A 56,348-nucleotide genomic window follows, 5' to 3' on the forward strand; every position below is an offset into this window, starting at 1 on the left:
CCACCCTTCGGGTTCCAGAATGCAGCATTGCTCCGGCACCGGCACGAGCACCGCGCTGCTTCCAGCCGTCATCGGCTCCGATAAGGGGCCATTGGCGACGACGGCGCCGGCGGCCGTGTTGCATTGATATTGATAGGCGCGGCCGAGATAAGTGCGTGTTCCCAGAACCGCCGCCAGGCCGTTGCCTTCGCGCCGAACCGAAAGCCCGTCCGCGCGGCAGCCGAGAATAAAACTGTCCGGAATCGGCCCGAAATCATCCTGCGACAGAATGATCCTTGCGCCGCCTGTAACCTCGGCTGAGACGGAGGCACCCTGGCGCTCGACGACCCCCAACGGCAGCAGGTTTTCGAAGCCGACGAAGCGGGCCACAAAACTGTTGGCGGGCTTGCGGTAAAGGGTCTCGGGCGTGTCGAGTTGCATGATGCGGCCGGCATTCATGATGGCGACGCGATCGGAGATCGAGAAGGCTTCTTCCTGATCGTGCGTCACGTAGAGCGAAGTCGTGCCGTTGGCGCGCTGCAGCTGGCGGATCTCCACGCGCATGTCGATCCTGAGCTTCGCATCGAGATTGGAGAGCGGCTCGTCGAACATCAGGAGCGGCGGCTCGATGACGAGGGCGCGGGCGAGCGCGACACGCTGCTTTTGGCCACCTGAGAGGGCGCCGGGCAGGCGGTTGCCGAGGCCGGAAAGACCGACACGTTCCAGCATGGAGGCGGCCTTTTGCCTGCGCTCTTGTGTCGGCATGCGGCGCTGCTTGAGGCCGAAGGCGACGTTATCGAGCACCGTCAGATGCGGAAAGAGCGCATAGTTCTGGAATACCAGGCCGATATCCCTGGCATGCGCCGGCAGCGTCGTCAGATCGCGGCCGCCGAGCTTGATCGTGCCGCTAGTCGGCTGCAGGAAACCGGCGACCAGCCGCAAGGTCGTCGTCTTGCCGCAGCCGCTCGAGCCGAGCAGCGAGACCAGTTCGCCGGGGGCAACGGCCAGCGAAAGATCCTGCAGGACGGCGGTCTTGCCGTAATGCGCGCTGATGGAGTTGATAGAAAGCGATACGGTCACGGGCGGCTACTTTGTCAGGAAGGTGAGGCCCAGGGTGGCTTCGACGATCGCCATCACGGCGACGGTCACGAGCATCAACAGCACGGAGACCGAGGCGATGGTTGGGTCGAAGAACTGCTCCATATGGGCAAGAATCTGGATCGGAAGGGTGGAGATGCCTGGGCCGGTTAGGAAGACCGAAACGGAGACATCGTTGATGGAGGTGATAAAGGCGAGGATGAAGGCGGCGATGACGCCGGCGCGGATGTTCGGCAGCACCACGGTCAGGAAGGTCTTCAGGGGTGGGCAGCCGAGGCTGATGGCAGCCTCCTCGATCGAGAAATCGAAACTTGCGAGACTGGCGCTGACGACGCGCACCGAATAGGGCAGCACCAGCAGTGCATGGCCGATTAGGAGGCTCGGAAAGATCGGCAGTCCAAGCCCGATCGTGATCGATTTCATCAGCGAAAAGCCGAAGACGATTTCCGGAACGAGGATCGGCAGCACGAAGAGTGTCGAAAGCCAGCGCGGCAGTTCGACCCTGTAGCGGCTGATGGCGTAGGCCGCTGGAATGCCGATGACAAGCGAAAGTGCCGTTCCGAGGAAAGCGAGCTCCAGGCTGGTGATTGCCGTCGTGCGGAAGGCTTGGATCTGAAAGATGTTTGAGAACCAGTGCAGCGTCAGGCCCTGCGGCGGAAAGGTGAGATAGGTCGTGTCGCTGAAGGCGGCGCCGATGATGATGACGAGCGGCGCCAGCAGGAACAGGAAGACAAGGGCCGTGAAAGCGATAAGCATGGGGTGGACGGACTTTGTCATGGTCATACCGCCATCGGGTTCAGCCGTCGTGCGAGACGACTCATGATCGCGACAATACCGATCGTGACCACCACCATGATGGCCGCGATCGTCGAGGCGCCGACCCAGTCGAAGGTGACCATGGCGCGCTGATAGAGGAAGGTGCCCATCATCATCTGCTTTTCGCCGCCGAGCAGCTGCGGAGTGGCATAGGAGGTGAAACTGCCGGTGAAGACAAGCACCGCGCCGACGATAAGGCCGGGTGTTGCCAGCGGCAGGATGACCTGACGAAAGGTCGCGGCCGGCGTCGCGCCGAGGGACGTCGCCGCCTGAATGAGATCCTGCGGTATGCCTTCGAGCACGCCGACGAGCGTCAGGATCATCAAGGGCACGAAGAGATAGACCATCGCGACGATGACCGAGCCCTCGGTATAGAGCATCGATAACGGTTCGCTGATGACGCCGGCCGACATTAGGATGGTGTTGAGAATGCCGTTCTTGCCAAGAATGATCAGCCAGGCAAAGGAGCGCACGACAACGCCGGTCAGCAGCGGAAAGACGGCGGCGATGATCATCACGCTCTTGGCGCGGCCTGGCATCTGCGCGATCACATAGGCGGCGATGAAGCCGATGAACAGTGAGATCGCCGTCGTAATGAGAGCGATCTCGATTGTCCTGAAGAGCACGGTTCGGCGAAAACCGCTGGAGAAGAAAGCGACATAGGGGGAAAACACCCCCTTGGGTTCGCCGAAGGTCGCCGTGATCGTAATGACAACGGGAACGAGCAGGAAGAGCGTTACCGCGAGGATCGCCGGCGTCGCCAAACCCCATTTCATCAAATGCTTCATCAACTAAATTCCGTGAGAACGCCGCGGGAGTGTGCGGCATGCCCTGTTACATGCCGAAGATCTCGTTCCAGCGATCGACCCAGTCCGATTGCGCTTCGATCAGCTTCTGATAGTCGATCCGGCTGAGCTTGGCGATCATCTCGGCGCCGTAGGTCCAGAGCTTGGCCTTTTCCGGCGGCAGCGCCACCTTGGTCGAGACCGGGGCATCGACGCCCTGTTCGGCTTCCGCCTGCTGAACATCCTTCGACAGGACAAAATTGATGAACTGATGCGCAAGCTCGACATTTTCCGAGCCCTTTGGAATATTGACCGTGTTGAGGACGGCGATATCGCCCTCTTTCAGGTTAGCCCAGGCCATCGTCGGGACGGCCGTGCGCAGGGATGACAGAACGAAGTCCTGCGTTATCGCCACCTTGGCCTCGCCTGTCGAGATCAGGTTCACCAGCTCGGAGCCGGTATTGTAATTCTTGACGACATTCGGCTTCAGCGCCTCGATGGCCTCAAACGCCTTTCCGGCATCGGCATAGGGATCGGCGCTTGCATGCTTGCCGGCTTGGAGCACCGTCAGCGGCCCACCTGTCGTGGTGATGCCTGGAAGCGAAATTGCGCCCTTCAGGTCGTCGCGCCACAGATCGTTCCAGGAGGTGATCGGCGGGTTCACCTTCGCCGTATCGTAGACGATGCCAATGCGGCCGATCGTGTAGGCGGGTCCGTAATTGCCCTGCGGCGCTTTGGCGATATCGTAGAGATCGGCAAGGTTCGGGATCTTGCTGCGGTCGACTTCCTGGAAGAGGCCTTGCTGGATGCCAAGCTGCGAATAGCTGTCCGTGAGATAGATGACGTCGACGCCCTTGCCGCCGCGCAGCTTCAGCTTGTTCAAGCGATCGGCATTATTGCCGGTTTCGAAAACGACGTCGCAGCCGCAGATCTTCTTGAAGGGCTCGATGATGTTGGCCTGCATCTTCTCGCCATTATAGCCCCACCAGGAAATGGTCAGCGTTTTTGCCTGGGCGAAGGCCGGCATGGCTGTTGCCGCGGCAAGGAAAGCAAATCCCGCGACGCGGGCAAGGGTGAGGCCTTTCATTCTCGAAATCCTTTTGGTGAGTGAAATCGGGCATATGTTTCAAGCTTCTAGGATACTATTTTTCGAGCACCGGCTTTACAAGCCCAACAAATGGGCAGGGCGGTGGTTTTTGCCTTTCATAAGATGAATATTCTTTGTCGTCGCGCACAATGCTGGCTTATGAAGTGCCTGAGATCATTAGGCTTCCTTGATCCGATTCGGTCGGCTTTACAGGCTCGTGCGTCATCTTTACCCTCGGCGGATCGATTTCACTGGCAGGCATGCGTCTCATGACATCCCCGAAAACAAAGCTTCCCGACGATTTGCTGATCAATGCGGCGGACGAAGTCCTCATTCGTCAGGATCTGACGCTGACCGCGCTCGGCCGCCGTCCGGCAGATCGGCTGCTGCGCGTCGGCAGGCTTTTGGATGTGCATAGCCGCACTTGGCTGGACGACCAGGAAATCGTCATCAAGGGCCGGCGCATCGCCTATGTCGGCCCGGCCGGCAGTTATCAGGGCGAGGTGAGCGAGCGCGTGCACGAGCCGCATCTCGCAGCGGTTCCCGGTTTCGGCGAGGCGCACAAGCATATCGAAAGCTCGCATCTGACTCCCGAATGGGAAGCGGCTCTGGTCATGCCGCATGGCGTCACCTGGACCTGTGAAGCAAGCCACGAATTCTCCAACGTCAATGGCGCCCGCAATCTGGAATTCTGGCTCGAGGCCCGCCGCCGCGGCTCGCCGATGAAGATATTTCCCCTGCCGGGATCGGCCGTACCGCCGACCGCTTACGAATGGGGCGGCGGTCATTTCGGCTATGACGAGCAGAAGTCGTTTCTCAATGAGAGCCTGATGGTGGCCGGCCTTGACGAGGTCATGGACTGGCCCTCGGTCAGCAATCCGGAGAATCCGGCTTACGATCGTCTCTGGGGCATGATCCGCGCGACGTTCGAGCAGCGCGGCGTGGTCGAAGGTCACGGCGCAGGCCTGCGTGATCTTGCGTCTATCAATGCCTTTGCCGGCGCAGGCCTCGCCTCCGATCACGAGGGATGGTTCCTCGACGAGATCTGGGAAAAGCTGACGCATGGCCTGTTCATCGAACTCAGACCGCATTCCCTACCCGAGGTCATCAAGGGCCTGATCGAGAAGGGATTGTCCGACTGGTCGCAGATCGCCTTCGTCACCGACGATCGCAGCGCCAGCGATACGCTGAAGATCGGTGCCACGGATTATAATGTCCGCCTGGCAATCGAGAATGGACTGGCGCCGGAAATCGCCATTCAATGCGTGACGATCAATCCCGCCCGCCATATGCGGCTGACACCATGGGTTGGCTCGATTGCACCGGGCCGCTTTGCCGATATCGTGCTGCTGGACGATGTGAAGACGCTGTCGATCGCCAAGGTCTGGGCAGATGGCAGGTCGGCATCCGAAGGCAAAGCCTTCGTCGGTGTTCGGCCCGAGATCGACTGGCCGGAATGGGCAACGCAGACTGTCCGCATCGATCGGACCGTGACGGCGGAAGATTTTCGCATAGCCGCCCCGTCGGCGTCTGACACGGCCAAGGCTGCACTGCTGCGGCCGTTCCACTGGGCCGATGATTTCGTCACCATGGATCTGCCGGTCCGCGATGGTGCCGTTCAGCGCGACCACGAACGCAATGTCACGAAATTCGCGATCGTCGATCGCTTTTCCGGGCAAGCCAAGGTCGCGCGCATGTTCTGGCTGGGCACGGGGCCGCGCACGCCGGATACCGCGCTCGGTGCCACGCTCGGTCACGATAAGCACAATATCTGGGTTGTCGGCTCCTCTGATGAAGCCATGGCGATGGTCGCCAACGCGCTAAAGGAGCAGCAGGGCGGCTGGGTGCTGGTCTCGGGCGGCAAGGTCGTCGCCCGCGTCCGCTATGAAGTCGGCGGCCTGATGACAGCGCGCTCGGCCGAGGAGCTGGATGAGGAGATGCAGGCGCTGTATAAGGCCGGGGCCGAGATCGAATGGATGTATGAGCCGACCTTTTCGCCGCGCTGGTGGCCCGGCTTTCCCGAGCGTCTCTCCTTCGCGACGCTTACCTGCGCGCCTTGGCGATGGGTGCTGGTCGCTCCCACCGAAAGGGCGCTGGAAGGTTTCGTCAATGTCGCGACTGGCGAAACTCACCCGATCGTCTGGTAAGGATATCCGTACGGTTTACGCAGAATATCCGCCCTTGCTCCATGGTAGGTCGATGAAGCCGCCTCGTGGGATAGAGCTGCGATCTACGCTTGACGGCGGAAGTCAGCTTCTTAATTATCCATCTGGTTACTTATGTCGGGCGGCAAGCTGTGGAGGCTGGACGTGCTCATTGGCACGTTGAGCGGCGGTAGCTGGCAAACAGGGCGGAGGAGCCTCTGATGGTGGCACTTGATAGGGACGTTCCGCGAATAACATCGGCATTTTCTACTCTGGGATGTGCAGAATTGGAACTGGTCGACGCCCTCGAACTGGCAGGGAACCACGGCGTCGATGCGATAGAAATCCGAGCCCTTGGAGGTACCGTTGATCTTGTCACCTATTTCACCGAAAGGTTCGGCTCTCCGGCGAGTCTGACCAAAGTGCTGGAAAGCTCTGCGGTAGGCGTCTGCGCTTTCAATACTTCGCTGCGTCTGGCCGGTGCGACAGCGCAGGCAAAGGAAGAGTTCCTGCGCTACCTTCCCTGGGCGGAGGCCGCCGGCGTTCGTTCGCTCAGGGTCTTCGACGGCGGGGAAACTGCCGATGAGGGCGAGCTGGCCGAGGCGCTGGCCACGCTGCAATGGTGGCGTGAGACCGCGGTGCGCGAAGGCTTTCGGGCCGACATGGTCATCGAAACCCATGATTTCCTTGCGTTGCCGGACGCTATCCCGCGCTTCCTTGAAATAGCGCCCGATTGCGCGCTCATATGGGATACACATCATACTTGGCGCAAGGGCGGGCAGGATCCCGTCGAAACCTGGAAACAGGTTCGTCGCAATACGCACCATCTCCATGTCAAGGACAGCGTTTCCCGGCCGGGGCCTAGGCTGCCCTACACTTACGTAGAGCCCGGCACCGGCGAGTTCCCGATGGCGGCGCTGCGTTCGGTGCTCGACGCCGATGACTATAGCGGTATCGTGAGCCTCGAATGGGAAAGATTGTGGCACCAGGATTTGCCGCCTTTAGGTTTGGCTTTGCAGTCTGCGCAGCGAAGTGGCTGGTGGTCCCGCCCCAAATGGTGAATAATTATTGAAGAGCATTAATATTTTAATTTAGTTGAAAGGAAGAGTGCCGCACGGAGATTGACTTTTGCAGCGATCGTTAATTAGTCTATTAGCAATTATTAAATAACTATCTCGTACGCATATCCTCGCCGGTTGACTACGGTCTTCGGCGCAATATTTCCAGCTCGATGAAGGGAAGCCTCAATGATTGAGGTCGAGGGTGTCTGGAAGATGGAAGAGGCAAATTATAGCTATCCGAAGTCCCATGTTTGGGCGCGATATGCGCCGCGCTCGGCTGCTGCTTCCGGCTTCCCGATGCTTTGCCGCTTCGCCCCGAAAGGGAGGCCCAATGAACGGTAACGCAAGTCGCGAGGAAGAGGGGCACGGAGCCCTGATCTTGAAGGCGATTGCCGAAGGCGGGCTGGGTTTTGCCGCGCAATGGATTCATGATGCCGCAAATCCCGGCAAAGTGTTCTACGCCGAAAGCCTGGCGCGCGTAACGGACTCGGACGGAACCGTGCATACGGCTGGCACCTTCGTCTCGCTCCTTGAGCGCCAGGATCGCTGGTTCGATCTCGATCTGCGTATTCTGGATATGGTGCTGTCCGACCTGGCTGCGGATGAGACGCTGGTTCTCGGTTTCAATCTCTCGGCCACCAGCCTGTCGCATTCGGATCGGTTCGCCGATGTGTTCGGCCGAATCAGCCGCCGTCCGGAGCTTGCCTCGCGGCTCGTCATTGAGGTCACCGAGAGCTATCCCGTCGTCGGCGCGTCCATCGAACGCATGAAGATGATCCGTGCTCTTGGCTGTCGTATCGCGATCGATGATTTCGGATCTGGCTTTGCCACGCCGGAATCGCTGCTGAAGGTGCCGGCAGATATCGTCAAGATCGATGCGGCCTTTGTCTGGGATAACAGGCCCGGGCGCGACGGAAGCAATAGCCTCTCCCACATCGTCGGATTTGCGTCCTGTTTTGCTCCTTTTATCGTCGTCGAGGGGATTGAAACCGGCGCTCAACTCAATGCCGCGCAGGAGGCGGGTGCAACGCATGTCCAGGGTTTCCTGCTTTCGAAGCCGGTTTCCCTGGCGCGGCTTCGACGTCATAAGCGCAAAGCTGTCTTGCGGGGGGTGGCATGAACAGTTGCGCACTGGAGCCTGTCGTTCTCGCTCTGCAGGTGATGCCATGATGCAGCGACTGGCTTTCACATCGGCCTATCAGATATCGGCGGCGCGTGCGGCGAGCGAACTCAAGACGAAGACATTGCTGCGCGCCCTGGTCAGCCGGCTTCGCATCGTCTTCTCCGGAAGCGGCGGTGAGCTGTCAGCCACTTTCGTCGGCGGAGCGGGCCCGCATGTCCTCATTTGCGATCAGACCGCCGAGGCGGTGGCCCGCGTCACCATCGATGCGGAGACGGGTCTCTATGTCTTGTGTGAACTGGGCGGTCATGCCGATGATATCGTCATAGTGACCGCAGGTGAAAATCGATTGCTCGAGGAGATTGCTCTCCATCTTGGCGATGGCCAATCACTGCACGAACCCGTGGATGCCGCCGTCAAAACACTGGTCGGCCAGACAATGGAGGATGTCGAGCGCAAGCTCATTCTCCAGACTCTGCAGCATTGCGGCGGAGATCCCACTCACACGGCGTTCATGCTTGGCATGCCGCTCGTCACCCTTTGTAACAAGCTGGCGGTCTACTTTGCGGACCCCGCCGGCGAACTGCCGCAGTCTGCTGCGGATACGAGATAGGAGTCGAAAGCTACTGGCTGTAATTGCGCACGCATTTGATGCGGACGCATTGAACCCCGGTTATCAAACCGGGACAGCGTCCTGAAACAGGGCGCAAATCGAAACGGTGCGATGTCCGTCTGCGGATATCGTGCATGATGTAATTCGAGCGGGGCGGCGCACGAGGAACCAAATGAGATCCGGGAAAAGATCATGGATTCTTTCGAGACAAAAACCCCCGCTCCGCCAAAGCCTTCCTTGTTCGATGGCTGTGTGAAGATCGTTTCGGCCTATGTCAGTCACAATGCCGTTCCCATCCACAGCCTTCCCAGGCTGATCAAGGATATCCATGAGGTGCTGCTGACATTGGATGGCTCGGCTACCACCGTCGATCGCGCCAATCTGGTGCCGGCCGTGGATTTGAAGAAATCGGTGACGAACGATTATATCGTCTGCCTCGAAGACGGCAAACGCTTCAAGACGCTGAAGCGTCATTTGCGCGTGCATTATGGCATGACGCCCGAGGAATACAGGCAGAAATGGGGTCTTGCTCCCAACTACCCGATGGTGGCGCAGAATTATGCCAATCGTCGTTCGGAGCTTGCCAAGATTTCCGGCCTCGGTGCGAACGGCAACAAGAGGGAAACCGTCGACTGAGCAATTTCGGAACAGGCGTTTCGCACGCGCTTGACCGGCGCCGCTTGTGTGCTCCGTGAGAATTCGTCCGCACAATGCTGCAAACAAAATGGCGCCCTCGTCAGGGCGCCATCGTCTTCGGGAATAGTCTCCGCTGTCGATCAGAAGACCTGGCGCAGCACGATGAATAGCACGAAGGCCAGCGTGATCGAAGCCGGCAGCGTCAGGATCCAGGCCATCAGCATGTTGCGCACCGTTGACCACTGCAGGCCGGAACCGTTTGCCGCCATGGTGCCGGCGACGCCGGAGGACAGGACGTGCGTGGTCGATACCGGCAGGCCTAGATGGTCGGCAGCACCGATGGTCAGCATGGCGACGACTTCGGCGGCAGCACCCTGGCCGTAGGTCAGGTGGGTCTTGCCGATCTTCTCGCCGACGGTCACGACGATGCGTTTCCAGCCGACCATGGTGCCAAGGCCGAGCGCCAGCGCCACGGCAACCTTCACCCAGAGCGGGATGAACTTGGTCGCGTGATCGACGGCGGCGTGATAGTTGGTCACGGCCTTCAGGTCCTCGGCGCTCATCGGCAGCAGCTTCTGCTTGTCGATCAGCTTCAGCGATTCACCGATCAGATAGATATCGTTACGGACGTTGCCGACGAGCCCGTTCGGCAGCTTCTCGACGCTTGGATAGGCCGCGATCTCCGCGCTCGTGGCATGAATATATGCTTGGAGAGCCGGGGTCGTCGCGTCCGTCCAGGTCTTGGTCTTTACGGCGCTGCTGACGGTGGCCTTCGGATCGGCCGGTGCGGCAACGCCCGGCTTCACATATTTGCCGAGCACCGTCTCGACCTGCGTCGAGGCAGTTTTGTAAGCTTCGAGATAGTTGACGTCAGGCGTCTTATTCAGCGCGAAGGCAGTCGGTACGAGACCGATGAGGATGAGCATGATGAGGCCCATGCCCTTCTGGCCGTCGTTCGAGCCGTGGGCGAAGCTGACGCCGGTGCAGGTGAAGATCAGCAGGCCGCGGATCCAGAGCGGAGGCGGCGTGTTGCCCTTCGGTGCTTCATAAAGCTCCTTATTGCGGATCAGCACCTTGGCAACCAGCAGCAATATTGCAGCTGCGGCAAAGCCGATGATCGGCGACAGGAGCAGCGACATGCCGACGCTGCTTGCCTGCGACCAGTCGACACCGCTGGTGGCGGAGCCGGCGGGTGCCAGGAACTGGTTGGCGAGGCCGACGCCGATGATCGAGCCGACAAGTGTATGTGAACTCGAGGCCGGCAGGCCAAGATACCAGGTGCCGAGATTCCAGATGATGGCGGCGGTCAACAGGGCGAAGACCATGGCGAGACCGGAGCCGGAGCCGACCTGCAGGATGAGCTCGACCGGCAGCAGCGCCAGGATGCCGAAGGCGACGGCCCCCGATGAGGTCAGAACGCCGAGGAAGTTGAAGAAGCCAGACCAGATGACGGCGAACTCCGCCGGCAGCGAGCGCGTGTAGATGACGGTGGCAACGGCGTTGGCAGTATCGTGGAAGCCGTTGACGAATTCGAAGCCGAGCGCGATCAGCAGCGCCAGCCCGAGCAATATCCACGGAACTGCGGCGGCCTCTGCAAGGTCGCTGCCGAGAGCGTAGGCGACATAGACGAGGCCGGCCAGGACGACGATGCCGAAGAGCGGCAGAAACCATTTTGCCGAGCTGCCTGCGCCATGAATCGGATGGTCGGCATTGCCGCCTTCCGCATTGTTTGAAACGAGGTCGACCATCCCGAACTCCCTTATTGCAATGGATATTGCCGGTGTAAGCCTCCTTCATGAAACTCTCGTGACGCGGGAACAGGCTGCGGCGAACTGCAAATGCGGGGAGTGCTTAGCCCGTTCGACTGCCGGCAGGTTCTCGGGCTGATCTCGATTTGCCGCCAAAAGGCCATTTTCGGTTCAGCCGGCGTTCATACCTTCGGGGGTTAAATCCCCCATGTAAGGGACTTGGATAGAGGGCCATTAATATGAGATCGTCCGTGATTGCCATTGCTGCCTTGTTCGGCAGCCTGGTTGTATCTTCGGCAGAGGCAATGCCTATCCCGGCCGTTGGGTCAACGGCCTCCGTGCCGATTGTGAAAGTTGACTATGCCTGCGGTCGTGGCTGGCACCTGACGCGCTGGGGCGAATGCCGCCCCAATCGCTGGGGTCCGCCGCCCCGGCGCTGGGGCTATTACAGGCCGCCACCGCCGCCACCATGGGGCTGGCACGGCCATCGCCATCATCGCGATGGCTGGGGCGACGGCCGCTGGCGCGATCGTCCGCACTACTGGTGAGATCAGAAGCACCGCCGCATCTTGCGGCGGTGTTTTGTTGAGGGCAGTTCCGAAAAAATGCGGTTCTTAAGGCTGAGCTTGCAGCCGTAACGCGCGCGCTCCGAGCCAGAGGCCTGCAAAAACGAGCAGGCTGGCCGATAAGATCGCAGCAAGGCTTTTCGCATGGAGTGCGATGTCGGCAAGCTTTGGCCGGATGAGATCGGCCGTATTGAAGCTCTCGCCGCTGAATTTGCACAGGATGAGCGAGAGGCTGTTGCGCACGAGCGCCGCGTCGATATCGGAGACGAGATCGTCGACCGATGCCTTCTCCACTTTCATGACGCGCATCTGCCGCAGCACCGCCTTCGCTGCGGCGAGGTATGCGTGGGAGCATTCGTTGAACGGGCTTTCCTCGTCGCTGACGCTGCCCGGCATCAGGCCCCATAGGCAATAAGCGCGCTGGATCTGCGCGAAGTTCAAGAGGCGGCGGAGGGTTTCGTCGGTATCCGATACGCTATCGGCAATCGAGATGATTCGCCCGTAATAGGGAGCGATCACTGCCATCTCGCCATGGGTAAGACTGGGAATGGGGATGCCAGCCTGGCTACCGGAGGAACTGCCATGCGCCGCAACTGAAGCCGGCCAACCCGATAGCATGAGAAAGATTGCAAGCAGGATGGCACCTGGATGTTGGCGTAACCCGCGCATGTTGCCATGCGTGGGATGCGATCTACTTATCACGCTAGGCCCGGCGCAGGCTGGCATTGCGGTAGCGTGCCTGCGGCAGTTGGCGTTCTGCCCAGGCTCCAAAGGCAAGGCCGAGCGTCGTCCAGAGGATGGCGTGCATGCCGAGCGAGGTGATGCGGAAGCGCCAAAGCACGACGGCCGAGAATTGCTCGGGCACTTCGTTGATCGAGGGAAGCAGATATTGTATCAGCGCGATGAAGACGATGTAGCCGATGCCGGCAATGATCGTACCGTTCCAGGAACCATAACGCGCCGCCAGCCTGCGTCCGAAGCCCACCGCGACGATCATGCCGACGATGGAGGCAACGATCATGATGAAGAACAGCTCTGTTCTCGCACCGATCGTCTCGGGATTGCCGACGGCCGGTGGGTTTGCCGGATACTTGATGTCGGGCACGAGCGAAATCGTCACGAAAGCGGCGAGCGCGAGCAGCGCCGCCGTGCCGCGCGCACCCAGGGGGCTGATGCGGCCGTAGACGAACGAGAAGACCAGTGCGAACAATCCGCCTATTGCGGTCGAAAAGATCACGCTGCCGGTGAAAAGGCCGATGCCAGCCTGCGTGGCGCGGCTGACGATTTCCGGCTCCGGCGCTTCGCCGGCCGCCTGCGCGGCCTTTTCCTCAAAGCCGATAGCCCAATCGACCAGCGGCTCGCCGAAGATGTGGGCGAATGCAAAAACGAAAATACCGGCAAGGGCCCCGACGATCATGCCGCGGAGCAAAAGACGTCCAACCATGTGCTTGACCCCTTAGTGGCAGGGGAAGCCGAGAAGGTGACGGGCATCATGCACGAATTCGTGCACATACATGCCCGAGATGAGCGAGGTCGCTCCTTCTTCTGCGCCGATGAAATAGATCGCGAGCAGCATCAGAAGGCCGGCGAAAATGGCCCAGGGCAGGATTTGGCCGAGCGGGATCGGCTGCGGAACTGCGGATGGGGCGAAAGTGGTGTCGGACATTGTATTTCCCTCGTTAAGAAAAGCGCGTTCCATTTGCGGAAGGGTTCTTGCGGGAAGGGTCTGGCTCTCGAGGGCGAAGTTTCCGTCATCGATTACAGTGGCGCGACCGCGCCGGGATTCCACCGGCTTCCACACCCGCAAGTGCAAGTTTATAGCTATCTGCAAATATGATTGTCAATCAAGCGCCACAGCGATGCGAAATCGCGACAAGAGCGCGCCAGGGGATGGAAATAGAGGAGTTTCATGAAAACGCGTTTGAGCTGGATTTGTCATGGGGCGACGCGAGCCCATCGGAACGGCTGCTTTCCGGATGACGAACCCTTGGAGGCGAAGGCGGCTCAGCAGGCTCAATCTTTGTCCTTCGGGCTCGGGGCAATCGACCGGGTTTGGGCGAGCCCGGCTTTGCGTGCCCGCCAGACCGCCGCCGTCCTCGGCCTCGATGCTATCCCGGACGTCGCCCTGCGCGAATGCGATTATGGCGATTGGCGCGGGCAATCCCTTGCCGAACTGCATGAAAGGGACGCGGAGTCCCTCACGCTCTGGATGACGGATACCTCGGTCGCCCCGCATGGCGGCGAAGCCCTGTCCTCGGTCATGAAGCGTGTCGGCGAATGGATGGGCAATCACATCGACGATACCGGTCACATCGTTGTCATCACCCATGCGAGCGTCATTCGTGCTGCTGTTCTGCAGGCCCTGCAGTCGCCGCCCGCAGCATTCTGGGCTGTCGATGTCGAGCCGTTCGGGATTGTCGAGATGACGAGCGACGGCCGACGCTGGCAGCTTCGTTTCCCGAAAATGACAATATAGAGCGGCGCCGGGAAGTGTATGGAGGAGTATGGTGCCCGGAACTGCGCGAAAACGCAGGGCAGAGCGCTCACTCTTCTGCAGTGGAAATGCTCCGGTGCTCAGTGAGCCGCTTTTGCCCGCTGCCTCTCGAAATAGACGAGATAGACGGCCAGCCCCAATGTCATGGCAGCCAGTCCATACCAGGTGACGGCATAGACGAGATGGCTGTTGTGGAAGGTAATCTGCGTTAGCCCGCCCACGGGCAATTCACCGGGATTTTTCGCATCGTCCGCATCGATGAAATAGGGCGCCACGTTCTGCAGCCCACGGGCCTCGGCAATGGCTGCCACGTCGCGTGAATACCAGCGCTCCTCCGCCGGCACGTTCGAACGCAGCAGCGTGCCTTTGGGCTCGCTGATCCTGAGCAGGCCGGTCACCGTAGTCTCCCCGGAAAGCTCGCCTTCGGCACGCGTCGTCGGATTGCGCTTCTCTGTGGGAACGAAGCCGCGGTTGACGATGATGATGGTGCCGTCTGCAAGTTTCAGCGGTGTCAGCACCCAGTAGCCCGCGCCGAGCGCAGTCGAGGCATAGACCTGTGCTTGCCTGTCGTTGAGGAAAGTGCCGCTTGCCTGGACATGCTTGTATTCGGAGTTTTCGGCGGTGATATCAGCCCATTGCGCCGGGCCGGGTGCCTGAACCGCCGACGCATGCACGCGCGCATCGACCCTGGCGATCAGATCCAGCTTCCAGTGCAGCCGCTTCACCTGCCAGGTGCCGAGGTCGATGAGGAGGGCGGTCAGGAGCAGAAGCAGCGATACCCAGATGATAAGGTTAAGCGTCGAGCGCGGCTTGCCCTGAGATGTGCTCGAGGAAATATCGGTCATGGCGCAGGTCTCCGGGGACGCGCTGACGCATGATTTCGGGCGGTTCGATACTCTTCGCTGAAGATCATGCGCGGTCGGGAAGATTTGGCTGCGGCTTCCGGCATTTCAAGCATGCACTGCGCAGCGTCCGGCGGATTTCGCGCCGGGAGAGAGGGCGGGCCTTCGCTCGAAGGCCCGCCGCTCGAATTTACGGCATGTTGCGCATCATCTCGGGCGACATGGGCATCATGTTCGCGTTGAGGTGATGCATGACCCAGAGCGAGCCGGACAGCGCGATGATGACGATCACGATCGTAAAGATCAGCGCCATCATGTTCCAGCCGCCTTCCGAGCGGGTGTTCATGTGCAGGAAGTAGATCATGTGCACGACGATCTGAATCGCGCCGAGGATCATGACGATCGCTCCGGTGACGGCCGGATCGGAGATGACCTTGCCCATGACCAGCCAGAAGGGAATGGCGGTCAGAATGACGGAGAGGATGAACCCCGTCATATAGCTCTTGAAGGTGCCGTGCGATGCCTCGTGGCCGCCATGATGATCGTGGCCGTGGGCGTCGCCGGAATGATGCGAATGGTTTGCGTTCGAGCTCATCCAAGAACTCCCATGAGGTAGACGAGGGAAAACACGCCGATCCAGACGACGTCGAGGAAGTGCCAGAACATCGAGAGGCACATCAGGCGGCGCTTGTTTTCCGGGATCAGTCCGTAGCGGCCGACCTGCACCATCAGCGTGATCAGCCAGACGATACCGGTGGTGACGTGCAGACCGTGCGTGCCGACCAGCGTGAAGAAGGCCGACAGGAAGGCGCTGCGCTGCGGGCCGGCACCGTCGAGGATCAGGTGATAGAACTCATAGAGTTCGAAGAAGATGAAGAGAGCACCGAAGATACCGGTGATCGTCAGCCATATCAGCGTGCCCGACTTGTTGTCCTTCTCCATCGCCAGCATGGCGAAGCCATAGGTGATGGAGGAGAAGAGCAGCATCGCCGTGTTGAGGGCGACGAGCGGCAGCTCGAAGAGGTCGGCCGGCGACGGGCCGGCCGCATAGCTGTGGCCGAGTACCGCGAAGGTGGCGAAGAGGACTGCGAAGATCAGGCAGTCGCTCATGATGTAGATCCAGAAGCCCAGCATGGTGCTGCCTTCCGGATGATGCTCCTCCTTCAGATAGAAGGCGGGTGTTTCGCCGTCCATGGGAGCTTGTGCAGAGTGGGTCGTCATAGTCTTACACCTGTCCTGCGAGCTGCTTCGTACGCTCGTTCTCGGTCTTGACGACCTCGTCGGCGGGAATGTGGTAGTCGCGCTTGTAGTTGAAGGTATGGCCGATCGTGATGACGATCATCGCGACGAAGGTGATGGCGGCGAGCCACCACATGTACCAGATCATCCCGAATGCAAAGCCGATGGAGAGCACGCCGAGGATGATGCCGGTGCCGGTGTTCTTCGGCATGTGGATCGGAATGAAGCCTTCGGTCGGCCTGACGTAGCCACGGTTCTTCATGTCCCACCACGCATCGTGATCGTAGACGATCGGCGTGAAGGCGAAGTTGTAGGCCGGTGGCGGCGACGAGGTGGACCATTCCAGCGTACGGCCGCCCCAGGGGTCGCCCGTATGATCGCGAAGCTCTTCGCGCTTCATGAAGCTGACGGCGAGCTGGATCAGGAAGCAGGCGATGCCGATGGCGATAAGGCCGGCGCCGAAGGCGGCGATGATGAACCAGATCTGCAGCGACGGATCGTCGAATTGGCTGACGCGGCGGGTGACGCCCATCAGGCCGAGGATATAGAGCGGCATGAAGGCGAACCAGAAGCCGATCTGCCAGAACCAGAAGCTCATCTTGCCCCAGAAGGGATCGAGCTTGAAGCCGAAGGCCTTCGGGAACCAGTAGTTGACGCCCGCGAACATGCCGAACAGAACGCCGCCGATGATCACGTTATGGAAGTGGGCGATCAGGAACAGCGAGTTGTGCAGCACGAAGTCGGCCGGCGGAACCGCGAGCATGACGCCGGTCATGCCGCCGATGGTGAAGGTCACCATGAAACCGACGGTCCATAGCATCGGCGGCTCGTAGCGGATGCGGCCGTGGTACATCGTGAACAGCCAGTTGAACAGCTTCGCACCCGTCGGGATCGAGATGATCATCGTCGTGATGCCGAAGAAGGAGTTGACGCTGGCGCCCGAGCCCATCGTGAAGAAGTGGTGCAGCCAGACGAGGTAGGAGAGGATCATGATCACGCAGGTGGCGTAAACCATTGAGGCGTAGCCGAAGAGGCGCTTGCCGCAGAAGGTGGCGACGACTTCCGAGAAGACGCCGAAGGCCGGCAGGATCAGGATGTAGACTTCAGGGTGACCCCAGATCCAGATGAGGTTGACATACATCATCGGATTGCCGCCGAGGTCGTTCGTGAAGAAGTTCGTGCCGGCATAGCGGTCGAGGGTCAGCAGAGCGAGCGTGGCGGTCAGGATCGGGAAGGATGCAACGATCAGGATGTTGGTGCAGAGCGAGGTCCAGGTGAAGACTGGCATCTTCATGAAGGTCATGCCCGGCGCGCGCATCTTGACGATGGTGGCGATCAGGTTGATGCCCGAAAGCGTCGTTCCGATACCCGCGACCTGCAGGCCCCAGATGTAATAGTCGACGCCGACGTCGGGACTATAGGCGATGCCGGAAAGCGGCGGATAGGCCAGCCAGCCGGTCTTGGCGAATTCGCCGATGAAGAGCGAGATCATGATCACGATCGCGCCCGCCGTCGTCATCCAAAACGAGAAGTTGTTCAGGAACGGGAAGGACACGTCGCGGGCGCCGATCTGCAGCGGCACGACGAGGTTCATCAGACCGGTGACGAAGGGCATCGCCACGAAGAAGATCATGATGACGCCGTGGGCGGTGAAGATCTGGTCGTAGTGATGCGGCGGCAGATAGCCCTCGGATCCGTTGAAGGCGATTGCCTGCTGCAGACGCATCAGCAGCGCGTCGGAAAAACCGCGCAGCAGCATGATCAGCGCCAGCACGACATACATGATGCCGATCTTCTTGTGATCGATGCTGGTGAACCATTCCTTCCAGAGATAGCCCCAGAGGCGGAAATAGGTCAGCAGGCCGAGGAGCGCGATACCGCCGATGGCGACGCCGAGGAAGGTCACGACGAGGATCGGCTCGTGATACGGAATGGAGTCGAGCGTTAGCCGACCGAAGATGAATTTGTAGAGGTCCGGGTTGGAAAACATGGATTGCCTCTGTCCCTTATGAATGTCTTGTTATTGAGCGCACCGGATCAATGACCCTGATGCTGCGCCGAACCGGTCGACGAATCGGAAGAAGAGCCGTTGCCCATATCCATGCCCGGCATGGAGTTGTCGCCATGCTGCATGGTGTGGCCGGCGCCGCCGTCTGCCTTGACCGGGGTGACCTCGGCCGAGGCGCCGTCGCGGTTGTCATAGATCAGGCGCTCGCGGTTTTCGTGGCTCTCCTTGCCGCCGCCGCCCTTGGCGTCGATATGCATCATCTCGCTCATGCACATCTTGCTCGGATCGGCGCACATGTTGAGGATGGCGTTGTAGAGCCCGTCGTCGACGGCGTTGAAGTACTGCACCGGATTGCGCTCGCTCGGCTTGGCAAGCGCCAGATATTCCGGGCGGCCGAGCGCCGTGCCCTGGCTCTTGGCCTTCTGGACCCATTGATCGAAACCGGCCTGATCCAAACCGTGGAACTTGAAGCGCATGTTCGAGAAGCCGGCGCCGCTATAGTTTGCCGACAGGCCCTGGAATTCGCCGGGATGGTTGATGACGGCGTGGAGCTTCGTCTCCATGCCCGGCATGGCGTAGATCTGGCCTGCCAGCGCCGGGATAAAGAAGGAGTTCATGACAGCCGAAGCCGTGATCTTGAAATTGATCGGACGGTCGACCGGAGCTGCCATCTCATTGACGGTGGCGATGCCGTATTCCGGATAGAAGAAGAGCCATTTCCAATCGAGTGCCACCACTTCGACCGTCAGCGGCTTCACGTCGGCGCTGAGCGGCTTGTCGGCAGCAATGCGGTCGAGAGGCCGATAGGGGTCGAGCTGATGGGTGCTGATCCAGGTCACCGCGCCGAGCGCGATGATGATGGCAAGCGGAGCGGACCAGATGACCAGCTCCAGACGTGTCGAATGATGCCAATCCGGCTCGTAGGTCGCTTCCTTGTTCGACTGGCGGTATCTCCAGGCGAAGAACAGCGTCAGGAAGATCACCGGGATGATGATGATCAGCATTAGCACGACCGAAATGATGATGAGGTCTCGCTGCTGCATGGCGATATCGCCGGAGGGATCCATCACCACCAGATTGCAGCCCGACAGCAGCAAAAACAATGGGATGACAGACAAACGGCTGAAAATCTTCGATAGTCTTAGCACGTCTTAAAGCTCTTTTTGTTTCGACCCTACCGCGACTAAAGGACGGCGGTCATGAACGATATGAGGTGTTTCGTCGCACCGCAGCAAGATAGAGTGCATTGCGGTATGGAATGCTGTCCCACGTATCGGGAAAACCCTCAGAAATCCAGAAGGTTTTCTATTGAGCAATTCGCTTTTGCCGGCGCTAATATACCCGGATCGGAACAAATGGCTATCACCGGCGGTTGTTCTTCGTCCGGAACGCGGCACCAAAGGCAGATAATGGCTCGACTGATTGCTAATTTGCGAATTATTTCATGCTGGATACTTGATATGTTCGCACGTTTGATCGACATTTTCATTACGCGCGAGTTCGTGGAGGAATTCGTGCTCGGAGAGGGAGGCTCCCGCGCATGGTCAGCGTAACGCATGAATCACTGAACCCCACATCTTCAACTCTGGAGAGCGATGCCCGCAGCATGCATGCGGGCGGCTCGGTCGCCCCCGGCAACATCGCCATCGGCGTGATCATTGGTCGCACGTCCGAATTCTTCGATTTCTTCGTCTATGCCATTGCATCCGTACTGGTCTTCCCGAAGCTGATCTTCCCCTTCGCAGACCCGCTGCATGGCACGATGCTTTCCTTCCTGGTCTTCGCGCTTGCTTTCATCGCCCGTCCGATCGGCTCGTTCATATTCATGGCGATCGATCGCACCTACGGCCGTGGCGTCAAGCTGACGATCGCCCTGTTTCTGCTCGGCGGATCCACGGCATCCATGAGCTTCCTGCCCGGCTATTCCGAAGTCGGCGTCTACGCGATCATCCTGCTCGCCATCTTCCGCATCGGGCAAGGGCTTGCACTGGGCGGTGCCTGGGATGGTCTTGCTTCGCTCCTCGCGCTCAATGCCCCGACGAACCATCGCGGCTGGTATGCGATGATCCCGCAGCTCGGTGCCCCGATTGGCTTCATGCTGGCAAGCGCTCTGTTTGCCTATTTCGTCACGAGCCTCACGACGGCGGACTTCCTGGATTGGGGTTGGCGCTATCCCTTCTTCTGCGCCTTCGCCGTCAACGTCGTCGCGCTCTTCGCTCGCCTGCGTCTGGTGGCGACAGAGGAATTCGGCACGCTCTTGGAGCGCCATGAGCTCGAGCCCGTGAAGATGACGGAGCTGCTGCGCGTGCATGGCCGCGACGTCCTGATCGGCGCCTTCGTGCCGCTGGCAAGCTTTGCGACCTTTCATCTGGTCACGGTTTTCCCGCTGGGCTGGGTTACGCTCTACAGCGAGCAGAGTTCGGGTTCGTTCCTGCTGGTGGAATTCCTCGGCGCGATCTGCGGCATTCTCGGCATCATCTGTTCCGGTATGCTCGCCGATCGGATCGGCCGCCGCAATCAGCTCGCAATCGGCGCGGTGTTGATCGCCTGCTTCGCTTTCGTGGCACCCTGGCTGCTGGATGGCGGCGCGACCGGCCGCCACATCTATGTGGTCCTCGGCTTCACGCTGCTCGGCCTCTCCTTCGGTCAGGCCGCCGGCGCTAGTGCTTCGCGCTTCAGCCAGAACTACCGCTACAGCGGCTCGGCCCTTGTGTCGGATCTGTCCTGGCTGATCGGTGCCGGCTTCGCGCCATTCGTGGCGCTTGCCCTCTCCAGCCAGTTCGGCCTCGTCTACACCAGTCTCTATCTGCTGTCGGGCGTCGTCTGCACGCTGGTCGCAATCTTCTTCAGTAAGACGCTGGAAACGCGAGACAACTGAGACGGATCTTCGAATTCAGCGAAAGGCCGCGGCATGCAGATGCCGCGGCCTTTCGTTTATGCCCAATGCTTGAGCGATGAGGAGCGATCCGCCAGTACATTCCTGACCGGGGTTCGGCCGCAAGGCGAGCTATTTTGTTCCGATCGTGCCTGTCAGCCTTCGCGACGGTCGAAGATGAAATCTTGACTCCCATTATCAAACTTTTGTGATAAGCAGGCACCACCGTAAACTTGAAAAAAACGGTCAGGAAAAATATAGGCTACCGCATCGCTGCCCGATGACGGTGGCTTCCAAGCGAGAGGACTTAATGACTTTTTCCTTTTCTCATCTCACCAGCGCGCTGGCGCTTGCCGCAGGTCTTGCCGTCGCTCCGATGATGGCGCATGCCGCCGAATCCGATGGTATCGTCGTCTACAATGCCCAGCATGAGACGCTGACGCAGGCATGGGCGGATGGCTTCACCAAGGAAACCGGCATCAAGGTCACGATCCGCAACGGCAGCGATATGCAGTTTGCCAACCAGATCGTTCAGGAAGGCGCTGCCTCTCCGGCAGACGTTTATCTGACGGAAAACTCGCCGGGCATGGCTCTGGTCGATGCCAACAAGCTCTTCGCTCCGGTCGATGCCGCGACACTCGCCCAGGTGCCGGAAACCTTCAAGGCAGCCGATGGCAATTGGGTCGGCGTCGCCGCCCGTTCCACCGTTTTCGCCTATGACAAGACCAAGCTGAAGGAAGCCGATCTGCCGAAATCGCTCCTCGATCTCGCCGATCCCAAGTGGAAGGGCCGTTGGGGCGCTTCGCCGGCCGGCGCCGATTTCCAGGCGATCGTCAGTGCGCTGCTTGAGCTGAAGGGCGAGGACGCAACCCGCGCCTGGCTGAAGGCGATGAAGGAAAATGCGAGCTTCTACAAGGGCAACAGCGTCGCGATGAAGGCTGTCAATGCCGGCGAGACCGAAGGCGCTGTCATCTATCACTATTACTGGTTCGGCGATCAGGCCAAGACCGGCGAAAACAGCAAGAATGTCTCGCTGCACTATTTCAAGAACCAGGATCCGGGTGCCTTCGTCAGCATTTCCGGCGGCGGCGTTCTGGCGTCCAGCCAGCACCAGAAGGAAGCACAGGCTTTCCTGAAGTGGATCACCGGCAAGGGCGGCCAGGCCGTCCTGCGCGATGGCAACTCGTTTGAATATGCCGTCGGCAATGGCGAGGCTTCCAATCCGAAGCTCGTGCCGCTCTCCGACCTCCAGGCTCCGAAAGTTGAACCTTCGAAGCTGAACAGCAAGAAGGTCACCGACCTGATGACAGAAGCGGGTCTCATCTAACGCAAAAGCCCGCGCGCGAGCACGTTTCGCGGGCCTTCGCGTGGGCTCGGCTCTTGCATCCCGTCCGCCTGCCCTGCTAGGGCATACGAATGGCCGCAGGGTCGATCGATCGGGCAACCGCCGTCAGCGGCGGTTGCCTTCCTATTTCAGGGCGTGAAAGGCAGCTCGGATTTGCTGCAGAAGAACACATATGCCGGCGAGGCCGCCGCCATGCGAATGCCCCCGTTGACGGCTGCTCCCCGTAGCCGCGTTCGGCACGCATCCGTCGTCGCCCTTGCTTCGATCGTCGCGCTTCTGAGCCTGGTGCCGCTCGGCTTCATCGTCTGGATCACGATCGACACTGGCTGGACAGAAGTCGTTGCTCTGATTTTCCGTAGCCGCGTCGGCGATCTGCTCGTCAATACCGTCCTGCTCGAAGTCTGCACCATTCCGCTTTCCGTCCTGCTGGCCGTCACGCTCGCCTGGCTGACCGAACGCACCGATATCCCCGGCGCGCGTCTCTGGTCCTGGCTGGCGGCCGCACCGCTTGCCGTACCCGCCTTCGTGCACAGCTACGCGTGGGTCAGCCTCGTGCCGAGCATGCGCGGGCTCTGGAGCGGCGTGCTGGTATCGGTGCTTGCCTATTTTCCCTTTCTTTATCTACCGGTCGCGGCAGCGCTGCGCCGGCTCGATCCGGCGATCGAGGATGCCGCAGCCTCGCTCGGCCTCGGCCCCTGGCGGGTCTTCTTCCGGGCGATCCTGCCGCAGCTTCGCCTCGCCATCTGCGGCGGCTCGCTGCTGATCGGCCTGCATCTCCTGGCGGAATACGGTCTCTACGTGATGATCCGCTTCGACACCTTCTCGACCGCCATCGTCGACCAGTTCCAATCGGCCTATAACAGTCCGGCGGCAAACATGCTCGGCGGCGTCCTCGTCTTCTGCTGCCTGCTGCTGCTCGGCATCGAGGTGCTGGCGCGCGGCAACGAACGCTATGCCCGTATCGGCTCGGGTGCCGCCCGCCCGGCCGATCGGCGCCGTCTCGGCTGGTTCGTCGTTCCCGCGGTCGCGCTGCCCATCGTCACCGCCGCATTGACGCTCGGTGTTCCTTTCGTCACCCTGGCGCGCTGGCTTTATCTCGGCGGCGCAGGCGTCTGGCGGATCGACACGGTCGGCTCGGCCTTACTGCAGACCATTCTTCTCGCGATCGCCGGTGGCCTCCTCGCCACCATTGCAGCGACCCCGATGGCGTGGCTGTCGGTACGCGCGCCCGGCCGGCTGCAGCGCATTCTCGAAGCCTGCCATTATTATGTCGGCTCGCTGCCGGGCGTCGTCGTCGCCCTGGCCCTGGTGTCGATCACCGTCCGGCTTGTCCTGCCGCTCTATCAGACGTTCGCCACCCTTCTGCTCGCCTATGTGCTGCTGTTCCTGCCGCGCGCCATGGTCGGTCTACGTGCCAGCATTGCTCAGGCACCCGTCGAACTCGAGCGCGCCGCCATGGCGCTCGGCCGTACGCCGGCGCAGGCGGTGCGGCAGATCACCATGCGGCTTGCCGCTCCCGGCTTTGCTGCCAGCGTCGCGCTCGTCGCGCTCGGCATCACCAACGAGCTGACGGCGACGCTGATGCTCTCTCCCAACGGTACGGAAACGCTGGCGACGAAATTCTGGTCGCTGACCAGCGAGATCGACTATGTTTCCGCAGCGCCCTACGCCTTCATGATGGTCGTCCTGTCGCTGCCGCTCACCCTTCTTCTCTACACGCAATCAAAGCGAACGGCCGGACAATGACCTTTCTGGCGATCAAGAATATCAGCAAGCGCTATGGTCCCGTGCAGGCGCTCGACAATATCGACCTCACGATAGCTGCCGGCAGCCGCACGGCCATCGTCGGCCCCTCCGGCTCCGGCAAGACGACGCTGCTGCGGATCATCGCCGGCTTCGAAACTCCCGATGCCGGTCAGGTAGTGCTTCAGGGCGAAACACTGGCGGATGGAGAGGCCATCGTACCCGCGCATCGGCGCGGCATCGGCATTGTCTCTCAGGATGGCGCCCTGTTTCCGCATCTGAGCGTATCGGAGAATATCGGTTTCGGCATGGAGCGCGGCGCGCGCGACCGCGACCAGCGCATCAACGCCCTCATCGATATGGTCGAACTCGACCGCGGCATGCTCGACCGCCGGCCGCATCAGCTCTCCGGCGGCCAGCAGCAGCGCGTGGCGCTTGCCCGCGCGCTCGGCCGCAAGCCGCGGCTGATGCTGCTCGACGAGCCTTTCTCCGCCCTCGATACCGGCCTGCGCGAAAACATGCGCAAGGCCGTCGCCCGCGTGCTGCAGATCGCCGGCATCACGGCGGTCCTGGTGACGCATGATCAGGCGGAGGCCCTGTCCTTTGCAGATCAGGTTGCTGTCCTGCGCGAGGGCAGGCTCATACAGGCCGGTACGCCGCAGGCGCTCTATCTCAACCCGAGGGATCGCGAGACGGCACTCTTCCTCGGCGATGCCATCATATTGGCGGCCGATCTCGATCAAGGTCTGGCCAAATGTGTCCTGGGGCAGATCCTGGTCGATGCCGGGAACCGGCAGGGTCGCACCGACATCATGTTGCGGCCGGAGCAATTGCGCCTCCGGGCGATCGATGAAGCCGGCGCGGGTGCTGCCTGCATCGGCAAGGTGACCGAAATCGAGTTCGGCGGCGCCGTCTGTGCTGTTACGGTCGTGCTCTCCAACGGCTCCGAGACGCTGAATATCAAGAGTTCCGGCGTCGGCCTGCCCGAGGTCGGCAGCATGGTTTCGGTGAGCGTCATCGGAAAGGCACATGTGTTCGACAGCTCGATAGCTGAGCGTTAATTCGAGTTGAAGCAGGCGACGCTTTGGGGAAGATAAAGCATGTCGCGCAAAAGCGTGCAGCGGTTTTGCGACAACGACATGCGTCAAATCAACGTCCTAAAGCGCAAGAAGCGAAGGATCGCGGTGCGCTTTAGGCACGCATCATCGTGCCCCATGCCGAAGGAATCTCTCCATGTCTTTTCCCCATGAGATCGAGCCGGATCTGCCTTTCCTCACCTCGCTCCGCCGCAATCTTCATGCGCATCCAGAACTCGGCTTTGAGGAGGAGCGCACCAGCGGCATCGTCGCCACCTTGCTGGAGGAAGCAGGACTGACCGTGCATCGCGGCCTCGGCAGGACGGGTGTCGTCGGCACGCTGCAGGTCGGCAACGGCACGCGCCGTATCGGCCTTCGCGCCGACATGGATGCGCTCGCCATGCCGGAAAAGGCCAACCGTCCCTATAAATCCACGATCCCAGGCAAGATGCATGCCTGCGGGCATGATGGCCATACGACGATGCTGCTCGGTGCCGCTCGTCATCTGGCCGCCAAGCGCGGCTTTTCCGGCACGGTGCATTTCATCTTCCAGCCGGCTGAGGAGGGTCGTGGCGGCGCCAGGCGCATGGTGGAAGATGGCCTTTTCGATCTGTTTCCGTGCGATGCCGTCTACGGGCTTCACAATATGCCCGGTCTTGCGATCGACGAGATGGCGGTTGTCGAAGGGCCTCAGCTTGCTTCATCGGATAGCTGGCGCATCACCTTCCGAGGCACCGGCACCCACGGCGCCAAGCCGCATCTTGGCAAGGACCCGATCACGGCAGCGGCGACCTTCCTTTCCGCGCTGCAAACCATCGTCGGCCGCGTCGTCGATCCGCTGCAGCCGGCCGTCGTCAGTGCCTGCTCGCTGCAGGCGGGCGATCCCAAGGCGCTGAACGTGATACCGGATACGGTCGAGATCGGCGGCACGGCGCGCGCCTATACGCCGGAGGTCCGCGATCAGCTGGAAGAGGAGATCGGACGCCTGGCGCATGGGACTGCAGCCATGTTCAACATTGCCGTCGATTATCAGTTCGAGCGCCGCATCCCGCCCGTCGTCAACGATGCCGATGCCACGGCGCGGGCGTTGAAGGCTGCGACGGCTGTTTTTGGCGAGAATGTGCGGACCCGATTTCCGCCATCGACAGCCGGCGACGACTTCGCCTTCTTCGGCCAGAACGCTCCCGGCTGCTATGTCTGGCTCGGCAATGGCCCGGCCGTTGACGGCGCCCTGCATCACAATACGGCCTATGATTTCAACGATGAGGCAATCGCCTCGGGTGTGGCTTTCTGGACGACATTGGTCGAGCAGGAATTGGGAGAGGGCTGAGGCAGGTCTCAACGTGTCTTACCGCGGTATCCCTCTATTGCCACCACTTCTCAGCGTTCAGCCTCTCGCAGCAATGCGTCGAATATGATCCGGCGTGCCCTTTCGGCGTCGATCTCCGCAGCAAAATGGGCATTAAATTGCCCATGCGAGGCGCGCGTTTCGACGACGGTGCGCCCACGCGTGTGCTGTCCATGCAATTCCGCATCGATCCGGGCATGCCGAAGGGTGGCGATGTCAGGTTCGACGAAAATGGCGGCCGCTGTTGGATCGTAGATCGCCATGGCGGGTCTGCCGCGGCTGATGGCGATGTTCACATAGCCCTCTAGTAGATCCGCGAGCAGCTGCGCCTTTTCGCTGCCATTCTCACGGATGCGGGCGACATCCTCCGGCCAGGCCAAGACCTTGCGACAAATGTCGAGATCGATCATGCGCAACGGCAGGGCATGCGCCAACACAATGGCGAGCGCCTCGGGATCGGCAAAGGCGTTGAACTCAGCCGATGCCGTGTGATTGCCCGCAGTGACCCCACCGCCCATCCAGGTCATCTCGTCGATGCGGGCGGCGAGATCCGGCCGTGCCAACGCCAAAGCGGCAATATTCGTGAGCGGCCCGAGCGCCAGGATGCGCTTCGGCCCGTCGCTGTCGGAAAGCCAGTCGCATAGCGCGGTAAATGCGTCGCTGAATGGAAGTGGATCGGCCGGCGGCAGGCTTCTGCCTGTGGTCGGAATGCCGGTCTGGCCGAGAATGTTCTGCGCCGTTTCCAGCTTGCGGAGAACGGGCAGCTTGCGGCCCGTATGGATCGGAAAGGTCCAGTTGAAGACGGCGGCAGCGCTCGCCGCATTGGCCTTAACGTGAGATAGGGGTGCATTGCCGCTGACGAGCGAAACGCCATCGATGGCGAGATCCGAATGCGCCACCACCAGAATAGCGGCGATATCATCGAATCCCATATCGGTATCGATCCAGATTCCCATACTCTATCTCATCGGTCGCAGCGAAATGGCACGGCGGCGTTTCCTGCCGCCCTGGCGGGATGGTCGCGGGACGCGCGCAAGCGGTGTTCGTCCCGCGGATCGCTTAGCTGGCTAGCGCATCAAGGATACGGATCCAGGAGCGAATGCCCTTGTGATAGGAGCGCAGCTCGTATTTCTCGTTCGGCGAATGGATGCGGTCGTCGGAGAGGCCGAAACCGACGAGCAACGATTCCATGCCGAGCATCTTCTGGAAGTCGCCGACGATCGGGATCGAGCCGCCCATGCCGATGATGAGGGCTGGTTTCGGCCACTCGTTGGAAAGCGCCGTCTTCGCTTTGGTCAGTACCGGCGAATCGTAGGAAAGCTGGATGGCCGGCGAGCCGCCATGCTCATGAAACTCCACCGAGCAATCTCCAGGGATCTTGGAGCGCACATAGGCGCGGAAGCTCTCGCGGATCGCCGCCGGATTCTGCTGGCCGACGAGGCGGAAGGAGACCTTCGCCGATGCCTTGGCGGCAATCACCGTCTTGAAGCCGGCGCCGGTATAGCCACCCCAAATGCCGTTTACTTCCGCCGTCGGCCGCGCCCAGGTGAGTTCCATCACGGACCGGCCCTTCTCGCCCGAGGGGATCGACAGGCCGACTTCGCCGAGGAATTTTTCGGCCGTCATGCCGAGCTTCTCCCAGGAAGCCTTGATATTAGCAGGCGTTTCCTCGACGCCTTCATAGAAGCCGGGAAGCGTTATGCGCCCCGTTTCGTCATGCAGTCCGGCAAGGATGTCGGTTAGAATGTGGATCGGATTGGCGGCAGCGCCGCCGAAAAGGCCCGAATGCAGGTCGCGGTCAGCAGCGGTGATGACGATTTCCTCGCCCACGAGGCCGCGCAGGCCTGCCGAAATCGCCGGCGTATCGCCGTCCCACATGCCGGTATCGCAGACAAGGGCAAAGTCCGCCTTCAGCTCGGCAGCATTGGCTTCAAGGAAGGGCTTGAGCGAGGGCGAGCCGGATTCCTCTTCGCCTTCGAAGAGGACGGTGATGCGCACCGGCAGTGCGCCCCTCGTTTCCTTGTAGGCGCGCACCGCCTCGACGAAGGTCATCAGCTGCCCTTTGTCGTCGGACGTGCCGCGGCCGGTCAGGATCTTGCGGCCATTGCCCAGGTCCTTGATGGCGGGAGCGAAGGGATCGCTTTCCCAGAGCTCGAGCGGATCAACAGGCTGCACGTCGTAGTGGCCGTAGAACAGAACATGCGGTGCATCGGCGGTGCCGGCATCGTGATGGGCGACCACCATAGGATGGCCGGGCGTATCGCGCACGGAGGCCTTGAAGCCGAGCGAGTTCAGATAGGTGACCAGCCATTCAGCTGCCTTGCGGCATTCCGGCTTGTAGTCCGGGTCCGTCGAAATGGACTTGATGCGCAGCAGCTCGAAAAGGTTGTCGAGGCTGGAGGGAAGGTTCTGATCGGCGCGGTCGAGAACGGGCGATAGATCGGTCATATCCGACTCCTTACATGAGATTTGGAGCGACGATAGACCAAAGGCCAGCCGGTTTCGAGGCGTTAAAACCGAAAATTTACCGTAGCTTGCCTCTTTCGACGGGAGCCTGCTCTTATGTGATTAGTTGCGCATGTAGTTTACAAGTTTTTTAGATTATTAGAAATAACGTCAATCCAGAAGAGTATTCTGGAGACGCGTAATGTTTTCAGTGATTGCATGTATTCGCGACGCTCATGACTTCAGGCTTATTCTCGTGGCGGCAGCCATCTGCCTCATCGGTAGCCTTGCCACCATGCTTCTTTTTTCGCGTGCACAGGAATGCCAGTCGCATCAGCGTCGCTACTGGATTGCGGCCGCAGCCTTTGCCAGCGGTATTGGTATCTGGGCGACGCATTTCATCGCCATGCTCGCCTATGAGAGTAACCTTCCCATCTCCTACGGCGTTTCGCTGACCGCGCTTTCGGTGGTCTTTGCCATCGTCGGTTCATGGCTCGCGATTGCCGTTGCCTTCGAATGGGACAATCGCGTTTCCTTTACAGTCGGCGGCATGCTGATGGCGTTTGGAATAGCCGCCATGCACTTCACGGGCATGCAGGCCATCGAGGCCTCGGCAAAGCTCTCCTTCGATATACCGCGCGTCGTCGCTTCAGTCGCGATCGGTGGCGTCTTCTCTTCACTGGCTTTCCTGGTGTTTCGCAGCCTTCGTGGCTTCAGTCGCATCATGGTCGGCGCTCTTCTGCTGTTGCTTGCGATTTGTTCCCTGCATTTCACCGCGATGAGCGGCGTGACGCTGATGCCCGAAATTGGGATGCCGGGGGCCGCCCTCGCCATGGATCGAAGCATCCTCGCAGGCATCGTCATGGCTGCTGCGATGGGTCTGATCCTCATCGCTCTCGGCGCCATCTTCATCGACCGTCATCTGACCGACCTTCGCGGCTTCGCCAATGCTTCGCTCGAAGGCCTGCTCATCCTCCGCGACGGCCGGGTCATCGATGCCAACGAGCGATTTTTCGCCATTTCCGGGTGGTCGCAGCAGCAGGTGGTCGGCGCCTCGCCAGAAACCTTCCTGGCGATCGACATAGATGCCCAAAGTGATGCCGCCATTCCACTGGAGACAACGCTGTCCGGCTATGATGGCAACGCGATCCCAGTCGAAACCGTGCGTCGCTCCATCACCTATCGCGGCCACGAATGCAGCGTATTGGTCGTGCGCGACCTGACCGAGCGGCGTCAGGCGCAGCAGATGATCGAGCATCTGGCGCACCATGATATATTGACGGATCTGCCCAATCGCTCGCTGTTCGACCAGCGCATGCGTCAAGCGCTGCAGGTGGCCAACCGCAGGGGCGGGGAAGTCGCCATCTTCTGTCTGGATCTCGACCGCTTCAAGGCCATCAACGACGTCTTCGGCCATGCGGAAGGCGATCGCATCCTCTGCAAGGTTGCCGGCATCCTGCAGCGTGCGATCGAGGAGGGCGATACGGTGGCAAGGCTCGGCGGCGACGAATTCGCCATTATCCAGCCCAGGCGTCAGCAGCCCGAGGGGGCCACGCGTCTTGCCGAGCGCGTTCTTTCGGAATTTGGCATGGAGATGGATACCGCCCGCGATCCGACGGCCGTCGGCGTCAGCATCGGCATCGCCATCTATCCGCGCGATGGCACGAGCGCCGAGCAGCTTTACGCCAATGCGGATATGGCGCTTTATCGCGCCAAGCATGCGGGCCGGGGCCACGCCTGCTTCTTCGATGCCGAAATGGACAAGGCCGTGCGCACCCGTCGCCAGCTTGAGAACGATCTGCGTCAAGCCATTCTGCGCCGTCAGCTCTTCCTGGAATATCAGCCGATCTACGATGTCGGCAGCGACGGTGTCAGCGGTTATGAGGCGCTGTTGCGCTGGGCGCATCCGGATCGAGGCGTGATTGATCCAGAGACGTTTATTCCCATTGCCGAGGAAAGCGGATCGATCGTTGCGATCGGTGAATGGGTGCTGCAGCAGGCCTGCCAGGAGGCGACGCGCTGGAGCGAGCCCGCGAATGTCGCGGTCAACCTCTCGCCGCTGCAATTCATGATCCCGACCCTCTACGACCAGATCGAACGTATCCTGCGCAAAACCGGCCTCGATCCGCAGCGCCTCGAACTGGAAATCACAGAGGCGGCGCTGATGCGCGAACGAACGACTGTGATAGCGACATTGCAGCGGCTGCATCGCCTCGGCGTTCGCGTGGTCATGGATGATTTCGGCACCGGCTTTTCTTCGCTCAGCAACCTGCGCGCCTTCCCATTCGACAAGATCAAGGTCGACCGCAGCTTCACCGGCGCCCTCGAACACGATCCCGCAGCTCGCTCGATCGTCCGTGCCATCATCGGCCTCGGTCACAGCTTGAATATGCCTGTGGTCACGGAAGGGGTCGAAACGGAAACCCAGCGCCGCATCGTCATCGAGGAAGGCTGCGCCCAGCTTCAGGGGATATTCTTCGGCAAGCCCGATGTCGGGCCGAGCCAGTTCCAATCAGCTTTGAATAGGGTGGTCGGCCAGGGCTGAGGCGCGCTGCGCAAACGTATGAAGCGGCTTTGCGGAAAACCGCTGCATGCTTTTCCTGGGATTGCTCTAAAGCTGCCTGGCATTCTCCAGCACGCGCCGGATATATTCCAGCAGCAGCTCGCGTTCGAATTGCCGGAAATCCTTTAGAAGATCCGTATCGGCGGCCATGGCGGCCTCGATCGCTTCCGCCTGCATGGCCGCGGCCTTGTTCGTCAGGAAGACCAGTTGCGCCCGCTTGTCCGAAGGGTGCGGGCGGCGTTCCACCAGGCCGTCCCGTTCCATGCGCGACAGCGTATTGGCCATCGTCGCCTGTTCGATGTCGATCCTCTCGAGCAGCTGCTTCTGCGTCAGCCCGTCCTCGGACCACAATTCCAGCAGGATCGGAAACTGACCGGGGGAAAAGCCGAGCGTCGCCGCGCGTTGTTGTAGCGAGCGAGCGAATCCCTTCGCCATCTGACTGGCAAGGTAGGCGGCGGAGTCCATCCGATTAAATCCCATGATTGCAAATATGCCCATAATTCAGAAGCAAGACAATCAGCAATTCTTCGCGTAGATCCCCTCTGAAATAAGCAACTCAGGTGAATTTTTTCACCTTCATAGGTTGCATTTTTTGGTATGAAAAAGCCGCCATGGCCTGGAGGGGACGCCATGGCGGCTCATGAAAGAGGGACAAAGGCCCGGAGAGGGGATAGGCCTTTGTCCTAGTCTGACATGGCGGGGGACAGGCCGGTTGTCAGACCCGCGGCGTATCATCGCCGGTGAATAGGATTTGAGGTTTCGAATGTGGTTTTTCAAGGGAATGCGCAGATTAGATTGATTAAAAGTTAGTAACGTTTCGGTGAGAGATCTGGCCCTGTTACAACACTGCAAAACTGAAGTTTATATGGACGTTGGAAGTGCGCCACGCTATCCATGCTTCCATGAAAAAAGGTGATCATCTCTTCCTCGTCGACGGTTCCGGTTTCATTTTCCGGGCCTTTCATGCTTTGCCGCCGCTGACGCGCAAGTCCGACGGATTGCCCGTCGGCGCCGTCTCCGGTTTCTGCAATATGCTGTGGAAGCTGCTGACTTCGGCGCGCGATACCTCGGTCGGTGTGACGCCGACGCATTTCGCCGTGATCTTCGACTATTCCTCGAAGACCTTCCGCAAGGAGATCTTCCCGGAATACAAGGCTAATCGCTCGGCGCCGCCGGAAGAGCTGATCCCGCAGTTCGGCCTCATCCGCGAGGCGACCCGCGCCTTCAACCTGCCTTGCATCGAGACCGACGGCTTCGAGGCAGACGACATCATTGCGACCTATGCCCGTCAGGCGGAGGCGGCTGGCGCCGATGTGACGATCATCTCGTCCGACAAGGATCTGATGCAGCTCGTCACCCCCATGGTCCACATGTATGACAGCATGAAGGACAAGCAGATCGGCATTCCCGACGTGCTCGAGAAGTGGGGTGTACCGCCGGACAAGATGATCGATCTCCAGGCCATGACCGGCGACTCGGTCGACAACGTCCCCGGCATTCCCGGCATCGGCCCGAAGACGGCGGCGCAGCTTCTGGACGAGTTCGGCGATCTTGACACGCTGCTCGCCCGCGCCGACGAGATCAAGCAGCAGAAGCGCCGCGAAAACATCATCGCCAATGCCGAACTTGCCCGCATTTCGCGCCAGTTGGTGACGCTGAGGACGGATGTACCGCTGGAACTTGCGCTTGACGCGCTGGTGCTGGAGCCGCAGGACGGCCCGAAGCTGATCGGCTTCCTGAAGACCATGGAATTCACGACCCTGACGCGGCGCGTGGCGGAGGCCTGCGACTGCGATGCGGCGGCAATCGAGCCCGCCGTCGTCAAGATCGAATGGGGCGAGGGCGCTCATGGCCCCGATCTCGATGTCGGCGAAAATGTCGATCTTGTTGCCGGCAGCGTTGTCGAGGCCGAAGGGGCATCGGTTCCGGCGCCGTCGGCCAAGGCGCGTCTGGCTTTGGATGGCACCACAGAGCCCGAGGATCTCGCCAAGGCGCGCGCCGCAAGTTTTGCGAGCGCGCCGATCGACCATTCGAAATATGTGACCATCCGCGATATCGCCACGCTCGACCGTTGGATCGCGGATGCGCGCGAAACCGGTATCGTCGCTTTCGATACGGAAACGACCTCGCTCGATGCCATGCAGGCCGAGATCGTCGGCTTCTCGATGGCAATCGCCGACAACCGCAACGATCCCTCGGGTTCTTCCATCCGCGCCGCCTATGTGCCGCTCGCTCATAAGACCGGTATCGGCGATCTGTTGGGCGGCGGCCTCGCTGACAATCAGATCCCGCTGCGTGATGCGCTGCCGAGATTGAAGGATCTGCTGGAGGATGCCTCCATCCTCAAGATCGCGCAGAACCTCAAATACGATTACCTGCTGATGAAGCGCTACGGCATCGAGACGCGGTCCTTCGACGACACGATGCTGCTATCCTATGTGCTCGATGGCGGCGCCAATGCCACGCATGGCATGGACAGCCTCTCCGAGCGCTGGCTCGGGCATAAGCCGATCGCCTACAAGGACGTCGCCGGCAGCGGAAAGTCCAACGTCACCTTCGATCTCGTCGATATCGACCGCGCCACCGCCTATGCCGCCGAGGATGCCGACGTGACGCTGCGCCTCTGGCTGGTGCTGAAACCACGACTTGCGGCGGAAAAACTTTCAGTCGTCTACGAACGGTTGGAAAGGCCGCTCGTGCCGGTGCTTGCCCATATGGAGGAGCGCGGAATCACCATCGACCGGCAGATCCTTTCCCGCCTTTCCGGCGAGCTGGCGCAGGGCGCCGCCGCCTTGGAAGACGAGATCTACAATCTGGCCGGCGAGCGCTTCAATATCGGCTCGCCGAAGCAGCTCGGCGATATCCTTTTCGGCAAGATGGGGTTGGCCGGCGGCAGTAAGACCAAAACCGGGCAATGGTCGACCTCGGCGCAGGTGCTGGAGGATCTGGCGGCGGCCGGCTTCGAGCTGCCGCGCAAGATCGTCGACTGGCGCCAGCTCACCAAGCTGAAATCCACCTATACGGATGCGCTGCCGAGCTATGTCCATCCCGAGACGAAGCGCGTCCACACCTCCTATTCGCTGGCCTCGACCACGACAGGGCGCCTCTCCTCCTCCGAGCCGAACCTGCAGAATATTCCGGTGCGCACGGCGGAGGGCCGCAAGATCCGCACGGCCTTCATTTCGACGCCGGGCCACAAGCTCGTCTCCGCCGACTACAGCCAGATCGAACTGCGCGTGCTGGCGCATGTCGCCGATATCCCGCAGCTCAAGCAGGCCTTCGAAGACGGCGTCGACATTCACGCCATGACGGCCTCCGAAATGTTCGGTGTGCCGGTGGATGGCATGCCGAGCGAAGTGCGCCGTCGCGCCAAGGCGATCAACTTCGGCATCATCTACGGCATTTCCGCCTTCGGTCTGGCGAACCAACTCTCGATCGAGCGTTCGGAAGCCGGCGACTACATCAAGAAATATTTCGAGCGCTTCCCGGGCATCCGCGACTATATGGAGGGTGCCAAGCAGGCGGCGCGCGACAAAGGCTATGTCGAGACGATCTTCGGCCGCCGCATCCATTTCCCGGAAATCCGTTCCTCCAATCCTTCCGTCCGCGCCTTCAATGAGCGTGCCTCGATCAATGCGCCGATCCAGGGTTCTGCCGCCGATGTCATCCGCCGCGCCATGATCAAGATGGAGCCGGCGCTGGCCGCAGCCGGGCTTGGCGATCGTGTGCGCATGCTCTTGCAGGTGCATGACGAACTGATCTTCGAAGTCGAGGATGCCGATGTCGAGCGCACCACGCCGATCATCGTCTCGGTCATGGAAAACGCCGCCATGCCGGCGGTCGACATGGCTGTGCCGCTGAAGGTCGATGCGCGCGCTGCTCATAATTGGGATGAGGCGCACTGAGGCTGCCTATCCCGCCCCCGGCGGGCGGGAAAGCAAAATCAGCATTTAGCCGTCAGGCTAAGTGCTAGATTGTCCGACTTCATTTCCCAATCAGCGTTTCCAGCACCGAAACGATCGCGCGTTCCGCTTCTTCGAGCGTGCCGCTATTGTCGATATCGGCGACGTCGTAGCTGCCCTCAACGGTCAGCGAGCTTCTTTCCAGCCGCTTTAGCACGTCCTCACGGCTCTCGCGTCCGCGCGCCATCAACCGTTCGGCCAGCACTTCGCGTGTCGCCGTGATGTTGATGACCTTCAGACGTGGAAATGCGCTCTGGAAGTGATGCAGCGCCGAGCGTGAGCCATTGGCGATCACCAGATGGCCCTGCGCAAGCTCATCGAAGACGTCGGCCGGAATGCCGTATTTCAGGCCGTGCGCTTCCCAGGAGACGGCGAAGGCGCCGGCCTGTTCCATCGCATCGAAATCCGCTTCGGAAACGCTTCTGTGGTCCTCATTGCCCGCATCGCCATCGCGCGTGATGACGCGGCGCACGAAATGGACATCCTGCCGGCCGGCAAAATGCCGGGCGGCCAGATTCATCAGCGTATCCTTGCCGGCGCCGCTCGGGCCGACGACGACAGCGAGCGTGCCCGCCGTCGCATCCGTCAGGCCGAGATTAGCCGGCTCGAGATTGGCGCTTGCGCTCATGCCACCCGGCGTCCTTCCCGCCAGACGGAGCGCGTAACCGGAACGCCATGATCGCGACGGACGCGCACGAGATCAGCGCGCAGGCCCTCTGCGATGCGGCCGCGATCGTTCAGGCTAACGGTCCTTGCGGGCGTCGCCGTCACCATGGCGATCGCCTGCGGCAGCGAAATGCCCTCGACTTCGTCCGCGAGGATGAAGGGCGCATGCAACAGGCTGAGCGGAACGTAATCGGAGGAAAGCACATCGAGTACGCCGAGTTCGGCGAGGTCGCGTGCGGCGATATTGCCCGAATGCGACTTGCCACGCACGATATTGGGTGCGCCCATCAGCACGCTCATGCCGGCACCGTGGGAAGCCTTGGCGGCATCGATACTGGTCGGAAACTCCGCCAGGCGAACGCCGTAGTTGATGGCTTCGTCGACATGGGCGAGCGTTGCATCGTCATGGCTGGCGACCGTTATGCCGCGTTCGGCGCAGACCTTGGAGATCGCGTCACGATGCGGCGTGGCATACTTGGCCGATTCTTCCTGCCGCTTGGCAACGAACTTGGCAAAGGCCTCGTCGCTGAGCCCGCGCTTCTTCTGATAGTAGAAGATGTACTGATCCATCGTCTGGAACTGGCGCTGGCCCGGCGCGTGGTCCATCAGCGAGACCAGACGCACGTAAGGGTCCTTCTCGAAATCCTGGAAGTGGTCGAGCACGTTGTCGGAAGAGACTTCGCAGCGCAGGTGGATCAGGTGATCGGCGCGCAGGCGGTCTTCACGCTGGGCCGCCTGGATCGCGTCGGCCATGTCGCGCATCTCGCCCTTTTCGAATCCGCCATCCTCGTCCGAGCCCATGCGCAGGCAGTCGAACACGGTCGTGATGCCCGAGGTGACGATCTGGGCATCATGCGCCTGGATCGCCGCCGTCTTGTTCCAGCGAACGCCCGGGCGCGGGGAATAATGCGCTTCCAGATGGTCCGTATGCAGTTCGACCAGCCCGGGGATCAGAAAATCGCCCTCGAAATCCTCGCCGATATCGGACTTGCCTTCGGAGATGGCGGCAATGCGACCGTCACGGATCAGCACCGAACCTTCGATGATCTTGTCTTCGAGGACGATGCGGGCGTTGGAAAGGACGGTTTCTTTGGTCATATCGGCTCTTCATATTAGGCGCCGGCAAGCGGCAGCCAGGAACGGACAGTAAAGGGAGCACCACGCTCTTCTTCGACGAAGATGGCGAGGCCGGAAATATCGAGCGGCTTGCCGGTATGCTCGGCGAAACGTTCGCGCAGCACCTCATGCATCTCGGCCTGCCGTTCGGCCGGAACGCGTCCCGTCAGCGTCATGTGAAAACGGAACTCGTCATTGACGTAAGGATAGCCCCAGCGCAGCAGATTGGCGCGCTGCGGCTCCGTCAAACCTTCCGGCTTACGCCTTGCGATGTCATGGTCCGAAAGCGGTGCGCGCAAAGGCTCGAAGGTTTTCACGACGCGCGAGGCGAAATCCTGTAACGGCTCGTAAACGGTGCTGGGCACGAGCGCGAAGAAATGGCCGAGTTGGCCGAGCACAAGTTCCGGAATGGTGAAAGCCTTGGTCTGCGAGGCGAATTCAGCGGCAACTTCGAGGAGATCGCGCTCGGTCACCGAAGCGGCCAGCTCGAACGGCGCCTTCAGCGTGGCATGAAAGCCGTAGCGGCGCGGATCGGCCGTCAATTCGGCATGGCCTTCCGGCAGGGGACCCATGGCCTTGTCGGAAAAAATCTCACCGGAAAACGCATCGCGGCCAAGCCAGCGAGCGGCAAGCGATGTCAACAGATCGTCTTTTGGCGGCGTGAAGTAGAGAGCATAGCGCAAGGCTGCATTCCTTGGAAAAATCGGCTGCGCAGGACACTGTTGGGTGATTTGCTTCAAACCGCAAGAGCAGCAAGGCAGCAACGGTTCGAATCCGGCTAAAGCCGGCCTGACCGTTACGGTCTTGCCGGCCTGCGCTACCGGATTCCCGTGACAGAATGATGATGGGAAACGATTTTTTTCCCGATCTTTTTTATTTCGTTCGCGTGCCCATCAGCCGCGAGCGCAAGGCGTTGGATGCAGCGTCGAAAAGGAAGACGACGATGAGGATCAACAGCACCATATAGGCGACGTTTTCCCAGTTGGCGTTGGTGCGCATCGCTTCCCAAAGCTTGAGGCCGATGCCGCCAGCGCCGACGGCGCCGATGATGGTGGCGCCACGCACGTTGGATTCCCATTGGTAGAGCGTCTGGCTGACGATGACCGGAACGATCTGCGGCACGATCCCGTAGCGATGCACGAGAATGGTCGGCGAACCGGTAGACTTGACGCCCTCGCGCGGCTTGTTGTCGATATTCTCCAGACCTTCGGAGTAGAGCTTACCGAGCGTGCCTGTCTCGGTGAGGAAGATCGCGCCGCTGCCGGCAAGCGGGCCGGGGCCGAAGGCGCGGGTCAGGAACAGTGCCCAGATCAGCATGTCGACCGAACGCAGGAAGTCGAAGAGGCGTTTCAGCACCTGATTGAGCAGCCGGTTCGGCGTGATGTTGCGGGCTGCCAGAAAGGCGAGCGGGAATGCCGCGAGCGAACCGAGCAACGTTCCGAGGAAGGCCATGACGATGGTCTGGAACAGTTTGGTCCAGACGTCGCCGTGCTGCCATGCGCTATTGTTCCAGACATTGTCGAAGGCCAGCGAGAGATTGGATTGCGTGGGGTCCAGCCGCGGCCCGGATACGATCAGGCTGATGACCTCACTCGCCGGCTTGTCGAAGAAGGGCGAATGCGTATCGAAGACGAAGTTGGCCCAGCCGAGAAAGCGCTTGCGGATCTTCACGCGGTCGGTGGAAATGCTGGCATCGCCCGCAAAGCCGAGATTGACCAGGATATTGTCGTCATAGACCGTCATCCAGCTGGGAACGGGCTCGGAGCCGACGATTTTCGGCACATCGCCGGCAATATCGATCGGAATTGTGATGCCATGCGCCGTCACGATGGCCTGCGTCTTGGTGACGGTTACCGTGCGGCTCGTGCCGCTGACGGAAACCGTCATGCTGCCATCGGGGTTGGTCTTCACCCAGTCGGGATTCGGATTGTCGCCCAGCGGCGAAAAACGCGGATATTTGATGGTGATCTTGTCGCCGGAGATGCGGAACTCCGGCTGCACGTCATAGCTCACCCATTCGCTGAGATAGATGCCGACGCGTTCCCAGCGTGCTTCGGAAATGACTTTCGGCAGATCGAAGAACCAGACTGCATAGATGCCGTAGAGGATGACGCCGATGAATATCATCAGCGCACCGAAGCGCTGGCGGAAGGACCGGTGAAGAACCTCCGGGTAACGTGCTTCCATTTCCTGCATGCGGCTCGCGTCGATGATGGACATGGTCAACCTCAATGCTGCAAAAGGAAGGCATGTTCGCCGACCAGACGGCGGCGGAGCCACGCGGAAAACTGATCGACGGCGATGATCGTCAGGAAGAGAAGCAGCACCAGCGCCAATGTCTTGGCGCCGAAGCCGCGCGAAATCGCAAGCTTCAGCTCCTCGCCGATGCCGCCGCCGCCGACGGCGCCGATGATGGTGGAGGCGCGAACATTGATCTCGAGGCGCAGCAGCGCATAGGACATGAAGTTCGGCAGCACCTGTGGCAGGGCGGCAAAGCGGACGCGCTCGCTCCAGCTCGCGCCGACGGCGCGCATGCCCTCGTCGGGTTTCATGTCGATATTCTCGACGACTTCATAGAAGAGCTTGCCGAGCGCACCGATCGTATGCAGGCCGACGGCGATGATGGCGGCGATCGGGCCGATCGACAGGATCGCCGAAAACAGTCCGGCGATGACAATCTCGGGAAAGGCGCGCAGGAATTCCATGATGCGCTTGGTCACCAGCCGGATCGGATTGGATGGCGACATGTTACGCGCAGCGAAGAAGCTCAAAGGCACGGCAAAGACGAAGCCGATGATGGTCGATACCAGCGCCACGTTGATCGTGACGATCATCAGCTCGAAATATTCGGGAATGTAGAAATCGCCCCAGACATAAACGCGGCCGAGCGGGAAATTGAACTCCTCGCCGCCGGCGCCATTGGCCCCGTTCGGGCTCGGCAGGTCGAAAAGCGCGCGGTAGACGTCCGCCCAGTCCTTGGGAATGAGCCAGCTCAGGAAATCGAAGAGATGCGGCAGGCGGTCGAAGAAATGACCAGCGTTGTTTTCGTCGGCGAAGCGCACCGAGCTGATGAAGGCGACGAGCAGGATCACGAGACCGATGCCGGTGTAGAGGCGGCGCTTGGCCACCATCTTGCTCCAGGCGTCGCCGATCTCCTTGGCGCTCTGCGGCGCGCTTTGTATGTTCGGGTGCGTATCGGCGATCGTCATGAAATCCTGCCCTTGTGAATTGCAAAGGGTGTGAATGGCAAAGGTGTGTGAATAGCAAAAGGGCGGCCGTTGCCGGCCGCCCCATTATCGGGATGCGGATCAGCCGCCGATGGCAGCCTTACGAACTTCGATAACGGCGTTGTAGAAATCCGGGGTAACCTTGACGTAGCCCTTGAAGTCGCCGCCTTCGATAGCATTGAAGCACTTGGCGTCGGTGCTCGGCAGCTTCAGGAAGAAGTCGGCCAGCTTGGTCTGCCATTCGGTGCCGAGAGCGTTGCGAACGACGAGCGGGCCGTTCGGGATCAGCGGCGAACGCCAAACTTCGACGAGCTTGTTCGGGTCGACGGTACCCTTGTCGACGGCCTTGCGGAAGGTACCGGAGGTGAAGCCATCCTTGAAATTGCCGATGCCCGAGGAATCGTCGACAGCAACGTCGACCTTGCCGTCATAGGCGGCGAGCAGGTTGTTCTCATGGCCGCCGTTGAACTGGGTCGAGGCGAAGAACTTGTCGTTCGGGGCGCCGGTGGTCTTCGGAATCTGCGTCAGCGGAACGAGGTAGCCCGACGTGGAGTCCGGATCGGCATAGCCGAGCTTCTTTCCCTTGGCGTCGGCGATCGTCTTGATGCCGGAGGACTTGAGAGCGAGGCCGATCGAATAGTAGCCGGTCGCACCGTCGGTCTGCTGTGTGGTCAGAATCGGGGTAACGGCCTTCGGGTCCTTGATGGCGACGGCTGCGTAGCCGGAAGCGCCGAGTTCTGCGAAGTCGAGCGTGCCGCCGAGCAGGCCCTGGATAACGCCGTTATAGTCGGCAGCCGGGAACAGCGAAACCTTCTCGAAACCGAATTCCTTCTTCAGGTGGTCGGAAAGGCAGGCGTAGTTGCGCAGGCGGTCGGCTTCGTTTTCACCGCCGAGAATACCGACGCGGAATTCCTTGAGATCTGCGGCGTTGGCAGCAGCGCCGGCTGCGAGCGCAACGAGCGCCGTAGCGGCAAAGAGTGCTTTCTTCAACATGGGTTCGTCTCCTGATTAACCGGTGTCCCCGGATGTCTTCGGTCTGATAGAAGAAATGCGCCCTTGACGCGGGCCTTCGATCCCGGCCGTCCCTCTCAGAGACCGGCCAGTGCCAGCGGTTGCGGGCCGGCAGATTCAGTCGCCGCGGCTTGGGCGGCCGGATCGGCGATGTTGATGGATGTCGACGTCATGGTCTCGTCGATGCCGGCGCCGTCCTTGTCGGTGCCGTAGATTTCCTTGACGGCGGCTGCCGTCAGATCGGTCGGCTTGCCGTCGAAGACGACTTTGCCACCTGCCATGCCGACGATGCGTTCGCAGTAATTGCGCGCCGTATCCAGCGTATGCAAATTGGTGATGACGGTGATACCTTCGCGCTCGTTGATATCCCGTAGCGCATCCATGACGATCTTGGCATTCAGGGGATCGAGCGAGGCGATCGGCTCGTCGGCCAGCATCATCTTCGGCTGCTGCATCAGGGCGCGAGCGATGGCGACGCGCTGCTGCTGGCCGCCGGAAAGCGTGCCGGCCATCTGCAGAGCCGTCTGCTCGATGCCGAGGCGCTCGAGTGCCGCGATGGCTTCAATGCGTTCCTCACGGGAAAAGACGGACAGCAGGCTCAGTACCGTCGAGCGCTGGTTGAGGCGGCCGAGCATGACGTTGGTAAGCACGTCGAGGCGCGGAACGAGGTTGAACTGCTGGAAGATCATGGCGCAATCGCGCTGCCAGCTGCGCAGCGCACGGCCGCTGAGCTTCGAAACCTCGGTGCCGGCGAAATGGATGGAACCGGAACTCGGATCGGCGAGGCGATTGATCATGCGCAGCAAAGTCGACTTGCCGGCACCGGATCGGCCTATGACGCCGACCATCTGTCCCTGCGGTATGTCCAAAGTCACGGAATCGACAGCGAGCTTGTTTCCAAACCGGCGCGAGACATTCCTGAGTTCGAACATAGTGCTTCCCTTTCGCGGCTGCCGGGCTGCAGAAATTTCAGCGGTACCGGTGCTAAGAATGGGCGCATGCCCCTGCCTCGAAGGGAGTTTCGACGGGGTCGGCGCCAATCACAAGGCAACCGATTAGTCCCGCTTCATGAAGCTCCGATGTCAGTTTTATGTAACTGCTGTTACAATTCCCGTCGTTTTTGCAAGATTAGCCGGCTGAGAGCTTTCCGTTATGTTTAGCCGTCAAACATGCCTGTCGGCAGGCCGTCCATGCTGAAGCTATTCTTCTCGCGCCGATATTCTTCAATGCCATCAGGACCCTTGGCTTTGGCCCACTGGTCGAGGCTCGGCCTCTCGCCTTCATAGGAAAAGAGCGGTACGCCGAAGCCGCAGGAGGTCTGCACGAGATCGAAGTCCAGCCATACGATCTGCCGTGCGCCGAGGGGCTCTTCGCCCGCATAGTGATCGTGCAGCAATTCCCGATATTCGGGTGTCGAGCGATGGATGATCCGCCCGCGGCCATAGAGGCGCAGGATCATCGGCGGCCCTTCGACGGCGCAAAACATGATCGTCAGCCGGCCATCGGCCTTCATATGGGCCGATGTCTCATTGCCGCTGCCGGTGCGGTCGAGATAGATGGCGGTATTTGGGGAGATGATGCGCAGGCACAGCGTTTCGCGCGGCGAAACATTGACCCGGGACGCCGATGTCGCAGATGCCGTGAAGAAGATGTGCTGCCGCGCGATGAAATCGCGCAGCCGGTCGTCGATGCTGGAAAATTGCTTTGCCATGGAAACTCCTCTCGATCCCGTCCTTGCAAGGATCATCTGAAAGCTGGATCGCTTGTCACCGCCTCGCAAGCCCGATGAGGGTAGAAAGCGTCCTCAGGCGGCGTAACGACCCAAAAACTCTTCCGCAGACAGGGTGCGGAAATCGGCAAGCGCCGTGCGCAGGCGGTCGTGATTCCAATCCCACCAGGCAAGTCTATCCATGCGCGCACCGACTTCGGCGGTGAAGCGTTCGCGGATCAGCTTGGCCGGCACGCCGCCGACGATCGTGTAGGGCGCGACATCTTTGGAGACGACCGCGCCCGCCCCAATGACGGCACCATTGCCGACCGTTACACCCGGCAGGATGGTGGCACCATGGCCGATCCAGACGTCGTGACCGATGATGACCCGGTTGTCGCGCCGCCAGGTGAAGAAATCCGTCTCCATATCGGCATCCGGCCAGTAGTCGGCGGCCCGGTAGGTGAAATGGTGCAGCGTGGCGCGCCATGTCGGATGGTTGGTGGCGTTGATACGCACGGCGGCGGCGATGTTGACGAACTTGCCGATCGTCGCGCACCAGACCGCACCATCCTGCATGATGTAGGAATAGTCGCCAATCTCGACTTCGTCGATGCGGCAGCGGTCGGAGACTTCGGTATAGCGGCCGAGCGTCGAATTGCTGACGCTCGCCGAAGGGCTGATGAAAGGCGTTTCGCCCAATTTGCGGCTCATGCGGCGGCCTTCCGCGGCGAGAACTGCGAGACATCGAGAATGCGGCTGCCGACGGCCTCGCGCACCTCCTCGTCATGGAAAATGCCGAGAAGCGCGACGCCGGCTTTCTTCTTCTGCTCGATCATGTCGACGACAACGGCCCGGTTGCGGGCATCGAGCGACGCCGTTGGCTCGTCGAGCAGCAGGATGGCGTGGTCGGTGATGAAGCCGCGCGCAATGTTGACGCGCTGCTGCTCGCCGCCGGAGAAGGTGGCAGGCGGCAGCTGCCAGAGTTCCTTCGGCAAGTTCAGTTGTGCGAGCAGTTCCGCGGCCCTGTCGCGGGCCTCGCTCACGGTCACGCCACGGCTGAGCAACGGCTCGGCAACCACATCGATGGCGGCAACGCGCGGCACGGTGCGCAGGAACTGGCTGACATAGCCCATGGTCTGGCGACGGACATCGAGCACGGTGCGCGGATCGGCCGTGGCGAGATCGACGATCCTGTCCCGGTGAGTAACAAGGATTTGGCCGCTGTCGACGGCATAATTGCCATAGATCATCTTCAGCAGCGAACTCTTGCCAATGCCGGACGGACCGCCGAGCACGACGCATTCGCGCGCGGCGACGGAGAAGGAGACATCGGCGACGACAGGCAGGCGGATGCCGTCGCGCAGATGCATGGTGAAGCTCTTGAAGACTTCGGAAACGACGAGTGGGGTTGCCATGTTTGTTCCTCAGACCTGCAGGATCGAAGAGACCAGCAGTTGCGTATAGGGTTCGCGCGGATCGTCGAGCACCCGGTCGGTCAAACCGTGTTCGATTACCTGTCCGTCCTTCATCACCATCATCCGATGCGACAGGAGACGGGCAACCGCGAGATCGTGCGTGACGATGATGGCCGAAAGGCCGAGATCGTTGACGAGGCCACGCACGAGGTCAAGCAGACGGGCCTGCACGGAGACGTCGAGGCCGCCGGTCGGTTCGTCCATGAAGACGAGGCGAGGGCCGGTCACCAGATTGCGGGCGATCTGCAGGCGCTGGCGCATGCCGCCCGAGAAGGCGCGCGGCTGGTCGTCGATGCGGTCGGCATCGATCTCCACCCGCTCCAGCCAGTCAATGGCGGTGTTGCGGATATTGCCGTAGTGGCGGTTGCCGATCGCCATCAGCCGCTCGCCGACATTGGCGCCGGCGGAAACCGTCATGCGCAGGCCATCGGCCGGGTTCTGATGCACGAAGCCCCAGTCGGTGCGCATCAGGAAGCGCCGCTCGGCCTCGTTCATGCGGAACAGATCGCGATAGGTCTCGTCGCGCATGTGGTATTCGACGCTGCCCGTCGTCGGCAGCAGCCGCGTCGAGATGCAATTGAGCAGCGTCGTCTTGCCGGAACCGGATTCGCCGACAATGGCCAGTACTTCGCCAGGCCAGAGCTCGAAGGACACATCGCGGCATCCGATGCGGCTGCCGTAGAATTTCGAGACGTCCTTGACCTTCAGAAGGGGTGAGTCACTCATTCGGCAGCCTCCTGGTTGGGTGCCAGCATCGAGCCGATATGGCCGTGGGCGCGACGGTCTTCGCAGAAATCGGTATCGGAGCAGACGAACATGCGTCCGCCCTTGTCGTCGAGGATCACCTCGTCAAGATAGACCTGCTCGGCTCCGCAAAGCGCGCAGGGCTTGTCGAAGCGCTGCACTTCGAAGGGATGGTCCTCGAAATCCAGGCTGACGACTTCGGTGTAGGGCGGCACGGCATAGATACGCTTCTCACGGCCGGCGCCGAACAGCTGCAGCGCGTCGGACAAGTGCATTTTCGGATTGTCGAACTTCGGCGTCGGCGAGGGGTCCATCACATAGCGGCCGGCGACCTTGACCGGATAGGCATAGGTCGTGGCGATGCGACCGTTGCGGGCGATATCCTCATAGAGCTTCACATGCATGAGGCCATATTCCTCGAGCGCGTGCATCTTGCGCGTCTCGGTCTCGCGCGGCTCGAGGAAACGTAAGGGTTCCGGGATCGGTACCTGGTAGACGAGCACCTGGTTGGAGCCAAGCTTCGCCTCCGGAATGCGGTGGCGCGTCTGGATGATGGTCGCCTCTTCCGCGCGGGTGGTCACGGCGACATTGGCGACCTTCTGGAAGAAGGCGCGGATGGAGACGGCGTTCGTCGTGTCGTCGGCACCCTGGTCGATCACCTTCAGAACGTCCTGCGGACCGATAATGGATGCCGTCAGCTGAACGCCGCCGGTGCCCCAGCCGTACGGCATCGGCATTTCGCGCGAGGCGAAGGGAACCTGATAGCCGGGAATGGCGATCGCCTTCAGGATGGCACGGCGGATCATCCGCTTGGTCTGCTCGTCGAGATAGGCGAAATTGTAGGTGGCGAGTTCGGTCATTCGGCTGCCTCCGTCATGGGTTCCATGCCGCGATCGCGAGCGGCCTCGAAGTCGCGGCGCATACGCCGCACCAGGTCGAGTTCGGCCTGGAAGTCGACATAGTGCGGCAGCTTCAGATGTTCGACGAAGCCGGTCGCCTGCACGTTGTCGGAATGCGAAATGACGAATTCCTCGTCCTGAGCCGGCGCAACGATGTCTTCGCCGAGCTCTTCGGCACGTAGCGCGCGGTCGACCAGCGACATGGCCATCGCCTTGCGCTCGCTCTGGCCGAAGACCAGGCCATAGCCGCGGGTGAACTGCGGCGGCGCCTTGGCTGAACCCTTGAACTGGTTGACCATCTGGCATTCGGTCACCTGGATGCGGCCGAGCGAGACGGCAAAACCGAGTTCCGGTACGTCGAATTCGACCTCAACTTCGCCGATGCGGATTTCGCCGGTGAAGGGGTGGGTGCGGCCGTAACCGCGCTGGGTCGAATAGCCGAGCGCCAGTAGAAAGCCTTCATCGCCGCGGGCGAGCGCCTGCAGGCGAAGGTCTCGGGTCATTGGGAATTCCAGTGGCTCGCGCGTCAGGTCGCCGATCTCGTGATCGACGGGCATGGTGCCGTCACCTTCGATCAACCCTTCCTGATCGAGAATTTCGGAAACGCGCATGACGCGGCCGTCTTCCGCCGGGCGCTGCATCGGCTCGTCCACAGGCTCGTCTGTCAGGAGGCTCGGGTCGAGCAGGCGGTGCGTGTAGTCGAAGGTCGGGCCGAGAAGTTGGCCGCCGGGCAAATCCTTATAGGTCGCCGAGATGCGGCGCTCGATCTTCATTGCTGAAGTGTCGAGCGGCTGGGAATAGCCAAAGCGCGGCAGCGTCGTGCGGTAGGCTCTGAGCAGGAAGATCGCCTCGATCATGTCGCCGCGCGCCTGGCGAACTGCAAGTGCGGCGAGCGTCCGGTCATAGAGCGAGGCCTCGGCCATGACGCGGTCGACGGCGAGTGCGAGCTGCGCCACGATCTGGTCGATACCGACAGCCGGCAGCGAGCGGTCGCCGCGGCGACGGTCGGCCAGCAGCCGGTGAGCATTGGCGATGGCGGCTTCGCCGCCCTTTACGGCAACATACATATGTTACATCTCCGTCGCAGTGATCTTGGTGGTGCGCGGCAGGCAAAGGAATTGCCGGCCCGCCGTCAGGATGAGATCGGCGCCGCGCGGGAAAAGGGCGCGATTGTCGTTCCAGATGCGCAGCAGCGCATCCGGCAAGCCGATTGGCGCAATCATGGTGATGTCCTTGATCCCAGGGCCGGAAAGCGCCAGGTCCTTGCCGCCTTCCAGGCTTTCGATCTCAAGCACAATGGTCGTGGAACGGTCCGGATATTCCTGGGTGCCGATGCCGAACTGGCTGAAGGAGGAAAGCGCCATACCAGCTTCAAGAAAGGCAAAATGTGCCTCCAGCCGCTCCGATATGATGGGTGCGCCGGTATGGAATGCCAGCCATTCCGGCAGGCTCGATCGCGCGAGACCATTGGAGAGCCAGACCGGCGTGTCGTGATCGCAAAGGGTGAGCCCGATGGCGCCGGCAGCGATGCCGAGCGGAGCCGGCGGCGCAATGTCGGCCGCAACGGTCTGCAGGGTGCCGGGACGCGCCATGGCGTCCATCGTCATCTTGAAGACACTCTGGGCGTCGAAAACCGGATCGGTGAAGCCGCCGGTCAGGGCTTCGTTGCCGAAGGTTGGGGTGCTGGAAAGGCTCATCAATCTTCTCCGCGAACCATGGTGAAGAAATCGACGCGAGTTGCTGCCGTCTCTTCGGCGCGCTTGCGGTCATAGTTTTCGATACGTTCGGTCACGGGCTGCAGGATCGCCTTTTCGACGAATTCCTTCGTGGTCGATTGCTGCCAGAGTGCATCGAAGATGGCCGAAAGGCGGGCCTTTTCGCGATCTGTGCCGAGCGCGTGCGCATGGCCGATCGTGTTGGATGCCAGCCGGACGGTAGCGCGTGTCACCGTGACTTCGCCGAGGTTAAAGGGGGAGCCGCCACCACCGATGCGGCCGCGCACCATGACCAGCCCGGTTTCGGGGCCGCGCACCGGCTGGACTGTCGGCTTGCTCGGCAATGCTTCCCAGGCCGCCTCTAGCTCGTCGCGTTCTGCCTGCGCCAAGAGATCGGCGACGCGCTTGCGTTCCCGCCGCTCTTGTGCCGCCGCTTCCTGCCTTTGTGCTGAATTCATCGCGCCTTCCTCTAAATGTCTATTGATATAGACAACCATACAAGATATATTTATATCTATTAGTGAGTCGTGACAAGCGTGTGACAGGGCGAGTGGGCGAAATGGCAGGGCAGAAGATACAGAGGCAGACGGGGGTGGCGCTCTGGCGGCAGATTGCCGACCGGATTCGTACGTCCATCAATCACGGCGACTTCGACGAGACGGGCATGGTGCCGCCGGAAACGGTGCTGGCGCTGCAGTTCGGCGTCAACAGGCACACGATCAGAAGTGCGTTGGCGGCGCTTGCCCAGGAAGGCATCGTCAGGGCCGTGCAGGGGCGGGGGACGCTCATCGAGCGCAAGGAGCGGCTGAGTTTTCCGATTTCAAGGCGCACGCGATTTTCGCAAGGGATCGGCGATCAGGTGCGCGAGACCCGCAGCGTACTGCTTGCATCAGGTGAAGAGGCCGCCAGCGCCGAATTGGCCAGGCAGCTAAAGATCAGGACCGGCACGCCGCTGATAAGGCTCGAAACGCTGGGTCAGGCGGATCATCGGCCGGTATCGCGCGCCACCAGCTGGTTTCCGGCAGATCGTTTCGGCGATATCGCGGAGGTCTATCGGACGACCGGTTCGATCACCAAGGCATTCAAGGAGCTTGGCGTGCCCGATTACGTCCGCGTCGTCACCGAGATCACCGCGACGCATGCCGACGAAAGCGATCTCACCGATCTGCAGCTATCCCCGGGCGCCATTGTTCTCGTCGCACAGGCGCTGAATGCGGATCTCGACAATGTCCCGGTGCAATACTCGATTTCCCGCTTCGCCGCCGACAGGGTGCGCTTCACTGTCGAGAATTGAGAGTGGGCGGGGGGTAGCCCCTCATCCGGCCTATCGGCCACCTTCTCCCCGCCGGCGGAGAGAAGGGGAAAAACGCGCTCTCCGTCGCATCGCAATCCCGTTGGAATCGGGAATTTTGGAAGAGATAGTCCCCTCTCTCCGCTTGCGGGGAGAGGGCTAGGGTGAGGGGCTTTCCAGCCCAAATAGATTGCGCTCAATGCGCGCCGGACATGTCGCCGAGGACTTCCTTCGAGGCGACGGTGGAATCGGCCTTGAGCTTGTAGACCATCGGCACGCCGGTCGCGAGGTTGAGTTCGAGGATCTGCGCCTTGCTCAGGCGATCGAGAACCATGACGAGCGAGCGCAGCGAATTGCCATGGGCGGCCACCAGCACATTCTGGCCGGCAAGCACGCGCGGCAGGATTTCGGTCAGGTAATAGGGCCAGACGCGGGCGCCGGTGTCGCGCAGGCTTTCGCCACCGGGCGGCGGGACGTCGTAGGAGCGGCGCCAGATGTGGACCTGCTCTTCGCCCCACTTGGCGCGGGCGTCATCCTTGTTCAGGCCGGAGAGATCGCCATAGTCGCGCTCGTTCAGAGCCTGATCCTTGATGGTTTCGAGGCCCTGCTGGCCGATTTCATCGAGGATGATTTTCAGCGTGTGCTGGGCGCGTGTGAGTGCCGAGGTAAAGGCGATATCGTACTTGATGCCGTAATCGGCCAGAGCCTTGCCGCCGGTTTTGGCTTCTTCGACGCCAAGCGCCGTCAGATCGGGATCCTTCCAGCCGGTGAAGAGATTCTTCAAATTCCAGTCGCTCTGGCCATGGCGAACGAGGACGAGAGTGCCGCTCATAAAATTTCTCCTTAATGAAGCAATTCCAGGAAAGGTGTGTAGCGGTTTTCCGTCCGGAATTGCGAGACAATAAAAGGCCGGAGCGGGTCGGCAGGTCCCTGCCGATCCGCTCCGGGATAGGATCAACGTGTGGAGAGCCCGAGAACATCGAGCATGGAATAGAAGCCGGGTTTCTTGTCGCGTGCCCAGAGTGCTGCCTGCAGCGCGCCGCGAGCAAACAGCGATCGGTCGCCGGCATTGTGCGACAGCGTCAGCCGCTCGCTCTCGCTGGCGAAGATTACCGAATGATCGCCGACCACGCCGCCGCCGCGCAGGGTCGCAAAGCCGATCGTGCCCGCAGGACGCGCACCCGTATGGCCGTCGCGCACGCGCACGGAATTGTCATTGAGATCGATGCCGCGGCCCTTCGCCGCCGCCTGGCCGAGCAGGAGTGCCGTGCCCGAGGGCGCATCGACCTTGTGGCGATGATGCATCTCCAGCACTTCGATGTCCCAGTCGTTCGAAGGCAATGCCCGCGCCGCCTGTTCGACAAGCACGCTCAAAAGGTTGATGCCGAGACCCATATTGCCCGATTTGACGATGCGGGCATGGCGCGCGGCCGCCTTGAACTTGGCCTCGTCCTCATCCGAGCAGCCGGTCGTGCCGATGATGTGGACGATGCGTGCCTGTGCGGCGAGGCCGGCAAAGGTGACGCTGGTTGCCGGCGTCGTGAAATCGATGACACCTTCGGCATGAAGGAAGGCGGAAAGCGGATCGTCGGTGACGGGAATGCCGATCGGCCCAAGCCCGGCGATCTCGCCGGCATCCTTGCCGATGAAGGCGGAGCCGGGACGGGCAACAGCGGCATGCAGAGTTACGCCGTCGGTTGCATGAATGATGCGGATGAGAGCCTGTCCCATGCGGCCCGCCGCGCCAACTACCACCAGCTTCATCGCATCGTCGCTCATATCGTCTCTATCGTCTATTTGCGGGAACTACTTGAAATCGCCGGTAGCTGCAGGTTGTTGAGCCGAGCGTAGAGGCCATTGTCGGCCCTCGCAAGCGTCTCGTGGTTGCCCTCTTCGACAACTCGGCCGTTCTGCATGACGACGATCTTCTCGGCGCGAACAACCGTCGACAGGCGGTGCGCGATGACGACGACCGTGCGGCCGCTCATCGCCTCTTCCAGCGCCTTCTGAACAGCTGCTTCCGATTCCGTGTCGAGCGCCGAGGTCGCTTCGTCCAGAAGCAGGATCGGTGCATTGCGCACCAGCGCGCGGGCGATCGACAGTCGCTGCCGCTGGCCGCCGGAAAGCGTCACGCCGTTCTCGCCGACCGGTGTATCGTAGCCCATCGGCTGCGCCTCGATGAAATCATGGGCGTAGGCGAGACGGGCTGCTTCCTCGATCTCGGCATCGGTCGCGTTCGGGCGGCCGTAGCGGATATTGTCGCGGATCGTGCCTTCGAAGAGATAGGGCTGCTGCGAAACATAGGCGAGCTGCTCCCGCAGCGACTGTTTCGTCACATGCGCGATGTCCTGCCCGTCAATGAAGATGCCGCCGGCCTTGGGGTCGTAGAAGCGCGGGATGAGATTGATGACGGTGGACTTTCCGGCACCGGATGGCCCAACGAGTGCGGTCGTCTGTCCGCCTTCGGCTGTGAAATTGACGCCGGACAGGACGGATTCGTCACCATAGGCGAAATGCACGTCGCGGAACTCGATGCGGGCGTCGGTGACTTTGAGCGGCTTGGCATCTGGCAGGTCGCGCTGGCGCGGCTCCATGTCGAGCAGCTCGTAGATCATCCGCGCGTTAACGACCGCCCGCTCGAGCTGCACCTGCAGCTTGGCAAGGCGGCGCGCCGGATCATAGGCGAGCAGCAGCGAAGTGGCGAAGGAGAAGAATACGCCGGGCGAGACATTGTCGTAGATCGAGCGATAAGCGGCATAGGCAAAGAGGCTGGCGATCGCAAAGCCGGCGACGGTTTCGATCAGTGGACCGTTGCGTTCCGAAAGGCGGGCGATGCGGTTCTGCCGGTGCTCGGCGGCGGTGATCAGCTTATTGATCTTGCGCTCGAGCTCCTCTTCCATCGTGAAGGCCTTGACGATGGAGACGCCTTGAATGGTCTCCTGCATCGCGCCGAGCACATGGCTGTTCAGGACGATCGCATCGCGCGTGGCGGCGCGCAGGCGCTTGGAAATATAGCGCAGCGCGAAGAAGAGCGGCGGCGCGATAACGACGAATGCGATGCTGAGCACCGGATCCTGGAACACCATGACGCAGAGCAGGGCGATGAAGGTCAGAAGGTCGCGTGCCGTCGACGTGATCGTCAGGTTCATCACATCGCGGATGCCTGAGACGTTCTGGCTGATGCGGGCGGCGAGCTGTGCGGAGCGCGCTTCGCTGAAGAAGCCGACCGACAGGGTCATCAGGTGTGAATAGAGCCGGCGCTGGTAGCGGGCGATGATATTGTTGCCGATCTTCGACAGGATGACCGACTGGAAATATCCGGCAAAGCCGCGCACCACGAAAACGAGGAAGATGCTGAAGCAGATTTTCCAGGCATCGACGATATCGCGCGCGATGAAGGCGCTGTCGATGACCGATTTGACGATGTAGCCGATGTAAGCGGTCGAAAGCGCAACGAGGATCAGGCAGGTAATCGCGATGGAGTAGCCGCGGATGTGATCGCGGCCGTTCTCGGCGATAATACGCTTCAGCATGCCGGTAATGGCTTCGCTGTCGACGTTTTTGCTTTTCGGGTCAGGCAATTTCAATAATCGGCTTCCTGTCTTGAACCAAGCGAGCCGCATCTGGCACGTGCTTTCGCGGCTCTATTAAAGAGTTAGCACGGCTTTGGCTAGACATGGCTTGCCGCGCTGGTTAAGGCCGATCACGGAGCCGGGCCCATTATAGAGGAAGGCGGCCTCTTCAAAAAGGAGGCGCGCCGGCTGTTTTGGCGCGCCTTGAGCTGTTTGGCAAGCGTTAACGCCGCCAGCGACGGCCCTCCGTCGCAAGGCCGAAGCTGGTGGATTTGCGAGCATAGGTCGCAAGTCCGGAAAGAGCTGCCAGCGGATTGACGACCACGTGCGTCGGGATCGTCTTCATCATTTCAGTGTGCGGCGCCTTGTCCTCGAAGGCTGCGCGGAATTCCGGCTTCTGGAGCGCCGGCAGGATTTTCTGCGGGATGCCGCCGGAAAGGTAGACGCCGCCACGCGCCATGAAGATCATGGCGATATCGCCGGCGACGCGGCCGAGATAGGTGACGAACAGCGTCAACGTCTCCTCGGCCTGCCTGTTGGTGCCGGCGAGCGCGTGGTTGGTGATGTCGGCCGGTTCCTTCAAACTCGGTTCGATGCCGTCGGCCGTGCAGATCGCATGATAGAGGTTCTGCAGGCCGCGGCCGCAGATCACTTGCTCGGCCGAGATGCGGCCTTCGATCGGATCCAGATGCGGCCAGATCTGCAGGTCGCGTTCCGTACGCGGTCCAAGATCGATATGCCCGCCTTCGCCCGGCACGGGCACCCATTGATGCTGGGTATGAACCAGAGCGCCGACGCCAAGCCCGGTACCCGGCCCAAGCACGACGCGCGATGCGGTCATGTTCCCGGATGCTTGGCCGATGGTTTGGCGATGCTCGTCGGAAATCTCGGCGATCGCGAGCGCCTGCGCCTCGAAGTCGTTGATGACGAGCACGTCCTCGATGCCGAGATTGGCGATCATCGTCTTCGGACGGATCACCCAGGGGCAATTGGTCAGAGGAATCTCGTCGCCCTGTACCGGCCCCGCCATGGCGAGAATTGCCGAGCGCGGCTGAACTTTGCTGTTTTCGAGGGCGAGTTTGATCGCATCGTCGATCGTGGCGAAATTCGCCGTCTGCACGACCGGGAAGTGCTCCTGCTCGGAGTCCGCATCGGCAAGGATCGAGAAGCGTGCATTGGTGCCACCGATATCGCCGATCAGGATTGGGAAAGGCAAGGGGGCATCACTGTGATTGAGCTCGGGCATGGCCAGGTCCGTGGTCTGCCGCCGGCAAGGCGGATTAATGGTTCAGTGTTTTGATCAGCCGCTCGGCGGTGGATTCGTTGAGCGCCATCGGAATGTCGTAGAGAACGGCAAGCCGCGTCAATGCCTTCACGTCGACGTCATGCGGGTGCGGAGTGAGAGGATCAATGAAGAAGACGAGCATGTCGATCTCGCCGGTGGCGATAAGCGCGCCGATCTGCTGGTCGCCGCCGAGCGGGCCGCTTTTCAGACGGGTGACCTTGAGGTCGGGGCAGGCATCCAGCACGCGGCCGCCCGTCGTACCCGTGGCGACGATGTTCCAATTGGCAAGGGCGGCCTCGTTGCGCCGTGCAAACTCTGCCATCGCATCTTTTTTCTGATCATGCGCGATCAGTGCGATGCATTTGCTGCCGGCCATGAAATCTTTGCTCCGCCTGATGCTTTCAATCGATTTACCCGCCTTCTATACCAAGGGGGCGCGTTTTGAAAGACGCCTCCGGCAAGGACGATCCAGGATCTATTGCTGCGGAATCTGACCCGGCGGCGTATCGCCCGAAACCGGCATCGCATCCGTCTCCGCAGAAACGCCGGCAGTTTTGGCGCCAGAGGCAGCCGGGCGTGCGGAAGCAATCGAAGGTGCTGCCAATACGGCCTGGCAAGCCTTGGGAAGATCGGCGACCATGACCTCGCGCGGCTTGACCGGCGGCTTTGTGCTGGGCTTCGGCTTGGCCCAGGGCTCGGCTCCGAACCACCAGGCAAGCGACTTGTCGCAGCCATCGCCGGCGGCGACCGGCGCCTGCCCCGTGCAGCCGACGGAGCCGGCTGGGCAGCGAAGGCGGATATGGAAATGCGAGTCGTGCCCGTATTCCGGCCGCAGCTTACCGAGATTGCTGCGATCGCCCGTCCAGGTCTCGCACATCTTCTTCTTGATCGCCGGGTTGACGAAGATACGCTCGACCTCGGGATAGCTCGCCGCGCGCATCAGCAGGCGCGCATGCGCCGGCGTCCAGACCTTGTCATTGATCGACAGGAACTTGTCCTTGGCGAGCATCGTGGTGAAAGGCATAGCTTCGCGCTCTTCCGCCGTCATCTTGCGCCGTGGCATCGGCGTCAGCCAGACGTCGGCGTCAAGGCCGATCTGATGCGAGGCGTGACCGTTGATCATCGGGCCGCCGCGCGGCTGCGAGATATCGCCGACAAGCAGGCCCGGCCAGCCGTCATTCTTCGCCGCGTCGCGCGACAGGCGCTCAAGCAGGCCGATCGTTTCCGGCCGGCCCCAGCGACGATTGCGCGACAGGCGCATCGCCTGCCACGTCGGGCCGTCGGCCGGCAGAGCGACTGCGCCGGCGAGGCAACCCTTGGCATAGAAGCCGATCGATTGCGGCGGCCCCTGTGTCGGTAGCGTCACGGCGCCGAAGACCGCTTTTGCGCTGCCGGGCGAAGGTGTGGCCTGCTGCGCCAGCGCATCGCTGGCGACAAGGCCCATCCCGATCGAGGTTGCGAGAGAGAATTTGCCGATCGTTCGAAAGGCGCGAGCCAGAAGTGAAGCCATGCATATCCTTGAAGGCGGTCGGCATTAGCCGAAGTGATTTGCCGCGAGATTATCCTGAAACAGGATGGAAGTGAATCCGCGACAATCGCCGGTGGTTACCGGCCGACCGCCTTTGCCAACATGGGCCGTCGTTACGACAGATCAGTTCGCCAGGATTTCCGCCGTCTTGCGGATACGCGACAGCCGCGGCAGCACCTTGGTGCAGGCGAAATCCTGCATCTCCTGCGAAAGGGTCGTCACGGCATCCTCCGCAACAATGACGGCATAGTTTGCCGCATGGGCATCGCGCACGGTGCCTTCCACACCGAAATTGGTGGCGACGCCAGTCACGATCAGCGTTTTGATGCCACGGCGGCGCAGCTGCAGATCGAGTTCCGTGCCATAAAAGGCGCTCCACTGGCGCTTGACGATGGCGACATCGGGCGTCAGCGCTGCCATCTCGGCCGGAGCTTCGAGCGCGGCCGGCGGCAAACCTCCTGGGGGAAGCGGGAAGCTTTCGTCTGTCGGCTGATTGACAGCGTCGGCATAGTCTG

General features: G+C 61.1%; 53 protein-coding genes (1 of these 53 running past the window's edge). 15 read left to right on the forward strand and 38 right to left on the reverse strand.

Features of this window, described 5'->3' with window-relative positions; translation table 11 throughout:
* The 4 genes from AC13RE_RS25980 to AC13RE_RS25995 all read right to left on the reverse strand — a co-directional run.
* Positions 1–1,059, reverse strand: a 1,059-nt coding sequence (locus tag AC13RE_RS25980; RefSeq protein ID WP_488565071.1) for an ABC transporter ATP-binding protein, incomplete at its 3' end; no start/stop codon positions are given.
* Positions 1,060–1,065: 6 nt separating this feature from the next.
* Positions 1,066–1,854 carry an ABC transporter permease gene (locus AC13RE_RS25985; RefSeq protein ID WP_488565072.1) on the reverse strand — a complete coding sequence of 263 codons (789 nt, stop codon included), beginning with the start codon at positions 1,852–1,854 and terminating at the stop codon, positions 1,066–1,068.
* Between the two features lie 2 nt (positions 1,855–1,856).
* On the reverse strand, positions 1,857–2,681 hold the full coding sequence (locus AC13RE_RS25990; RefSeq protein ID WP_488565073.1) for an ABC transporter permease: 825 nt from the start codon (positions 2,679–2,681) through the stop codon (positions 1,857–1,859).
* 46 nt (positions 2,682–2,727) lie between these two features.
* The gene (locus AC13RE_RS25995) at positions 2,728–3,765 is read right to left on the reverse strand and encodes an ABC transporter substrate-binding protein (RefSeq protein WP_488565074.1); all 1,038 of its coding nucleotides are present in this window, start codon (positions 3,763–3,765) and stop codon (positions 2,728–2,730) included.
* Positions 3,766–4,025: 260 nt separating this feature from the next.
* Between AC13RE_RS25995 and AC13RE_RS26000 the strand changes: the two genes are divergently transcribed.
* The 5 genes from AC13RE_RS26000 to AC13RE_RS26020 all read left to right on the forward strand — a co-directional run bounded on the left by AC13RE_RS26000 (position 4,026) and on the right by AC13RE_RS26020 (position 9,339).
* On the forward strand, positions 4,026–5,912 hold the full coding sequence (locus tag AC13RE_RS26000) for an adenine deaminase (protein WP_488565075.1): 1,887 nt from the start codon (positions 4,026–4,028) through the stop codon (positions 5,910–5,912).
* A gap of 218 nt (positions 5,913–6,130) precedes the next feature.
* Positions 6,131–6,970, forward strand: coding sequence for a sugar phosphate isomerase/epimerase family protein (locus tag AC13RE_RS26005; RefSeq protein ID WP_488565076.1), 840 nt, complete (start codon positions 6,131–6,133; stop codon positions 6,968–6,970).
* Positions 6,971–7,301: 331 nt separating this feature from the next.
* The gene (locus AC13RE_RS26010; RefSeq protein ID WP_488565077.1) at positions 7,302–8,090 is read left to right on the forward strand and encodes an EAL domain-containing protein; all 789 of its coding nucleotides are present in this window, start codon (positions 7,302–7,304) and stop codon (positions 8,088–8,090) included.
* Between the two features lie 46 nt (positions 8,091–8,136).
* Positions 8,137–8,703: a helix-turn-helix domain-containing protein gene (locus AC13RE_RS26015; protein WP_488565078.1), complete on the forward strand. Its 567-nt coding sequence runs from the start codon at positions 8,137–8,139 to the stop codon at positions 8,701–8,703.
* A gap of 192 nt (positions 8,704–8,895) precedes the next feature.
* Positions 8,896–9,339 carry a Ros/MucR family transcriptional regulator gene (locus tag AC13RE_RS26020; RefSeq protein WP_132721021.1) on the forward strand — a complete coding sequence of 148 codons (444 nt, stop codon included), beginning with the start codon at positions 8,896–8,898 and terminating at the stop codon, positions 9,337–9,339.
* A gap of 140 nt (positions 9,340–9,479) precedes the next feature.
* Here AC13RE_RS26020 and AC13RE_RS26025 read toward each other — a convergent pair whose 3' ends face one another.
* Positions 9,480–11,087 carry an inorganic phosphate transporter gene (locus AC13RE_RS26025; RefSeq protein WP_488565079.1) on the reverse strand — a complete coding sequence of 536 codons (1,608 nt, stop codon included), beginning with the start codon at positions 11,085–11,087 and terminating at the stop codon, positions 9,480–9,482.
* Between the two features lie 239 nt (positions 11,088–11,326).
* Here AC13RE_RS26025 and AC13RE_RS26030 point away from each other — a divergent pair, with 239 nt between their 5' ends.
* The gene (locus AC13RE_RS26030; RefSeq protein ID WP_015338331.1) at positions 11,327–11,635 is read left to right on the forward strand and encodes a GCG_CRPN prefix-to-repeats domain-containing protein; all 309 of its coding nucleotides are present in this window, start codon (positions 11,327–11,329) and stop codon (positions 11,633–11,635) included.
* Positions 11,636–11,701: 66 nt separating this feature from the next.
* On the opposite strand, the gene AC13RE_RS26035 is transcribed toward AC13RE_RS26030, so the two are convergent.
* From AC13RE_RS26035 to AC13RE_RS26045, 3 genes are read right to left on the reverse strand one after another with little or no spacing between them, the layout of a single operon-like run.
* Entirely contained in the window at positions 11,702–12,322 is a 621-nt protein-coding gene (locus AC13RE_RS26035) for a hypothetical protein (RefSeq protein ID WP_488565080.1), read from the reverse strand.
* A gap of 34 nt (positions 12,323–12,356) precedes the next feature.
* Positions 12,357–13,097, reverse strand: coding sequence for a CbtA family protein (locus tag AC13RE_RS26040; RefSeq protein WP_488565081.1), 741 nt, complete (start codon positions 13,095–13,097; stop codon positions 12,357–12,359).
* A 12-nt stretch (positions 13,098–13,109) separates the two neighbouring features.
* Positions 13,110–13,319: a CbtB domain-containing protein gene (locus tag AC13RE_RS26045; protein WP_015338334.1), complete on the reverse strand. Its 210-nt coding sequence runs from the start codon at positions 13,317–13,319 to the stop codon at positions 13,110–13,112.
* A gap of 243 nt (positions 13,320–13,562) precedes the next feature.
* Here AC13RE_RS26045 and AC13RE_RS26050 point away from each other — a divergent pair, with 243 nt between their 5' ends.
* Positions 13,563–14,129, forward strand: coding sequence for a histidine phosphatase family protein (locus AC13RE_RS26050; RefSeq protein WP_488565082.1), 567 nt, complete (start codon positions 13,563–13,565; stop codon positions 14,127–14,129).
* A gap of 98 nt (positions 14,130–14,227) precedes the next feature.
* Here AC13RE_RS26050 and AC13RE_RS26055 read toward each other — a convergent pair whose 3' ends face one another.
* The 5 genes from AC13RE_RS26055 to cyoA all read right to left on the reverse strand — a co-directional run bounded on the left by AC13RE_RS26055 (position 14,228) and on the right by cyoA (position 19,384).
* Positions 14,228–14,992: an SURF1 family protein gene (locus tag AC13RE_RS26055; protein ID WP_488565083.1), complete on the reverse strand. Its 765-nt coding sequence runs from the start codon at positions 14,990–14,992 to the stop codon at positions 14,228–14,230.
* A gap of 187 nt (positions 14,993–15,179) precedes the next feature.
* Complete coding sequence (gene cyoD / locus AC13RE_RS26060) at positions 15,180–15,584, reverse strand: cytochrome o ubiquinol oxidase subunit IV (protein WP_112338512.1); 405 nt, start codon at positions 15,582–15,584, stop codon at positions 15,180–15,182.
* Positions 15,581–16,210, reverse strand: coding sequence for a cytochrome o ubiquinol oxidase subunit III (gene cyoC / locus AC13RE_RS26065; protein ID WP_132721027.1), 630 nt, complete (start codon positions 16,208–16,210; stop codon positions 15,581–15,583). Before cyoC ends, cyoD begins: the two co-directional genes overlap by 4 nt.
* A gap of 4 nt (positions 16,211–16,214) precedes the next feature.
* The gene (gene cyoB, locus AC13RE_RS26070; RefSeq protein ID WP_075856461.1) at positions 16,215–18,218 is read right to left on the reverse strand and encodes a cytochrome o ubiquinol oxidase subunit I; all 2,004 of its coding nucleotides are present in this window, start codon (positions 18,216–18,218) and stop codon (positions 16,215–16,217) included.
* A gap of 47 nt (positions 18,219–18,265) precedes the next feature.
* Positions 18,266–19,384: a ubiquinol oxidase subunit II gene (cyoA, locus tag AC13RE_RS26075; protein WP_488565084.1), complete on the reverse strand. Its 1,119-nt coding sequence runs from the start codon at positions 19,382–19,384 to the stop codon at positions 18,266–18,268.
* A 392-nt stretch (positions 19,385–19,776) separates the two neighbouring features.
* Between cyoA and AC13RE_RS26080 the strand changes: the two genes are divergently transcribed.
* From AC13RE_RS26080 to AC13RE_RS26100, 5 genes are all read left to right on the forward strand, one after another.
* The gene (locus AC13RE_RS26080; protein WP_488486118.1) at positions 19,777–21,114 is read left to right on the forward strand and encodes an MFS transporter; all 1,338 of its coding nucleotides are present in this window, start codon (positions 19,777–19,779) and stop codon (positions 21,112–21,114) included.
* 307 nt (positions 21,115–21,421) lie between these two features.
* A complete protein-coding gene (locus AC13RE_RS26085) occupies positions 21,422–22,438 on the forward strand; it encodes an iron ABC transporter substrate-binding protein (protein WP_015338342.1) in 1,017 nt (338 codons plus the stop codon).
* Positions 22,439–22,648: 210 nt separating this feature from the next.
* Entirely contained in the window at positions 22,649–24,202 is a 1,554-nt protein-coding gene (locus tag AC13RE_RS26090; protein ID WP_488565154.1) for an ABC transporter permease, read from the forward strand.
* Positions 24,199–25,260: an ABC transporter ATP-binding protein gene (locus AC13RE_RS26095; RefSeq protein ID WP_488565085.1), complete on the forward strand. Its 1,062-nt coding sequence runs from the start codon at positions 24,199–24,201 to the stop codon at positions 25,258–25,260. The genes AC13RE_RS26090 and AC13RE_RS26095 overlap by 4 nt, the downstream gene beginning before the upstream one ends.
* Positions 25,261–25,432: 172 nt before the next feature.
* On the forward strand, positions 25,433–26,605 hold the full coding sequence (locus AC13RE_RS26100; RefSeq protein WP_488565086.1) for a M20 aminoacylase family protein: 1,173 nt from the start codon (positions 25,433–25,435) through the stop codon (positions 26,603–26,605).
* Positions 26,606–26,655: 50 nt separating this feature from the next.
* Here the strand turns inward: AC13RE_RS26100 and AC13RE_RS26105 are convergent, their stop codons facing one another.
* Positions 26,656–27,579, reverse strand: a complete 924-nt coding sequence (locus AC13RE_RS26105) for a nucleoside hydrolase (protein ID WP_488565087.1) — start codon at positions 27,577–27,579, stop codon at positions 26,656–26,658.
* Positions 27,580–27,682: 103 nt separating this feature from the next.
* A complete protein-coding gene (locus AC13RE_RS26110) occupies positions 27,683–29,071 on the reverse strand; it encodes a M20/M25/M40 family metallo-hydrolase (RefSeq protein ID WP_488565088.1) in 1,389 nt (462 codons plus the stop codon).
* Between the two features lie 199 nt (positions 29,072–29,270).
* On the opposite strand from AC13RE_RS26110, the gene AC13RE_RS26115 reads away from it, so the two are divergent.
* Positions 29,271–31,613, forward strand: coding sequence for a bifunctional diguanylate cyclase/phosphodiesterase (locus AC13RE_RS26115; protein ID WP_488565089.1), 2,343 nt, complete (start codon positions 29,271–29,273; stop codon positions 31,611–31,613).
* 66 nt (positions 31,614–31,679) lie between these two features.
* On the opposite strand, the gene AC13RE_RS26120 is transcribed toward AC13RE_RS26115, so the two are convergent.
* On the reverse strand, positions 31,680–32,096 hold the full coding sequence (locus AC13RE_RS26120) for a MarR family winged helix-turn-helix transcriptional regulator (protein ID WP_112338499.1): 417 nt from the start codon (positions 32,094–32,096) through the stop codon (positions 31,680–31,682).
* 437 nt (positions 32,097–32,533) lie between these two features.
* Between AC13RE_RS26120 and polA the strand changes: the two genes are divergently transcribed.
* Positions 32,534–35,536, forward strand: a complete 3,003-nt coding sequence (gene polA / locus AC13RE_RS26125) for a DNA polymerase I (protein ID WP_488565090.1) — start codon at positions 32,534–32,536, stop codon at positions 35,534–35,536.
* Positions 35,537–35,615: 79 nt separating this feature from the next.
* Here the strand turns inward: polA and phnN are convergent, their stop codons facing one another.
* The 15 genes from phnN to phnG all read right to left on the reverse strand — a co-directional run bounded on the left by phnN (position 35,616) and on the right by phnG (position 48,615).
* Positions 35,616–36,221 carry a phosphonate metabolism protein/1,5-bisphosphokinase (PRPP-forming) PhnN gene (gene phnN / locus AC13RE_RS26130; RefSeq protein ID WP_488565091.1) on the reverse strand — a complete coding sequence of 202 codons (606 nt, stop codon included), beginning with the start codon at positions 36,219–36,221 and terminating at the stop codon, positions 35,616–35,618.
* Positions 36,218–37,357 carry an alpha-D-ribose 1-methylphosphonate 5-triphosphate diphosphatase gene (locus AC13RE_RS26135; protein ID WP_132721037.1) on the reverse strand — a complete coding sequence of 380 codons (1,140 nt, stop codon included), beginning with the start codon at positions 37,355–37,357 and terminating at the stop codon, positions 36,218–36,220. Before AC13RE_RS26135 ends, phnN begins: the two co-directional genes overlap by 4 nt.
* Before the next feature lie 14 nt (positions 37,358–37,371).
* Positions 37,372–38,058 carry a DUF1045 domain-containing protein gene (locus AC13RE_RS26140; protein WP_488565092.1) on the reverse strand — a complete coding sequence of 229 codons (687 nt, stop codon included), beginning with the start codon at positions 38,056–38,058 and terminating at the stop codon, positions 37,372–37,374.
* A 190-nt stretch (positions 38,059–38,248) separates the two neighbouring features.
* The gene (phnE, locus tag AC13RE_RS26145; protein ID WP_488565093.1) at positions 38,249–39,595 is read right to left on the reverse strand and encodes a phosphonate ABC transporter, permease protein PhnE; all 1,347 of its coding nucleotides are present in this window, start codon (positions 39,593–39,595) and stop codon (positions 38,249–38,251) included.
* An 8-nt stretch (positions 39,596–39,603) separates the two neighbouring features.
* Positions 39,604–40,584 carry a phosphonate ABC transporter, permease protein PhnE gene (gene phnE, locus AC13RE_RS26150; protein ID WP_488565094.1) on the reverse strand — a complete coding sequence of 327 codons (981 nt, stop codon included), beginning with the start codon at positions 40,582–40,584 and terminating at the stop codon, positions 39,604–39,606.
* Positions 40,585–40,683: 99 nt separating this feature from the next.
* Positions 40,684–41,595, reverse strand: coding sequence for a phosphonate ABC transporter substrate-binding protein (phnD, locus tag AC13RE_RS26155; RefSeq protein ID WP_488565095.1), 912 nt, complete (start codon positions 41,593–41,595; stop codon positions 40,684–40,686).
* Between the two features lie 95 nt (positions 41,596–41,690).
* On the reverse strand, positions 41,691–42,545 hold the full coding sequence (phnC, locus tag AC13RE_RS26160) for a phosphonate ABC transporter ATP-binding protein (RefSeq protein ID WP_132721042.1): 855 nt from the start codon (positions 42,543–42,545) through the stop codon (positions 41,691–41,693).
* Positions 42,546–42,769: 224 nt separating this feature from the next.
* Positions 42,770–43,324: a pyridoxamine 5'-phosphate oxidase family protein gene (locus AC13RE_RS26165; protein WP_132721043.1), complete on the reverse strand. Its 555-nt coding sequence runs from the start codon at positions 43,322–43,324 to the stop codon at positions 42,770–42,772.
* A gap of 93 nt (positions 43,325–43,417) precedes the next feature.
* Positions 43,418–44,035: a DapH/DapD/GlmU-related protein gene (locus AC13RE_RS26170; RefSeq protein WP_488565096.1), complete on the reverse strand. Its 618-nt coding sequence runs from the start codon at positions 44,033–44,035 to the stop codon at positions 43,418–43,420.
* Entirely contained in the window at positions 44,032–44,739 is a 708-nt protein-coding gene (phnL, locus tag AC13RE_RS26175) for a phosphonate C-P lyase system protein PhnL (RefSeq protein WP_488565097.1), read from the reverse strand. The genes AC13RE_RS26170 and phnL overlap by 4 nt, the downstream gene beginning before the upstream one ends.
* Before the next feature lie 9 nt (positions 44,740–44,748).
* The gene (gene phnK, locus AC13RE_RS26180; protein ID WP_015338361.1) at positions 44,749–45,525 is read right to left on the reverse strand and encodes a phosphonate C-P lyase system protein PhnK; all 777 of its coding nucleotides are present in this window, start codon (positions 45,523–45,525) and stop codon (positions 44,749–44,751) included.
* On the reverse strand, positions 45,522–46,403 hold the full coding sequence (locus tag AC13RE_RS26185) for an alpha-D-ribose 1-methylphosphonate 5-phosphate C-P-lyase PhnJ (protein WP_488565098.1): 882 nt from the start codon (positions 46,401–46,403) through the stop codon (positions 45,522–45,524). The genes phnK and AC13RE_RS26185 overlap by 4 nt, the downstream gene beginning before the upstream one ends.
* Positions 46,400–47,509, reverse strand: coding sequence for a carbon-phosphorus lyase complex subunit PhnI (locus AC13RE_RS26190; protein ID WP_112414834.1), 1,110 nt, complete (start codon positions 47,507–47,509; stop codon positions 46,400–46,402). Before AC13RE_RS26190 ends, AC13RE_RS26185 begins: the two co-directional genes overlap by 4 nt.
* 3 nt (positions 47,510–47,512) lie before the next feature.
* On the reverse strand, positions 47,513–48,139 hold the full coding sequence (gene phnH, locus AC13RE_RS26195; protein ID WP_132721048.1) for a phosphonate C-P lyase system protein PhnH: 627 nt from the start codon (positions 48,137–48,139) through the stop codon (positions 47,513–47,515).
* Entirely contained in the window at positions 48,139–48,615 is a 477-nt protein-coding gene (phnG, locus tag AC13RE_RS26200) for a phosphonate C-P lyase system protein PhnG (protein ID WP_488565099.1), read from the reverse strand. Before phnG ends, phnH begins: the two co-directional genes overlap by 1 nt.
* Before the next feature lie 101 nt (positions 48,616–48,716).
* Between phnG and phnF the strand changes: the two genes are divergently transcribed.
* The gene (phnF, locus tag AC13RE_RS26205; RefSeq protein WP_488565100.1) at positions 48,717–49,451 is read left to right on the forward strand and encodes a phosphonate metabolism transcriptional regulator PhnF; all 735 of its coding nucleotides are present in this window, start codon (positions 48,717–48,719) and stop codon (positions 49,449–49,451) included.
* Between the two features lie 193 nt (positions 49,452–49,644).
* Here the strand turns inward: phnF and AC13RE_RS26210 are convergent, their stop codons facing one another.
* The 7 genes from AC13RE_RS26210 to AC13RE_RS26240 all read right to left on the reverse strand — a co-directional run.
* Positions 49,645–50,280 carry a 2,3-bisphosphoglycerate-dependent phosphoglycerate mutase gene (locus AC13RE_RS26210; protein WP_488565101.1) on the reverse strand — a complete coding sequence of 212 codons (636 nt, stop codon included), beginning with the start codon at positions 50,278–50,280 and terminating at the stop codon, positions 49,645–49,647.
* A 122-nt stretch (positions 50,281–50,402) separates the two neighbouring features.
* Positions 50,403–51,227 carry a 4-hydroxy-tetrahydrodipicolinate reductase gene (dapB, locus tag AC13RE_RS26215; RefSeq protein ID WP_488565102.1) on the reverse strand — a complete coding sequence of 275 codons (825 nt, stop codon included), beginning with the start codon at positions 51,225–51,227 and terminating at the stop codon, positions 50,403–50,405.
* Between the two features lie 14 nt (positions 51,228–51,241).
* Positions 51,242–52,981 (reverse strand): ABC transporter ATP-binding protein, encoded by a 1,740-nt coding sequence (locus tag AC13RE_RS26220; RefSeq protein WP_488565155.1) that lies wholly within the window; start codon positions 52,979–52,981, stop codon positions 51,242–51,244.
* Positions 52,982–53,243: 262 nt separating this feature from the next.
* Positions 53,244–54,266, reverse strand: a complete 1,023-nt coding sequence (locus AC13RE_RS26225) for a glucokinase (protein WP_132721052.1) — start codon at positions 54,264–54,266, stop codon at positions 53,244–53,246.
* 34 nt (positions 54,267–54,300) lie between these two features.
* Complete coding sequence (locus AC13RE_RS26230; protein WP_015338371.1) at positions 54,301–54,681, reverse strand: methylglyoxal synthase; 381 nt, start codon at positions 54,679–54,681, stop codon at positions 54,301–54,303.
* Positions 54,682–54,780: 99 nt separating this feature from the next.
* Positions 54,781–55,815, reverse strand: a complete 1,035-nt coding sequence (gene mepA / locus AC13RE_RS26235; protein WP_488565103.1) for a penicillin-insensitive murein endopeptidase — start codon at positions 55,813–55,815, stop codon at positions 54,781–54,783.
* A gap of 141 nt (positions 55,816–55,956) precedes the next feature.
* A protein-coding gene (locus AC13RE_RS26240) for an isochorismatase family protein (RefSeq protein WP_488565104.1) crosses the window boundary here: on the reverse strand, positions 55,957–56,348 show its 3' portion. 178 nt of this gene lie beyond the right edge of the window; 392 of the gene's 570 nt are visible here — the last part of the coding sequence; its start codon lies off the right edge, out of view — the gene reads right to left on this strand; its stop codon occupies positions 55,957–55,959.

The organism is Martinezella sp. CNPSo 3959 (assembly GCF_057784355.1).

Excerpts from the sequence above, each read along its gene's own strand:
- AC13RE_RS26030 (WP_015338331.1), top strand. The coding sequence starts at position 11,327 with ATGAGATCGTCCGTGATTGCCATTGCTGCCTTGTTCGGCAGCCTGGTT.
- phnK (WP_015338361.1), bottom strand. The coding sequence starts at position 45,525 with ATGAGTGACTCACCCCTTCTGAAGGTCAAGGACGTCTCGAAATTCTAC.
- AC13RE_RS26090 (WP_488565154.1), top strand. The coding sequence starts at position 22,649 with ATGCGAATGCCCCCGTTGACGGCTGCTCCCCGTAGCCGCGTTCGGCAC.
- AC13RE_RS26040 (WP_488565081.1), bottom strand. The coding sequence starts at position 13,097 with ATGGTTGGACGTCTTTTGCTCCGCGGCATGATCGTCGGGGCCCTTGCC.
- AC13RE_RS25990 (WP_488565073.1), bottom strand. The coding sequence starts at position 2,681 with ATGAAGCATTTGATGAAATGGGGTTTGGCGACGCCGGCGATCCTCGCG.
- AC13RE_RS26080 (WP_488486118.1), top strand. The coding sequence starts at position 19,777 with ATGGTCAGCGTAACGCATGAATCACTGAACCCCACATCTTCAACTCTG.
- AC13RE_RS26110 (WP_488565088.1), bottom strand. The coding sequence starts at position 29,071 with ATGACCGATCTATCGCCCGTTCTCGACCGCGCCGATCAGAACCTTCCC.
- phnE (WP_488565094.1), bottom strand. The coding sequence starts at position 40,584 with ATGACGATCGCCGATACGCACCCGAACATACAAAGCGCGCCGCAGAGC.
- AC13RE_RS26100 (WP_488565086.1), top strand. The coding sequence starts at position 25,433 with ATGTCTTTTCCCCATGAGATCGAGCCGGATCTGCCTTTCCTCACCTCG.
- phnL (WP_488565097.1), bottom strand. The coding sequence starts at position 44,739 with ATGGCAACCCCACTCGTCGTTTCCGAAGTCTTCAAGAGCTTCACCATG.
- AC13RE_RS26050 (WP_488565082.1), top strand. The coding sequence starts at position 13,563 with ATGAAAACGCGTTTGAGCTGGATTTGTCATGGGGCGACGCGAGCCCAT.
- AC13RE_RS25995 (WP_488565074.1), bottom strand. The coding sequence starts at position 3,765 with ATGAAAGGCCTCACCCTTGCCCGCGTCGCGGGATTTGCTTTCCTTGCC.
- phnH (WP_132721048.1), bottom strand. The coding sequence starts at position 48,139 with ATGAGCCTTTCCAGCACCCCAACCTTCGGCAACGAAGCCCTGACCGGC.
- dapB (WP_488565102.1), bottom strand. The coding sequence starts at position 51,227 with ATGAGCGACGATGCGATGAAGCTGGTGGTAGTTGGCGCGGCGGGCCGC.
- AC13RE_RS26225 (WP_132721052.1), bottom strand. The coding sequence starts at position 54,266 with ATGCCCGAGCTCAATCACAGTGATGCCCCCTTGCCTTTCCCAATCCTG.
- mepA (WP_488565103.1), bottom strand. The coding sequence starts at position 55,815 with ATGGCTTCACTTCTGGCTCGCGCCTTTCGAACGATCGGCAAATTCTCT.
- AC13RE_RS26000 (WP_488565075.1), top strand. The coding sequence starts at position 4,026 with ATGCGTCTCATGACATCCCCGAAAACAAAGCTTCCCGACGATTTGCTG.
- AC13RE_RS25985 (WP_488565072.1), bottom strand. The coding sequence starts at position 1,854 with ATGACAAAGTCCGTCCACCCCATGCTTATCGCTTTCACGGCCCTTGTC.
- AC13RE_RS26185 (WP_488565098.1), bottom strand. The coding sequence starts at position 46,403 with ATGACCGAACTCGCCACCTACAATTTCGCCTATCTCGACGAGCAGACC.
- AC13RE_RS26230 (WP_015338371.1), bottom strand. The coding sequence starts at position 54,681 with ATGGCCGGCAGCAAATGCATCGCACTGATCGCGCATGATCAGAAAAAA.
- AC13RE_RS26045 (WP_015338334.1), bottom strand. The coding sequence starts at position 13,319 with ATGTCCGACACCACTTTCGCCCCATCCGCAGTTCCGCAGCCGATCCCG.
- AC13RE_RS26120 (WP_112338499.1), bottom strand. The coding sequence starts at position 32,096 with ATGGACTCCGCCGCCTACCTTGCCAGTCAGATGGCGAAGGGATTCGCT.
- AC13RE_RS26220 (WP_488565155.1), bottom strand. The coding sequence starts at position 52,981 with ATGCTGAAGCGTATTATCGCCGAGAACGGCCGCGATCACATCCGCGGC.
- cyoB (WP_075856461.1), bottom strand. The coding sequence starts at position 18,218 with ATGTTTTCCAACCCGGACCTCTACAAATTCATCTTCGGTCGGCTAACG.
- AC13RE_RS26115 (WP_488565089.1), top strand. The coding sequence starts at position 29,271 with ATGTTTTCAGTGATTGCATGTATTCGCGACGCTCATGACTTCAGGCTT.
- cyoD (WP_112338512.1), bottom strand. The coding sequence starts at position 15,584 with ATGAGCTCGAACGCAAACCATTCGCATCATTCCGGCGACGCCCACGGC.
- phnF (WP_488565100.1), top strand. The coding sequence starts at position 48,717 with ATGGCAGGGCAGAAGATACAGAGGCAGACGGGGGTGGCGCTCTGGCGG.
- phnN (WP_488565091.1), bottom strand. The coding sequence starts at position 36,221 with ATGAGCGCAAGCGCCAATCTCGAGCCGGCTAATCTCGGCCTGACGGAT.
- cyoC (WP_132721027.1), bottom strand. The coding sequence starts at position 16,210 with ATGACGACCCACTCTGCACAAGCTCCCATGGACGGCGAAACACCCGCC.
- AC13RE_RS26055 (WP_488565083.1), bottom strand. The coding sequence starts at position 14,992 with ATGACCGATATTTCCTCGAGCACATCTCAGGGCAAGCCGCGCTCGACG.
- AC13RE_RS26170 (WP_488565096.1), bottom strand. The coding sequence starts at position 44,035 with ATGAGCCGCAAATTGGGCGAAACGCCTTTCATCAGCCCTTCGGCGAGC.
- AC13RE_RS26210 (WP_488565101.1), bottom strand. The coding sequence starts at position 50,280 with ATGAGCGGCACTCTCGTCCTCGTTCGCCATGGCCAGAGCGACTGGAAT.
- AC13RE_RS26015 (WP_488565078.1), top strand. The coding sequence starts at position 8,137 with ATGATGCAGCGACTGGCTTTCACATCGGCCTATCAGATATCGGCGGCG.
- AC13RE_RS26035 (WP_488565080.1), bottom strand. The coding sequence starts at position 12,322 with ATGCGCGGGTTACGCCAACATCCAGGTGCCATCCTGCTTGCAATCTTT.
- AC13RE_RS26025 (WP_488565079.1), bottom strand. The coding sequence starts at position 11,087 with ATGGTCGACCTCGTTTCAAACAATGCGGAAGGCGGCAATGCCGACCAT.
- AC13RE_RS26135 (WP_132721037.1), bottom strand. The coding sequence starts at position 37,357 with ATGACCAAAGAAACCGTCCTTTCCAACGCCCGCATCGTCCTCGAAGAC.
- AC13RE_RS26190 (WP_112414834.1), bottom strand. The coding sequence starts at position 47,509 with ATGTATGTTGCCGTAAAGGGCGGCGAAGCCGCCATCGCCAATGCTCAC.
- AC13RE_RS26005 (WP_488565076.1), top strand. The coding sequence starts at position 6,131 with ATGGTGGCACTTGATAGGGACGTTCCGCGAATAACATCGGCATTTTCT.
- AC13RE_RS26085 (WP_015338342.1), top strand. The coding sequence starts at position 21,422 with ATGACTTTTTCCTTTTCTCATCTCACCAGCGCGCTGGCGCTTGCCGCA.
- phnC (WP_132721042.1), bottom strand. The coding sequence starts at position 42,545 with ATGTTCGAACTCAGGAATGTCTCGCGCCGGTTTGGAAACAAGCTCGCT.
- phnD (WP_488565095.1), bottom strand. The coding sequence starts at position 41,595 with ATGTTGAAGAAAGCACTCTTTGCCGCTACGGCGCTCGTTGCGCTCGCA.
- phnE (WP_488565093.1), bottom strand. The coding sequence starts at position 39,595 with ATGTCCATCATCGACGCGAGCCGCATGCAGGAAATGGAAGCACGTTAC.
- AC13RE_RS26020 (WP_132721021.1), top strand. The coding sequence starts at position 8,896 with ATGGATTCTTTCGAGACAAAAACCCCCGCTCCGCCAAAGCCTTCCTTG.
- AC13RE_RS26095 (WP_488565085.1), top strand. The coding sequence starts at position 24,199 with ATGACCTTTCTGGCGATCAAGAATATCAGCAAGCGCTATGGTCCCGTG.
- AC13RE_RS26010 (WP_488565077.1), top strand. The coding sequence starts at position 7,302 with ATGAACGGTAACGCAAGTCGCGAGGAAGAGGGGCACGGAGCCCTGATC.
- phnG (WP_488565099.1), bottom strand. The coding sequence starts at position 48,615 with ATGAATTCAGCACAAAGGCAGGAAGCGGCGGCACAAGAGCGGCGGGAA.
- AC13RE_RS26165 (WP_132721043.1), bottom strand. The coding sequence starts at position 43,324 with ATGGCAAAGCAATTTTCCAGCATCGACGACCGGCTGCGCGATTTCATC.
- polA (WP_488565090.1), top strand. The coding sequence starts at position 32,534 with ATGAAAAAAGGTGATCATCTCTTCCTCGTCGACGGTTCCGGTTTCATT.
- AC13RE_RS26105 (WP_488565087.1), bottom strand. The coding sequence starts at position 27,579 with ATGGGAATCTGGATCGATACCGATATGGGATTCGATGATATCGCCGCT.